Origin of the sequence: Salinimonas profundi, from assembly GCF_014750655.1 — a bacterium.
Classification (GTDB): Bacteria; Pseudomonadota; Gammaproteobacteria; order Enterobacterales; family Alteromonadaceae; genus Alteromonas; species Alteromonas profundi_A.
This window is the reverse complement of record NZ_JABBXD010000003.1, coordinates 55,954-113,624: the sequence shown is the minus strand read 5'-3', so window position 1 is coordinate 113,624 and position 57,671 is coordinate 55,954. Positions and strand designations below refer to the sequence as shown.

At 48.6% G+C, this 57,671-nt stretch carries 55 protein-coding genes and 1 pseudogene (2 of these 56 only partly in view); 30 read left to right on the top strand and 26 right to left on the bottom strand.

The features are described from left to right. From purH to prmA, 4 genes are all read right to left on the bottom strand, one after another. Positions 1-921, bottom strand: partial view of a bifunctional phosphoribosylaminoimidazolecarboxamide formyltransferase/IMP cyclohydrolase gene (purH, locus tag HHX48_RS07900; protein WP_191023914.1) — the 5' portion only. The gene continues 678 nt to the left of window position 1, outside the view; only the first 921 of its 1,599 coding nucleotides appear in the window; the start codon lies at positions 919-921; the stop codon falls past the left edge of the window. Between the two features lie 84 nt (positions 922-1,005). Continuing rightward, positions 1,006-1,299, bottom strand: a complete 294-nt coding sequence (gene fis, locus HHX48_RS07895; RefSeq protein WP_018982332.1) for a DNA-binding transcriptional regulator Fis — start codon at positions 1,297-1,299, stop codon at positions 1,006-1,008. 31 nt (positions 1,300-1,330) lie between these two features. Further along, entirely contained in the window at positions 1,331-2,329 is a 999-nt protein-coding gene (gene dusB, locus HHX48_RS07890; protein ID WP_191024263.1) for a tRNA dihydrouridine synthase DusB, read from the bottom strand. A 222-nt stretch (positions 2,330-2,551) separates the two neighbouring features. After that, a complete protein-coding gene (prmA, locus tag HHX48_RS07885) occupies positions 2,552-3,433 on the bottom strand; it encodes a 50S ribosomal protein L11 methyltransferase (RefSeq protein ID WP_191023912.1) in 882 nt (293 codons plus the stop codon). Positions 3,434-3,615: 182 nt separating this feature from the next. Between prmA and HHX48_RS07880 the strand changes: the two genes are divergently transcribed. Further along, positions 3,616-4,431, top strand: a complete 816-nt coding sequence (locus HHX48_RS07880) for a substrate-binding periplasmic protein (protein ID WP_223858176.1) — start codon at positions 3,616-3,618, stop codon at positions 4,429-4,431. A 17-nt stretch (positions 4,432-4,448) separates the two neighbouring features. On the opposite strand, the gene HHX48_RS07875 is transcribed toward HHX48_RS07880, so the two are convergent. The 3 genes from HHX48_RS07875 to HHX48_RS07865 all read right to left on the bottom strand — a co-directional run bounded on the left by HHX48_RS07875 (position 4,449) and on the right by HHX48_RS07865 (position 5,773). Next, positions 4,449-4,742: a high-potential iron-sulfur protein gene (locus HHX48_RS07875; protein ID WP_191023908.1), complete on the bottom strand. Its 294-nt coding sequence runs from the start codon at positions 4,740-4,742 to the stop codon at positions 4,449-4,451. A gap of 226 nt (positions 4,743-4,968) precedes the next feature. Continuing rightward, positions 4,969-5,589 (bottom strand): flavin reductase family protein, encoded by a 621-nt coding sequence (locus tag HHX48_RS07870; protein ID WP_191023906.1) that lies wholly within the window; start codon positions 5,587-5,589, stop codon positions 4,969-4,971. After that, a complete protein-coding gene (locus HHX48_RS07865; protein WP_139757691.1) occupies positions 5,582-5,773 on the bottom strand; it encodes a CPXCG motif-containing cysteine-rich protein in 192 nt (63 codons plus the stop codon). Before HHX48_RS07865 ends, HHX48_RS07870 begins: the two co-directional genes overlap by 8 nt. Before the next feature lie 99 nt (positions 5,774-5,872). Here HHX48_RS07865 and HHX48_RS07860 point away from each other — a divergent pair, with 99 nt between their 5' ends. The 3 genes from HHX48_RS07860 (at position 5,873) to HHX48_RS07850 (ending at position 8,682) form a co-directional block, all read left to right on the top strand. Further along, on the top strand, positions 5,873-6,166 hold the full coding sequence (locus HHX48_RS07860) for a hypothetical protein (protein WP_191023904.1): 294 nt from the start codon (positions 5,873-5,875) through the stop codon (positions 6,164-6,166). Between the two features lie 80 nt (positions 6,167-6,246). Further along, positions 6,247-8,382: an exonuclease domain-containing protein gene (locus tag HHX48_RS07855; RefSeq protein ID WP_191024261.1), complete on the top strand. Its 2,136-nt coding sequence runs from the start codon at positions 6,247-6,249 to the stop codon at positions 8,380-8,382. A gap of 33 nt (positions 8,383-8,415) precedes the next feature. Next, positions 8,416-8,682, top strand: coding sequence for a TIGR03643 family protein (locus tag HHX48_RS07850; protein WP_191023902.1), 267 nt, complete (start codon positions 8,416-8,418; stop codon positions 8,680-8,682). Between the two features lie 2 nt (positions 8,683-8,684). Here HHX48_RS07850 and HHX48_RS07845 read toward each other — a convergent pair whose 3' ends face one another. The 8 genes from HHX48_RS07845 to cutA all read right to left on the bottom strand — a co-directional run bounded on the left by HHX48_RS07845 (position 8,685) and on the right by cutA (position 15,870). After that, positions 8,685-9,137, bottom strand: a complete 453-nt coding sequence (locus HHX48_RS07845) for a hypothetical protein (RefSeq protein WP_191023900.1) — start codon at positions 9,135-9,137, stop codon at positions 8,685-8,687. Between the two features lie 291 nt (positions 9,138-9,428). Beyond that, positions 9,429-10,229: a bestrophin-like domain gene (locus tag HHX48_RS07840; RefSeq protein WP_191023898.1), complete on the bottom strand. Its 801-nt coding sequence runs from the start codon at positions 10,227-10,229 to the stop codon at positions 9,429-9,431. Positions 10,230-10,504: 275 nt separating this feature from the next. Continuing rightward, a complete protein-coding gene (gene accC / locus HHX48_RS07835) occupies positions 10,505-11,848 on the bottom strand; it encodes an acetyl-CoA carboxylase biotin carboxylase subunit (protein WP_191023896.1) in 1,344 nt (447 codons plus the stop codon). 13 nt (positions 11,849-11,861) lie between these two features. After that, entirely contained in the window at positions 11,862-12,329 is a 468-nt protein-coding gene (gene accB, locus HHX48_RS07830) for an acetyl-CoA carboxylase biotin carboxyl carrier protein (RefSeq protein WP_191023894.1), read from the bottom strand. Positions 12,330-12,353: 24 nt separating this feature from the next. Further along, positions 12,354-12,785: a type II 3-dehydroquinate dehydratase gene (aroQ, locus tag HHX48_RS07825; RefSeq protein ID WP_191023892.1), complete on the bottom strand. Its 432-nt coding sequence runs from the start codon at positions 12,783-12,785 to the stop codon at positions 12,354-12,356. Positions 12,786-12,981: 196 nt separating this feature from the next. After that, complete coding sequence (locus HHX48_RS19050; RefSeq protein WP_191023890.1) at positions 12,982-13,764, bottom strand: M23 family metallopeptidase; 783 nt, start codon at positions 13,762-13,764, stop codon at positions 12,982-12,984. Then, complete coding sequence (locus HHX48_RS07815) at positions 13,761-15,530, bottom strand: protein-disulfide reductase DsbD (protein ID WP_191023888.1); 1,770 nt, start codon at positions 15,528-15,530, stop codon at positions 13,761-13,763. Before HHX48_RS07815 ends, HHX48_RS19050 begins: the two co-directional genes overlap by 4 nt. 4 nt (positions 15,531-15,534) lie before the next feature. Continuing rightward, positions 15,535-15,870, bottom strand: a complete 336-nt coding sequence (gene cutA, locus HHX48_RS07810) for a divalent-cation tolerance protein CutA (RefSeq protein WP_223858173.1) — start codon at positions 15,868-15,870, stop codon at positions 15,535-15,537. A gap of 183 nt (positions 15,871-16,053) precedes the next feature. Between cutA and HHX48_RS07805 the strand changes: the two genes are divergently transcribed. The 9 genes and pseudogenes from HHX48_RS07805 to HHX48_RS07765 all read left to right on the top strand — a co-directional run. Beyond that, positions 16,054-16,560, top strand: coding sequence for an FxsA family protein (locus tag HHX48_RS07805; protein ID WP_191023886.1), 507 nt, complete (start codon positions 16,054-16,056; stop codon positions 16,558-16,560). Positions 16,561-16,796: 236 nt separating this feature from the next. After that, on the top strand, positions 16,797-17,087 hold the full coding sequence (locus HHX48_RS07800; protein WP_139757679.1) for a co-chaperone GroES: 291 nt from the start codon (positions 16,797-16,799) through the stop codon (positions 17,085-17,087). 34 nt (positions 17,088-17,121) lie between these two features. Further along, on the top strand, positions 17,122-18,768 hold the full coding sequence (gene groL / locus HHX48_RS07795) for a chaperonin GroEL (RefSeq protein WP_191023884.1): 1,647 nt from the start codon (positions 17,122-17,124) through the stop codon (positions 18,766-18,768). 126 nt (positions 18,769-18,894) lie between these two features. After that, on the top strand, positions 18,895-19,443 hold the full coding sequence (locus HHX48_RS07790; RefSeq protein ID WP_191023882.1) for a cupin domain-containing protein: 549 nt from the start codon (positions 18,895-18,897) through the stop codon (positions 19,441-19,443). A 70-nt stretch (positions 19,444-19,513) separates the two neighbouring features. Next, entirely contained in the window at positions 19,514-19,924 is a 411-nt protein-coding gene (locus tag HHX48_RS07785) for a hypothetical protein (RefSeq protein ID WP_191023880.1), read from the top strand. 18 nt (positions 19,925-19,942) lie between these two features. Continuing rightward, positions 19,943-20,941 (top strand): S41 family peptidase, encoded by a 999-nt coding sequence (locus tag HHX48_RS07780; protein WP_191023878.1) that lies wholly within the window; start codon positions 19,943-19,945, stop codon positions 20,939-20,941. Positions 20,942-21,033: 92 nt separating this feature from the next. Next, positions 21,034-21,309, top strand: a complete 276-nt coding sequence (gene ppiC / locus HHX48_RS07775; protein ID WP_191023876.1) for a peptidylprolyl isomerase PpiC — start codon at positions 21,034-21,036, stop codon at positions 21,307-21,309. A 435-nt stretch (positions 21,310-21,744) separates the two neighbouring features. After that, positions 21,745-25,311: an FG-GAP repeat domain-containing protein gene (locus HHX48_RS19045; RefSeq protein WP_191023874.1), complete on the top strand. Its 3,567-nt coding sequence runs from the start codon at positions 21,745-21,747 to the stop codon at positions 25,309-25,311. A 154-nt stretch (positions 25,312-25,465) separates the two neighbouring features. Beyond that, positions 25,466-25,681: pseudogene (locus HHX48_RS07765) on the top strand (peptidylprolyl isomerase); the annotation flags it as partial. A gap of 8 nt (positions 25,682-25,689) precedes the next feature. On the opposite strand, the gene HHX48_RS07760 reads toward HHX48_RS07765, so the two are convergent. Further along, a complete protein-coding gene (locus HHX48_RS07760) occupies positions 25,690-26,577 on the bottom strand; it encodes a LysR family transcriptional regulator (protein WP_191023872.1) in 888 nt (295 codons plus the stop codon). Between the two features lie 123 nt (positions 26,578-26,700). Here HHX48_RS07760 and HHX48_RS07755 point away from each other — a divergent pair, with 123 nt between their 5' ends. Continuing rightward, a complete protein-coding gene (locus HHX48_RS07755; protein WP_191023870.1) occupies positions 26,701-27,189 on the top strand; it encodes a DoxX family protein in 489 nt (162 codons plus the stop codon). Between the two features lie 64 nt (positions 27,190-27,253). On the opposite strand, the gene HHX48_RS07750 is transcribed toward HHX48_RS07755, so the two are convergent. From HHX48_RS07750 to HHX48_RS07740, 3 genes are read right to left on the bottom strand one after another with little or no spacing between them, the layout of a single operon-like run. After that, positions 27,254-29,470, bottom strand: coding sequence for a xanthine dehydrogenase family protein molybdopterin-binding subunit (locus tag HHX48_RS07750; protein WP_191023868.1), 2,217 nt, complete (start codon positions 29,468-29,470; stop codon positions 27,254-27,256). Next, the gene (locus HHX48_RS07745) at positions 29,460-30,482 is read right to left on the bottom strand and encodes an FAD binding domain-containing protein (protein ID WP_191023866.1); all 1,023 of its coding nucleotides are present in this window, start codon (positions 30,480-30,482) and stop codon (positions 29,460-29,462) included. Before HHX48_RS07745 ends, HHX48_RS07750 begins: the two co-directional genes overlap by 11 nt. Further along, on the bottom strand, positions 30,479-30,979 hold the full coding sequence (locus HHX48_RS07740; protein ID WP_191023864.1) for a (2Fe-2S)-binding protein: 501 nt from the start codon (positions 30,977-30,979) through the stop codon (positions 30,479-30,481). The genes HHX48_RS07745 and HHX48_RS07740 overlap by 4 nt, the downstream gene beginning before the upstream one ends. A 303-nt stretch (positions 30,980-31,282) precedes the next feature. Here HHX48_RS07740 and speA point away from each other — a divergent pair, with 303 nt between their 5' ends. Next, positions 31,283-33,199 carry a biosynthetic arginine decarboxylase gene (gene speA / locus HHX48_RS07735; protein WP_191023862.1) on the top strand — a complete coding sequence of 639 codons (1,917 nt, stop codon included), beginning with the start codon at positions 31,283-31,285 and terminating at the stop codon, positions 33,197-33,199. Between the two features lie 21 nt (positions 33,200-33,220). Here speA and HHX48_RS07730 read toward each other — a convergent pair whose 3' ends face one another. Further along, entirely contained in the window at positions 33,221-34,291 is a 1,071-nt protein-coding gene (locus tag HHX48_RS07730) for a serine hydrolase domain-containing protein (RefSeq protein WP_223858189.1), read from the bottom strand. Between the two features lie 256 nt (positions 34,292-34,547). On the opposite strand from HHX48_RS07730, the gene HHX48_RS07725 reads away from it, so the two are divergent. The 3 genes from HHX48_RS07725 to HHX48_RS07715 are packed head-to-tail and all read left to right on the top strand — an operon-like array spanning position 34,548 to position 37,329. Continuing rightward, on the top strand, positions 34,548-35,987 hold the full coding sequence (locus HHX48_RS07725) for a DNA-3-methyladenine glycosylase 2 family protein (protein ID WP_191023858.1): 1,440 nt from the start codon (positions 34,548-34,550) through the stop codon (positions 35,985-35,987). Next, a complete protein-coding gene (locus tag HHX48_RS07720) occupies positions 35,984-36,448 on the top strand; it encodes a methylated-DNA--[protein]-cysteine S-methyltransferase (protein WP_317983486.1) in 465 nt (154 codons plus the stop codon). Before HHX48_RS07725 ends, HHX48_RS07720 begins: the two co-directional genes overlap by 4 nt. Further along, positions 36,439-37,329, top strand: a complete 891-nt coding sequence (locus tag HHX48_RS07715) for a DMT family transporter (RefSeq protein ID WP_191023856.1) — start codon at positions 36,439-36,441, stop codon at positions 37,327-37,329. The genes HHX48_RS07720 and HHX48_RS07715 overlap by 10 nt, the downstream gene beginning before the upstream one ends. A gap of 16 nt (positions 37,330-37,345) precedes the next feature. Here the strand turns inward: HHX48_RS07715 and HHX48_RS07710 are convergent, their stop codons facing one another. Then, positions 37,346-38,767, bottom strand: a complete 1,422-nt coding sequence (locus HHX48_RS07710; RefSeq protein ID WP_191023854.1) for a diguanylate cyclase domain-containing protein — start codon at positions 38,765-38,767, stop codon at positions 37,346-37,348. A gap of 194 nt (positions 38,768-38,961) precedes the next feature. On the opposite strand from HHX48_RS07710, the gene glmU reads away from it, so the two are divergent. From glmU to HHX48_RS07675, 7 genes are all read left to right on the top strand, one after another. Beyond that, on the top strand, positions 38,962-40,323 hold the full coding sequence (gene glmU / locus HHX48_RS07705; RefSeq protein ID WP_191023852.1) for a bifunctional UDP-N-acetylglucosamine diphosphorylase/glucosamine-1-phosphate N-acetyltransferase GlmU: 1,362 nt from the start codon (positions 38,962-38,964) through the stop codon (positions 40,321-40,323). A 116-nt stretch (positions 40,324-40,439) separates the two neighbouring features. Beyond that, positions 40,440-41,468: a Gfo/Idh/MocA family oxidoreductase gene (locus HHX48_RS07700; RefSeq protein WP_191023850.1), complete on the top strand. Its 1,029-nt coding sequence runs from the start codon at positions 40,440-40,442 to the stop codon at positions 41,466-41,468. Positions 41,469-41,540: 72 nt separating this feature from the next. After that, a complete protein-coding gene (locus tag HHX48_RS07695) occupies positions 41,541-42,341 on the top strand; it encodes a DeoR/GlpR family DNA-binding transcription regulator (RefSeq protein ID WP_191023848.1) in 801 nt (266 codons plus the stop codon). A gap of 3 nt (positions 42,342-42,344) precedes the next feature. Then, positions 42,345-44,177, top strand: coding sequence for a glutamine--fructose-6-phosphate transaminase (isomerizing) (gene glmS / locus HHX48_RS07690; protein WP_191023846.1), 1,833 nt, complete (start codon positions 42,345-42,347; stop codon positions 44,175-44,177). A gap of 698 nt (positions 44,178-44,875) precedes the next feature. Next, on the top strand, positions 44,876-46,228 hold the full coding sequence (locus HHX48_RS07685; protein WP_191023844.1) for a histidine-type phosphatase: 1,353 nt from the start codon (positions 44,876-44,878) through the stop codon (positions 46,226-46,228). Positions 46,229-46,338: 110 nt separating this feature from the next. After that, positions 46,339-49,032 carry a TonB-dependent receptor gene (locus HHX48_RS07680; RefSeq protein WP_191023842.1) on the top strand — a complete coding sequence of 898 codons (2,694 nt, stop codon included), beginning with the start codon at positions 46,339-46,341 and terminating at the stop codon, positions 49,030-49,032. Between the two features lie 52 nt (positions 49,033-49,084). Beyond that, positions 49,085-50,080 (top strand): purple acid phosphatase family protein, encoded by a 996-nt coding sequence (locus HHX48_RS07675; protein WP_191023840.1) that lies wholly within the window; start codon positions 49,085-49,087, stop codon positions 50,078-50,080. A gap of 270 nt (positions 50,081-50,350) precedes the next feature. Here HHX48_RS07675 and HHX48_RS07670 read toward each other — a convergent pair whose 3' ends face one another. Next, positions 50,351-50,800: a hypothetical protein gene (locus tag HHX48_RS07670; RefSeq protein ID WP_191023838.1), complete on the bottom strand. Its 450-nt coding sequence runs from the start codon at positions 50,798-50,800 to the stop codon at positions 50,351-50,353. 492 nt (positions 50,801-51,292) lie between these two features. Here HHX48_RS07670 and HHX48_RS07665 point away from each other — a divergent pair, with 492 nt between their 5' ends. The 3 genes from HHX48_RS07665 (at position 51,293) to HHX48_RS07655 (ending at position 53,526) form a co-directional block, all read left to right on the top strand. Continuing rightward, complete coding sequence (locus tag HHX48_RS07665) at positions 51,293-51,499, top strand: ParD-like family protein (protein ID WP_191023836.1); 207 nt, start codon at positions 51,293-51,295, stop codon at positions 51,497-51,499. Positions 51,500-51,530: 31 nt separating this feature from the next. Beyond that, entirely contained in the window at positions 51,531-52,262 is a 732-nt protein-coding gene (gene map, locus HHX48_RS07660) for a type I methionyl aminopeptidase (RefSeq protein ID WP_397541075.1), read from the top strand. A gap of 103 nt (positions 52,263-52,365) precedes the next feature. Then, the gene (locus tag HHX48_RS07655) at positions 52,366-53,526 is read left to right on the top strand and encodes an IS30 family transposase (protein ID WP_191023832.1); all 1,161 of its coding nucleotides are present in this window, start codon (positions 52,366-52,368) and stop codon (positions 53,524-53,526) included. A 2-nt stretch (positions 53,527-53,528) separates the two neighbouring features. On the opposite strand, the gene HHX48_RS07650 is transcribed toward HHX48_RS07655, so the two are convergent. After that, positions 53,529-53,888, bottom strand: coding sequence for a phospholipase D-like domain-containing protein (locus HHX48_RS07650; RefSeq protein ID WP_191023830.1), 360 nt, complete (start codon positions 53,886-53,888; stop codon positions 53,529-53,531). A 282-nt stretch (positions 53,889-54,170) separates the two neighbouring features. On the opposite strand from HHX48_RS07650, the gene HHX48_RS07645 reads away from it, so the two are divergent. Together HHX48_RS07645 and HHX48_RS07640 are read left to right on the top strand one after the other, a co-directional pair. After that, positions 54,171-54,671: a hypothetical protein gene (locus HHX48_RS07645; RefSeq protein WP_191023828.1), complete on the top strand. Its 501-nt coding sequence runs from the start codon at positions 54,171-54,173 to the stop codon at positions 54,669-54,671. 149 nt (positions 54,672-54,820) lie between these two features. Next, positions 54,821-55,405, top strand: a complete 585-nt coding sequence (locus tag HHX48_RS07640) for an outer membrane beta-barrel protein (RefSeq protein WP_191023826.1) — start codon at positions 54,821-54,823, stop codon at positions 55,403-55,405. 52 nt (positions 55,406-55,457) lie between these two features. On the opposite strand, the gene nagA is transcribed toward HHX48_RS07640, so the two are convergent. The 3 genes in view from nagA to HHX48_RS07625 are tightly spaced (at most 60 nt apart) and all read right to left on the bottom strand, a layout consistent with a single transcriptional unit that may run on beyond the window. Beyond that, positions 55,458-56,591 (bottom strand): N-acetylglucosamine-6-phosphate deacetylase, encoded by a 1,134-nt coding sequence (gene nagA / locus HHX48_RS07635; protein ID WP_191023824.1) that lies wholly within the window; start codon positions 56,589-56,591, stop codon positions 55,458-55,460. A 12-nt stretch (positions 56,592-56,603) separates the two neighbouring features. Continuing rightward, positions 56,604-57,479, bottom strand: coding sequence for a BadF/BadG/BcrA/BcrD ATPase family protein (locus HHX48_RS07630; protein ID WP_191023822.1), 876 nt, complete (start codon positions 57,477-57,479; stop codon positions 56,604-56,606). Between the two features lie 60 nt (positions 57,480-57,539). Beyond that, on the bottom strand, positions 57,540-57,671 hold the 3' portion of the coding sequence (locus HHX48_RS07625) for a phytanoyl-CoA dioxygenase family protein (protein ID WP_191023820.1). It continues 774 nt past the right edge of the window; 132 of the gene's 906 nt are visible here — the last part of the coding sequence; its start codon lies off the right edge, out of view; the stop codon is at positions 57,540-57,542.

The window sequence follows — 57,671 nt, the reverse complement described above, 5'->3', positions numbered from 1 at the left end:
GTCATAAGCTGCTTCTATATTTTCCCCGATGGCAACGCCGCATGGATTGGCATGCTTAACGATGACGCAGGCGGGTTCTTCAAACTCTTTTACGCACTCCAGCGCTGCATCGGTATCAGCGATATTGTTAAAGGATAGCGCTTTACCCTGTAGCTGACGGGCGGTTGCCACCGAGGCTTCCTGAATAGTGTTTTCAACGTAGAAAGCCGCTTCCTGATGACTGTTTTCACCGTAACGCAAATCCTGCTTTTTAGTCAGCTGCATATTGTAGGTACGCGGAAATTCACTGTGCTCGTGCTCGCAATCATCTTCGCATTCCATGCGGTCTATGCGTGCGCCAAAGTAGTTAGCAATCATGCCATCGTACTCGGCGGTATGCTCGAATGCTTTTATCGCCAGGTCGAAACGCGTTTCATAAGTCAGCGAGCCGTCGTTTGTATTCATCTGCTCTAACACACGGCCGTAATCGTCGGCGTTAACGACAATGGTCACATCTTTATGGTTTTTCGCGGCTGCACGCACCATAGTTGGTCCACCGATATCGATATTTTCGATGGCATCCTCTAATGTACAATCTTCGTTGGCAACAGTGGCCGCAAACGGATACAGGTTTACCACTACCAGATCGATAGGCGCAATCTCATTTTGTGCCATAACGCTTTCATCCTGACCACGTCGACCCAGAATGCCGCCATGAATTTTTGGATGTAGTGTTTTCACCCGGCCATCCATAATCTCAGGATGCCCTGTATGATCCGAGACTTCTTTAACCGGCAGGCCTGCCTGCATCAACAGTTTGGCTGTGCCGCCTGTGGAAAGCAGTTCTACGCCAGCCTGACTCAGGGCCTCTGCGAACTCAACAATACCGGTTTTATCCGAAACGCTTAACAGCGCGCGCTTGATAGGTTTGGGTGTTTGCATAGTGGTGTCTTTGCTACTTTTAAATCATTGAAACAAAAAGAGCACCGTTTTGAGGTGCTCTTCGGTGGGCCAGGCCCGTCTTTCTTAGTTCATGCCGTATTGCTTCAGCTTCTTGCGAAGTGTGCCACGGTTAATGCCCATCATGATGGCCGCGCGGGTTTGGTTGCCGCGGGTATAAGTCATGACTTCTTCCAGTAACGGCGCTTCAACTTCTGCCAGTACCAGTTCATAAAGATTATCGATGTTCGCGTTATCTAATTGCTTAAGATACTTATTTACAGCCTGCTTTACCGAGTCGCGCAGCGGCTTCTGAGCTTGAGTTTGAGAAGGTGTTGTTACTGTCGTAGTAAAAGGTGAAGTCACGTTTTGATCGAACATAATACATTCTTGCTCTATAAGTTAGTCATCATTATGCTGCAGGGGAAATCTGTCGGTTTTCCCGTTTCTGCAACGCTTGAAAATAATCGTCCAGGGCATCAAGCTGCAAATCAGCCTGCTCAATGCTGTTGAACGTTTTACGAAACTGACGTTCCTTATCATGCTCCGCGAGATACCAGCCAACGTGCTTTCGGGCTATACGAACGCCCGAAATATCGCCGTAAAAAGCATGCACATTGGCGACATGTTCATGCAACACCTGATGCTGTTCAGACAGCGGTGGTGCCTCCAGTGTTTCACCAGTTTCAAGAAAATGCTGGATTTGTTTAAAAATCCAGGGATTTCCCTGTGCACCACGGCCTATCATCACACCATCTGCTCCGGTGTAGTCCAGCACGTCCCGTGCTTTTTGGGCGCTGGTTATGTCTCCGTTAGCAATGACGGGAATAGAAATCGCCGCCTTTATCTTTCGGATCGTGTCATACTCAGCATAGCCCTTGTACATACAGGCGCGCGTTCTGCCGTGAACAGCCAGCGACTGAATGCCGTTTTGCTCTGCAATTTGTGCAATATCTACACCATTGCGATTGTCCGTATTCCAGCCAGTGCGAATTTTCAGCGTGACAGGGACATCTACCGCTGCCACAACTGCTTTTACAATAGATTCCACTAAATCGGGATATTGCAATAACGCTGAGCCAGCCAGCTTTTTATTCACTTTTTTTGCAGGACAGCCCATATTGATGTCAACAATCTGTGCGCCATTATCGACATTAAACCGGGCAGCCTGCGCCATGAGTTCAGGGTCGGCACCGGCGATCTGAACAGACCGGATGCCTTCCTCACCGCTATGATCCATGCGATGCATCGATTTAGCGGTATTCCATACTTTAGGATTGCTCGATAGCATTTCAGAAACCACCAGACCTGCGCCCATTCGACGACACAACTGTCGGAATGGCCTGTCGGTGACGCCTGCCATCGGCGCTAACATCAAATTGTTATCCAACTGATAAGGACCAATCTGCATCATTAACAATCCAAAATTGAATGGAATTTGAACACTTGGCTAAAACGGGGCGCTAAGTTTACGCATTTTGACCACCCTTGAAAAGGCTAAAATTCACACAAAATTTATCGCTGAGGGCTTGACAGATTTCGTCGGATTTGCGTTGAAGCCCCTGACTGGCAAGGGTTAAGTGCTGATTGCGCCGCGATTGCTCACGACGCTTTTTCTAACCAGGCCAAGCAGTTAAGCGTACTTCGTCCCGCTCACTCTGGCCCAGTCGCCGTCAATTTGACTGGCCTCAAGACGAAAATCAGACTGGTAAGCGCTTTCAATTTTTTCCACCTGCTCTGCCAGAATTCCTGACAGGACGAGCTTTCCACCGGGTTTACAGAAGGCAGAAATCACCGATTGCAGTTCCAGGAGCGGACCGGAAAGTATGTTTGCGGTGACAAAATCGGCTTCAAGCGAGGGTTGTTCGTGCGGTAAATATACCTCCAGACGGTCTGAGACATTGTTGCGTCTGGCATTTTCTTCGCTGGCCTGTAACGCCTGCGGGTCGATATCAATGCCTATCACACGTTTTGCGCCTAACTTCAGTGCTGCCAGTGCCAGAATGCCGGAACCACAACCAAAATCGACAACCGTTTTGTTGCTCAGGTCCTGACTGTCCAGCCAGCGCAGACACAAGGCGGTGGTTGGATGCGTGCCGGTACCGAAGGCAAGACCCGGATCCAACATAACGTTGACAGCGTCTTTATCCGGCACTTCCCGCCAGCTAGGGCAAATCCACAGACGATCGCCAAACTGCATGGGATGAAAGTTATCCATCCATTCTCTTTCCCAGTCCTTATCTTCAAGTGGATCTAACTTATAGGTGAAGTCAGGCCCGAGAATTTTGGACTTTGCCAGCCTGTTCAACACACCTTTCATATCGTGGGTTGCATCAAACAAGCCCACGACCTGGGTGTCCGGCCATAACATCGTTTCACCCGGCTTGGGCTCATACATGGGCGTGTCTTTGGCATCTAAAAAAGTAACGGCTTGTGCGCCATTTGCTGACAGCATTGTTCCAACCTGCTCAGCATAATCTGCGCTGGTTTCTATGCGTAGCTGTAACCAGGCCATAATTATTCCTGTGGATCAGTATTTGGGCGTATAATAACAGGTCAGCGCCCCCGCTAAGCAAATCAATTTACCTGAGTATGGGGACAGGGCTTTATTAATTGCTGCAACCCTGATACAACGTATATTTTTACGCCGCCTCAAAAGGTCTTATCAGCATTATTATGTTCAGGTTTCTGCTTTTAATGCTTCTGCTCATCAGCGTCCCACTTCAGGCTCGCCAGATCGATGTGGTGGCGGGTTGGAACAAGCCTCCCTATATTGTAACCAGCGATAATTCAGGGTTTGAAATAGAGCTTACCAGGAAAATCCTCGCGCGCCTGGGGCATACGCTCAATCCGGTTTATGTGCCTTTTGGCAGAACGCTTCGTCAGCTTAAAAACGGGCGAGCTGATATTGTTTTAACGGTGAATATTTCTCATGAAATAAGTGCTGAATATCTCACAGATGAATATGTGACCTATCAAAACTCGGCAATCTCATTGGCATCAAGACAACTCGAGTTACGCTCAGTTAACGATTTGAAAGATTATACAATACTGGCCTTTCAAACGGCGCGCCGCGTGTTAGGGGCCGATTTTGCTAAAGCGACGGGGGAGCATCGTGGTTACCTGGAAATTGCTGATCAGGGGCGGCAAGTCAGAATGCTGTTACTGGGCAGTGTGGATGTGGCAGTGATGGACCGGAATATTTTTTCCTGGTTGCGTAGTCAGTTACCGCCGGCTCAGCAAAAAGATGTGCGTATCCACAACTTATTTAAACACACCGCTTATCGGGCTGCCATAGCAGACAAAACGCTCAGAGAAGGCTTTAACAGAGAACTTAAAGCGATGATGAAAGAAGGGCAGTATCAGGCGCTGGCTGACAAGTATCGTTTAGCGATCACGCCAGCTTCCGGAGATTACAGTCATAAAGCCAGCTCACTATTTCCGGGGACAGCAGAAGGTGACGATGAGCCGGTTTCTGCAAACATGCTCATCAGACAACAACGGTCAAACTGAAGCAGCTGGCTGAAAGATTAGCCGGGACGCTTGACCCACGCGCTGCACCAACCATCTACATTAACCAGTTTACCGGGGAAGATGGCACAGGGGCGTTCACTTTTTCCCTCATCTCCCTGAATGTACATGCAGTTTCCACACATTGACCCATCAACCGAAGATTTCGGCGTATAGTTCAACGCCTTGGCCGTGGGGTCGTCTTTTTTCAGCAGCTCCTGAGCATTTGCCCTAAGCGCTATGCCGCCCAACGTCATACCAATCAGCGAGGTGCCTGCCATGCGTAAAAAGTCACGACGATTAACACTTTTCATCTGGTTACTCCGGTTAACGAAAATGAAAATGATTCGTTTTTATCTTATGCGATAAACACAAAAACCTGCCCCTAAGGGCAGGTTTTCAGTGTGCGTCACTTGCGCAAGGACCAATACCTGTGCAATAACGCCGTCATTAGTTTCATAATCAGTGTACGCCCATTTTAATAAAAATGCAGGTGTTTTTATTAAGCTTGGGGTTTACCGCTTAAAAACGACTCAATGCCTAGGGTTTAGCGTACGGATAGCGTTCGATTTTCCGGATAGCATGGTAAGTATCCAACCCCGTTACTGCTGCTACGTTTAATGTATCTAAATCTACCTGACCCGCCGACGTAATCGCGCTTTGGTCAATCCAGACGGCGGTAATTTCACCTATCACCAGTTGCGTATCATTCAGCTTGATGGGAACAATCTCGGCCAGCTTCATAGCCAATTTCACCGGACTACTTTGAACAAACGGAGCGTCAAAATCATCGGCGTACCAAGGGGGAAACCCAGCGGCTTCAAACTCACTGACTTCAGAAGGATAGCGGGCGGAAGTCTGGTGCGCTGCCTGGGTCTGATGTGCGCCGACATGATTGATCGTATAGATACCGGTATGCTGAATATTTTCCAGCGTATCTCTGGTAACGGTGTGGGGGCGCATAATCATTCCCAACAGCGGCGGATGTGCGCCTATGTGCACCACCGATGACACGATAGCGAGGTTTTCCAAATATCCACGGCGCTTGCAGGTACCAATCAGATTCGCGCTTTTCACACCGGACAAACTATTGATGAAGGCAGCGCGAAAACGCTTCTCCATCTGCTCAATATCTTTGCCGGTGATGCAACGTTCAGTCATTTTCGCGCTGAACCTCAACGGACAGTGTGTCGCCCTGTCCATGTACTGTCATCTCAATAGGCTGACAACAGACCTGGCAATCAACAACCTGCATATGGCCGGAGTCATTGATCTCATCAATTTCAACCTCATTGGGTTCCATACAGTACGGACAGTGAAATGTGGCGGGTGTAGCTAAACTCATAATTATCCTTTGCGATGCCGGTTATCGGGCTTGTTAAATACGGATCGTTTACGGCGATGGATTGGTATACATACCAGGGGACCGTAAACGGGAGACGGTATGAGTAAACGACTGGCAACTGGCTACTGCCCGCTGTGCCATCGCTACACACGGCTAACTTTTCACCATCTAATTCCTAAAAAAATGCATCGCAGAAACTATTTCAAAAAGCACTTCTCAAAGGCAGAGCTAAATAACGGAATTGCTGTTTGCCGCAAGTGCCATGACGGGATCCACCGCTTTTATTCAGAGATGGAGCTGGCAAAGGAATTAAATACTCTCACCCGGTTAAAGGAGGATGAAAAGCTGGCGCGACACTTCGAGTGGGTCGCTAAGCAGACCATACAACTTTAGCGTTAATTTTGACTGCATTGATTGAGAAAGTATCTGTATAAATATACACTGTCAGCGTGTCCAAATGCTGTGTTGTGATGATGCGAAAAACCCTTCCTGAGCGCTATTACCTTGACCACTTTCATGAATTTTTGCGTTTTTTTGATGGAGAAAGCGCCGGCTTACTATGTGAGTCGAGCCGTGCGTTCATCAACGCATTCAGAGAACTGGATGACAACAAGCAATGTATCGTCGCCAGAGCTGCCAATCGCAAATATGCACTGATAAACCGGACGCACTTTAATTATGAAGAGATTTTTCAGCCGCAGCAGCAATTGACAGAACTGGAAGAGGACGGCTGGTTTGCGCCAGCGGAAAATGTCTCGGTTCAGGATTTTGCTGGTGTGGTAACAAAAAATGATTTGCTGGCCTATCTGGCCGCCTATCCGGTATCTCAGCGGCTTAATCATTTGAAAAAAGCAGAGCTGGTTACCTTATTGTTTGCGCAGATTAATCAGTATGGCTGGCCACAGACACTGCCTCAGACTGACTATTTGCTTAAAACCTTCGAGCCCAGTCTGCGTTATTTGCTGTTTCTGTATTTTGGCAACACAAAGGGCCGCCTCAATCAATTTTCCATGCGTGACCTGGGTGTGATGCGCACTCGCTCGGACGCGACAAGCACGCAGGCGCGATTTGCCACGCTTGAGGATGCCCAGGCGGCGTTTTATTTTGCCAGTGCGTTGGATGAAATGCCTTACTGGCAGGGTGAAAAACTGGTACAGATGGCGAACGATGACTGGCCTGAAACAAGCTCGGTTGCCAGTGAAACGTACGCTGAAAAATACCTCTTTAAATTGGGCTCTCGCTTGCTGCCTGCCGATCGACACCTGGCCTTGAAGGTATTGAAGCTGGCGCCAGGGGATGCTGCACGTGAAAAATGGATACGAGAGATATTCAAAGAAGATAAAACACTGGCTAAATCAGCGCTTGAAGCAGTAATAGACAATCCATCTTCTGACTCTCAACTGGCTTTTGCTGAAGATTTTTACGCCCGGAAGTTTCATAAAAAACGCACCGGCGCGCTCACTGATATGCTGCGAAACTCGAGCAAAATACTTCAACTTGATATCAGCCAAAATCAGCATGTGGAGCGAGGCGTCATTGCCTGGTACAAGCGCCATAATGTTACGGCGTGGCGAACAGAAAACCGGTTATGGCGAACATTGTTTGGTCTGACGTTCTGGACACAATTGTTTGAGCAGGACCAATTGGTCACCGAATTTGATCGAAGACCGCAGAGTCTCAGGTATAACCGTTTTTACGACACCTTTTCTGAGTCTATAGACAGGCTGCTGGATAGCCTTAAAACGCCTGATGCGTTGCTTCAGCATGTAACCAAACAGGCCGCTACCCACTATGGTAAGGTCAACAGTGTATTTATGTGGCGGGCCAATCAGCTGGATACCGTAAAAGCGTTGCTTGAGCATGGTCCGTTTGAGTCAGTTAAAAAGCTGCTGAAAATGATGGCACAGGATTATGCCGGCCTATCTGATGGTTTTCCCGATATTATGGTGCTTGAGAATGATCAGCTTCGGTTTGAAGAGATCAAAGCCCCCGGGGATGTATTGCGTCGTAATCAGCTGGTGTCTGTTCAGCGTTTGCAGCGCGCTGGTTTCACTGTTCATATCACGCAGGTAGACTGGTTTTCTGATCCTCAACAGCCTTATGTGGTGGTGGATATAGAAACCACCGGCGGCAATAACGGCTATCATCGCATCACTGAAATCGGCATGGTGAAAATGGTCGGCGGGGAAATAGTGGATAGCTGGCAGTCGCTACTTCAGCCACAACGGCATATTCCCTCATCAATCACCCGGCTTACCGGCATTTCCAACGAGATGGTGGCCGAGGCCCCGCTGTTTAGTGACATCGCCGATGAGGTTGATACGTTCACGGAAGATTGTGTCTTTGTGGCGCACAACGTGAATTTCGATTACGGCTTCATTAAGCAGGAATTTGCGCGCTTAGAGCGCGACTTTAAACGTCCGAAGCTGTGTACAGTGGTACAAATGCGCCGAACCTATCCTGGTCTGCCATCCTACTCGCTGGCTTCACTGACTCATCACTTCGGTATTTCGATGGCACAGCATCACCGGGCGATGTCAGATGCGCGCGCAGCAGCAGAACTGTTAAATCTTATCCATGAACGCACTTTCGCCTCGCAAAACAAGTAAACTACAACGGCTTGTTTTGAATGGAGTTGCGGTATGAATGATACGCTTGACGACGTCATGCGCTCTCGCATTATTGAGATGGCGTGGGAAGACAGAACACCCTTTGATATTATCGAAAGTCGCTTTGGATACAGTGAAAAAGACGTCATCCGCTTAATGCGTCGTTCCTTAAATCGTCGCGCGTTTGAAAACTGGCGTGCACGGGTATCTGGCAGAAAAACCAAGCACGCTGCACTGCGTTCCGACAAGATCACCCGGGGGTATTGTCGCTCACAGTATAAGCCGCAGGGCGCGGGGTAGGTTTACTTATCTTTAGGGAAACGGTTACGGTTGTCCACAATGGCGGGTAACATCAGGGAAGTAATTTGCTGACGCCAGGGCGTGGGAAAGATACGTGTCTTTTGGCTTGCCATGATACGTTGAGTTTGCTCAATAATGTCCAGCATAGTCCGATAACGGCAATCATTTTGTGTAATGTAGTCGACGTCGCTAAGAATTTTATCAAGTAGGTCAGAAGCTGCGGTATGGCTGTTTTGACGCAGGTAGCCAATAATCTCTCGTCGGACATAGGCCTCCCACTCGGCGCGGTAACTGTCTGAAATCCGCTCAGGAAAGTGCTGCAAATCCGCAATATCTTGCTCAAGGTTACTGATATCTTGTTTTTTATCAAAGAGAAGCCGGAGTGCGAAAAGCACATCAAGCGAAAGCCGCTCAATGGGCAGTTGTTGTTTTAGCTGGCTGACAGTGTTTGTCATATTTTTTGTTTCACACTGGACAGTTGTCTGCGACAACGTACATCAAAATTAAAAAAACGTAACCGGACGTCATGAACTCCTGTCAAAGGCGCCCCGTAACTAATGATGCACTGTAATAGTGTGTACGCGTTCTTGCTACTTGGCCCGTCATCTTGGCGGGCCTTTTTTTTAGCCTTTTTCTTATATCTGTCGGCATTTGAAATAGTAAACGCTCGAAATACTCAACAAGATCAGTATATAAAATCGTGTCTTGCCAGCAGTCTTGCAGTAAAAGTCGATGAATAAAAACGATTACTGTGAAGATGACGTTGAGGGTGAAATTTGTTGCTGCAAGTCGATCAGAGGTTGCTGACTGACTTTTAAAAAGCCGCCCTGCGGACGGTCAAGGTCAATAATCAGTGTGATTACGGCTGCAAGTACGCCAATAAGAACAATTGCGGTCACTGGACTACGTCGTCGGGTCAATCCGGCATTATAGCCCACCATGCCCATTGTCAGCATGGAGCCTAACAGCAGCAAAATAACGATGGTCGCCGGTACGCGTGAGTAAATACCGGCAGCAATGCGTGTTTCGTGTAAATCAATAGTGTCGTTTAGCGATTCAATATATAAGGCGAGAACCGGCGAGTGTGGGTTATTTTTGGCAAGCTGCTCTGCGGTACGCCAAAGCTCTTCATGCAGCACAACAGATTGTGCAATTCTGCTGCTCACCTCATCGGTGTCGCCTGAACCTGTACGCAGTAAAACGTACTCTTCGATAAACTTACGTGAAAGCAGAGCTTCTTTTTCTGGCAGGTATCCGGCGCGCAAATAGGTTGTGCCGATGGAGTTGGCTTCTTCTAAAACCAGCGCATGACGCTTATGAAATCGATCAGATGCCATACCCATCGTAATTGCCAGCAAAAACGCCATCAGCGACAGCAAAGAGCCTACTATCATGCCTGTCGGCCCCTCTTTTTCCTCCGGGGTGCGCTCCTGCCACCATCTGCCGTAGCGATATCCCAATTCAAACACCAGCAGCGCAATGAGTGTGATAACAATAAAGATAGCAATAATAGTCAGTGAATCAGTAAGTTGCTGGAATCTGTTCATTGGCGGGCTCAGCAAACAATACGGTATATACAGGGTGAGACGTTGAGAAAAGAGTCAGCCAGCCGCAGCGAACCGGGGTAGAAAATGCTGCTGAAACGGTATGTCATAAGGGTGTCCTAATCTGCTCAAAAATGTGTGAACACAGACAAACACCGTTCTCACTATAAGTGTATCACTTAAAAAAAGAAGTGCGCTTTTTTGTCGTTGGTAGCATGTTGGTAAAAATATAAAAAGAGCCCGCTTTCACAAGCGGGCTTTTTAGAAGGTAGCATGATTCAGGATATACCCAGTTTCTTTTCCAGATAGTGGATATTAGTACCACCTGCGAAAAAGTTTTCATCCGCCATGATTGAACGCTGCAACGGAATATTGGTTTTTATGCCATCGATTACCAGCTCGTCCAGTGCATGACGCATACGGGCAATGGCCTCGTCCCGGCTCTCGCCATAGGTAATGAGTTTGCCAATCATTGAGTCATAAAATGGCGGGACTGAGTAACCGGCATATATATGTGATTCCCAGCGTACGCCCAAACCGCCCGGTGAATGAAACATGTTGATGTTTCCGGGGCTGGGGATAAACGTTTGCGGATCTTCAGCGTTAATTCGACATTCAATAGCATGTCCGCGGATTTGAATCTGGGACTGGTCTATCGACAGTGGCTGACCGGCGGCGATACGCAACTGCTCCTTGATTAAATCCACTCCGGTGATCATTTCTGAAACCGGGTGCTCAACCTGAATACGGGTGTTCATTTCAATGAAGTAGAACTCGCCGTTTTCATACAAAAACTCAAATGTACCAGCCCCGCGGTAGTTGATCTCGACACAGGCGCGACGACAACGGTCACCAATTTTGCTGCGCATTTGCTCAGAAATACCCGGAGCCGGCGCTTCCTCAACCACTTTCTGGTGACGACGCTGCATTGAGCAGTCGCGCTCACCCAGGTGAATAGCGTTGCCCTGGCCATCAGCCAGTACCTGAATTTCGACATGGCGAGGGTTTTCCAGGAATTTTTCCATGTATACTGTCGCATTACCGAAGGCAGCACCCGCTTCAGCCTGAGTCGTCTCGATGGCAGAAATCAGCTCAGACTCTTTTCTTACCACGCGCATACCACGACCACCACCGCCGCCGGCAGCTTTAACGATGATCGGGTAGCCAATACGCTTGGCAATACTCTTATTTTTGTCTTCGTCATCGGTCAGCGGACCGTCAGAGCCGGGTACACAAGGAACGCCGGCTTTTCTCATGGCATTAATAGCAGAAACTTTATCGCCCATTAGATTGATCGTCTCGGCTGTAGGACCGACAAAGATAAATCCGCTTTTTTCTACCGCTTCGGCGAATTCGGCATTTTCAGCTAAAAACCCATAACCCGGGTGAATCGCTATTGAGTTTGTGACCTCTGCCGCCGCGATAATGCGGGGAATATTCAGATAACTTTCCGTTGCAGATGCGCCACCGATACAAATCGACTCATCGGCGAGTAACACGTGTTTTAAATTTTTGTCTGCGGTGGAGTGCACCGCGACCGTTTTGATGCCCAGTTCTTTACAGGCACGCAAAATCCGAAGCGCGATTTCACCGCGATTTGCGATTAATACTTTATCTAACATTTGGCTGGCCTGCTTATTCGATGATGAACAGAGGTTGCTCGTACTCAACCGGCTCCTGATTCTCTACCAGAATGGCCTTCACCACACCGGCTTTATCAGCTTCAATCTGGTTCATCATTTTCATGGCCTCAATAATACACAGCGTATCACCGACGTTAACGGTCTGACCGACCTCTGCAAAAGGTTTTGCGGTTGGCGAAGACGCGCGATAGAAAGTACCAACCATCGGCGATTTCACCTGATGACCGGGCAGAACATCATCTGCGGCGTCCTGAGCAGGAGCGGCAGGCGCAGCAGGTGGCGCACTTGCCGGCGCTTGTTGCGGAGCCGGTGCAGCTGGTAATGTGTAGCTTAACGGCGCTGCGTTGGCGCTGGGTCCGCGGTGAATACGTACGGACTCTTCACCTTCAGTAATTTCAAGTTCAGCGATGCCAGATTCTTCGACAAGCTCAATGAGCTTTTTGATTTTTCTAATATCCATGTTCTGTCTCTGTTTTAATAATCTTTAAGTGTGAGATTGGTGCAATGCGGTAAGCGCCAGGTGATACCCCTGCGCGCCCAGGCCGGCAATCACACCTTGCGCAATGTCTGAAAAATAAGAGTGCTGCCGAAACGGCTCGCGTGCATGAATATTGGAAAGATGCACTTCGATAAACGGAATGCTGACACTCAACAGAGCGTCACGAAGCGCAATGCTGGTGTGCGTAAATGCCCCGGGATTAAAAATAATCGCGTCAGTATTACCCATCGCGTCATGGATACGGTCAATCAGCGCATGCTCAGCGTTCGACTGAAAATGCGATAACGATACAGACAACGCCGCTGCATCTGACTGCAGTGCCTCTACAATCTGTTCCAGCGTTTGCTGGCCATATTTGTCTGGTTCACGTTTTCCCAACATATTCAGGTTGGGGCCGTTCAATAACAAAATATCCATTAAAATGCTGCTATCTTTCCAAAACTAACCTGATAAAACCCATATAAGCAGAATTTGCAAAGGGTTGCACGAAAAAAAGCCAGTTTTAGGTATGCTCTTATTTACTTATGGCTGATTATAGAGAATGTTGTGTGTTTCGCAGCAAAATACTGGTCTAATCAGGTAACTTGCTGACAAGTTTGCTCGTCCGATAAACTTAGTTGGGCAAATTTTTATCACTTGAGGCAAAGGTAAAGGGAATCGTTTGATGGCGGCCTTTCGCGGTTATATGGTACACCGCGAAATGCAGGTGAGGCGTGGTCGAAAAGCCAGTGTTGCCGGAATAACCGATTACATCACCCGCCTTGACGGTTTTCCCCAGTGAGGTTGCAACACCGTGCTTTTTCAGGTGGTAATATTCCCCGACCGTATTATCAGCATGCAGGATGGCAATAAAGTTAGCGTCATCTGCAAATGACTCATCCGGCCCACCCGTCTCACTGCTGGCTTTAATATCAATAACCTGTCCGCCGCGTGCTGCATGAACGGGGGTGCCCACAGGCGCCGCAATATCTACGGCATATCTGGAGGCGCCCGTGTGTGAAAACGCACCGCCAAAACCCTGAACAATAGTGAAGTCTTCTGCCGGTTTGAGGGGGAACTGATAGCGCACCGTATCATCATGTTGCGCATTCAACGTGCCCGGTGTCCACAATACCCGCATACTGTGCCAGAAATGACCGACTCCCGAAGTGGTACCAATGATGACAGGTTCATCCTGTGTCAGCGCCACCGTAACCGGGCTTGCAGTAACACCCCGGGTCAGTGTGACCACCACTGGGTGAGGACGGGTGCGCTGCACTGAGACCTCTGCGCTGTCTTCATCAACGGTAAAACAAAACCAGTTTGCAAAACAGGCCGGTGTGGCGGCGTGTGCTGTAAATGAGAGCGAGCACAGTGCGCTTAACAGTGCAATTACCAGCCTGTTTACTGTCTTCACACGTCAGGCTCTCCGAGTGTTTGTCTGACATGTTCTGCGAATGTCTCGCCGCTCATGAATCCTGCAACGCGCGCCTGCGTCAGTTCATTACCCGAGGTATCAAAAAACAAAATGGTCGGCAGCCCTAATACCTCGTACCGACGCATAAAAGCGATATCCTCGGCGTTTTGTGCGGTCAGATCGATTTGCACCATGACAGTATTTGACAGGGCGTCAACCACCTCTGGATGAGGAAAGGTATATCTTTCAAACTCTTTACAGGCGACACACCAGTCAGCATACAGATCCACCATGACCGACTTACCCTGTTTGCTGGCCTGCGCCACCTGAGATTCCAGTTCCTGTACATTGGTGACCTGCACAAACTCAGGGTGCGATTCCAGTGCCGTGGTGGTGCTGAAAAACGTGTGATAAACGAGCATCGCACTACTGAACAGGCCGGCGAAAATAATGAAGGTACGCACGCCTTTGCCAAAGCTGGCACGGGTGGTAGCGTTGATGACCCAGAAATAACTGAATAGGGATAACCCAAGTACCGCCCACAACAATACTGACAGCGTTGAGGACCACAGACGTTCAATAAATACAATGGCGACCGCCAGCATCATAAAGCCGAACGTCACCTTGACCACATTCATCCAGTTACCTGCTTTAGGCAGAAGTTTGCCACCTGTTACACCAAAAGCAATAAGGGGTATACCCATACCCAGGCTTAAAACATACAGCGAAATAAAGCCTAAAAACACGTCGCCGCTTTGCGCAATAAACAGCAGGATGCCTGTTAACGGTGCGGTGGTGCAGGGCGAGGCAATTAAGCCTGAAAGAGCGCCCATGATAAACACGCCGGCAAGGGTGCCACCGCGTTGGCGAGTGCTTAGGGAATTAAGACGGGTTTGCCAACTGGAGGGCAGCTGCAGATTAATAGCGCCGAACATCGCCAATGCCAGAAACACAAATATACCGATAAACAGCCACAAGATGACAGGGTGCTGAAGAGCTGCCTGAAACTGGACGCCCGCTAATGCCACGACAATGCCCAGCAGTGAGTAGGTCAATGCCATACCCTGAATATACACCAGACTCAGCCACAAACTGTTGCCCAGCGTCGCCTGCTTGCCTTGTCCGACAATAATGCCAGACAGGATCGGATACATGGGAAACACACAGGGCGTAAACGCCAGACCAATTCCCAGCACCAGAAAGATACCTAGCGTCAGCCACAGGTTATCATCATCGGCTAATCGGTCAGCCAGATCAAACTGTGAGGATGCCCGTGAGGATTGCGAGTTTGCAGGTGAAGTGGTTTCACCGACGGCCTCCAGATATAAGGTTTTTATTTGCGGCGGATAACAAAAACCGGCGTCGGCACAGCCCTGAAATCTCAGTTTCACTGCAGCATCTGACGGGGCGCGTTGGATAGGGACACGCAGTGTCACTTCATCGTAGTACACCTGCGTAAGGCCGAAGAACTCATCTTGCTTGTCTTTACCATCGGGTAGTTCAGGTTCGCCCAATTGCGCCTGCGAGGAAGTAACGGAGAACTGATGCTTATAAAGGTAGTAACCTGGCTCAATAGCAAAGGTGATCTGTAACACATCATCCTGCTGCCTGAAATCGAACTGAAAGGCTTGCTCTACCGGCAGAAACTCAGGCTCATCGCTGAACGGATCAGAGAATGACTGATCGGGAATTTGTGCCTGCGCATTGCTAAAAAGCAAGGCAAAAAAGCACAGCATTATCACGCTGACTGCGCGCGCTGCATTCATACATCTACTCCATAATTTTATTCAGGCCGGTTTGCTCAGCGACCCAGCTGCCGTACTCTTCACTGGCAGTGACATCATTGATCACTACCCATTCGGGAACATCGTATGGGTGTATTTCACTGACACAGGCAAAAGCCTCATCCACAACGTGGCGTGCTGTTTTAATCAGTAACTGACACTCATTATCCACCTCCACCTTGCCTTTCCACGCATAGGTAGCAGTAACACCGGGAAACTGCTTTACACAGGCTGCCAGTTGCTTTTCCACCAACGCCGATGCGATTTTTTGCGCAGTCTGGGCGTCGGGCGTCGTAGTAAATACAAGACAAAGTGACATCATGTTCTCCCTGTTGACCGGATCTGATAGCGTATTCTTACAAAATATAATGCGCAGAAGCGAACAAATCGTCAAAAAATACGGTTATTTAGCGTTTGTGGACAGTTATCTGGCAAGATAGTGCTTGAGTTAATACCCCATCACCCAAACTTACTTTGCGTAGGTTATTAATTACGAGGAAGCGATTTGCGAGTCTTATTTTTATTATTTGCCATCATGCCAATTATCGAGATTGCCCTGCTGGTGCAGGTCGGTGGAATTATTGGTGGGTGGAATACCATTGCGCTGGTGATCCTGACTGCACTTATCGGTTCTTATATGGTGCGTCGCGAAGGGCTGGCAACACTGCAGACCGCACAGGCAAAAATGCAGCGCAATGAAATACCTGGCAACGAGATCGTTCAGGGGCTGATGCTGGTTATTGCCGGCGTGCTGCTGGTTACACCCGGGTTCGTGACGGATATTCTGGGCCTGCTGTTTGTCATGCCGGGATCGCGCCAATACCTTGCCCGCAACATCAGCAAACATATGAAAGCGCGTGTTGTCACATCGTCCACATTCACATCCGGACAAAGCCCGTTTTCACAGCACGGCGATCCCTTCAAAGGCCCCGCTAAAGATGAAAACGGCGATATTATCGAAGGTGAATACACCGACAAATCGGAGAATGACGAGACGAATCGCCTGCGGTAAAGCAAAAATCCTTTTTTGTTATCACTGCTTAGCAAACAAACAGCGCGATAGTAAAAAAATTTAAATTTTTTTCGGTTTCTGCCCTTGAGTTTGTTTCGCGACTCCCCCATTTATCCTCGCAGTATCGAGTTTGAGGCGGCCAGCAGGCGGCCTCTTTTATGTAGAGACGTTCACGGGGTGTGAACGTCTTCCAATATCTAACATTTGTATAGTTGGAATTTTCAGGAGACTTGAAAATGGCAATTCGTCCTTTACACGACCGCGTTATTGTTAAGCGCTCAGAGCAAGAATCAAAATCAGCAGGCGGAATCGTTCTGACTGGCTCTGCAGCTGAAAAATCTACACGCGGTGAAGTAATCGCAGTAGGTAATGGTCGCATCCTAGAAAACGGCGAAGTAAAAGCTCTGGATGTTAAAGTTGGCGACACCGTTATTTTCAGCGACGGTTACGGCGTTAAAACTGAGAAGCTGGACGATCAGGAAGTACTGATCATGAGCGAAAGCGACATTCTGGCAATCGTAGAGTAATAACCGTTTCAACCGTATTTAGAGGAATTTAAACATGGCAGCTAAAGAAGTACGTTTTGGTGATGACGCCCGCACAAAGATGCTTAAAGGCGTTAACATTCTAGCAAACGCAGTAAAAGTTACCCTTGGTCCAAAAGGCCGTAACGTTGTTCTGGATAAGTCATTCGGCGCACCGGCTATCACTAAAGATGGTGTATCTGTAGCCAAAGAAATCGAACTGGAAGACAAGTTCGAGAACATGGGCGCGCAGATGGTGAAAGAAGTAGCGTCTAAAGCCAACGACGAAGCGGGTGACGGTACAACAACAGCGACTGTTCTGGCGCAAGCTATTGTAACTGAAGGCTTAAAAGCGGTTGCTGCAGGCATGAACCCAATGGACGTTAAGCGTGGTATCGACAAAGCAGTTGCTGCTGCGGTTGAAGAGCTTAAGTCACTGTCTACTGACTGTGCCGACAGCAAGTCTATCGCTCAGGTTGGTACAATCTCAGCGAACTCTGACGAAGAAGTTGGCCAAATCATTGCTGAAGCAATGGAAAAAGTCGGCAAAGAAGGTGTTATCACTGTTGAAGAAGGTCAGGCGCTGCAAAACGAGCTTGACGTGGTTGAAGGTATGCAGTTTGACCGCGGTTACCTGTCTCCTTACTTCATTAACAACCAGGAAAACGGCACGGTTGAACTGGATAACCCGTTCATCCTGTTAGTAGACAAGAAAATCTCTAACATCCGCGAACTGCTGCCTACACTTGAAAATGTAGCAAAAGCAGGTAAGCCACTGCTGATTATGGCAGAAGATGTTGAAGGTGAAGCACTGGCAACACTGGTTGTTAACAACATGCGCGGTATCGTTAAAGTTGCTGCTGTTAAAGCACCAGGTTTCGGTGATCGTCGTAAAGCGATGCTGCAGGATATTGCTATCCTGACTGGCGGAACTGTTATCTCTGAAGAGATTGGTCTTGAGCTTGAAAAAGCACAGCTGGAAGATCTGGGTACAGCGAAGCGTGTTGTTATCAATAAAGATAACACAACCGTTGTCGACGGTGCTGGCGACGACAAGGCAATCGAAGGCCGTTGTGCACAAATTAAAGGTCAAATCGAAGAGTCATCTTCTGATTATGACAAAGAAAAACTTCAGGAACGTCTGGCCAAGCTGTCTGGCGGTGTTGCAGTAATCAAAGTTGGTGCTGCTACAGAAGTTGAAATGAAAGAGAAGAAAGACCGCGTTGAAGATGCGCTGCATGCAACCCGTGCTGCCGTTGAAGAAGGCGTGGTACCTGGTGGTGGTGTTGCATTGGTTCGTGCTGCAGCAAAAGTACTTGAGCTGCAAGGCGAAAATGAAGACCAGACACACGGTATCAACCTGGCGCTGCGCGCTATGGAAGCACCACTTCGTCAAATCGCAACCAACGCTGGCGCAGAAGCATCAGTAGTTGTAAATGCGGTTAAAGGCGGCGAAGGTAACTACGGTTACAACGCAGGTAACGACACTTACGGCGATATGCTGGAAATGGGTATCCTTGACCCAACTAAAGTAACGCGCTCTGCACTGCAGTTCGCGTCTTCAGTAGCCAGCCTGATGATCACTACCGAAGCCATGGTAGCTGAGGTGCCTAAAGAAGAAGGCGCTGGTGCCCCTGACATGGGTGGCATGGGCGGAATGGGCGGTATGGGCGGCATGATGTAAGCCACCCATAAGCTCAATGCTTAAATGAAAGGCGCTCTTCGGAGCGCCTTTTTTGTATGTGAATGAAAATAATAGTCAATATCTTTATATGCACTATAGTTAATGTTGTTTCACTGAGCCAAGCTTATGAATTGCCCTCTATTATTGCTTACTATTCTATCAACATTACTACTTTTCTCACCGTCATATGCTCACACCGTAAGTGAAGCAGATGAGGGAGCTGCTATTCACTTTCCCGGCCATACTTCATATCTGCTGGCTGATGCACAAGCCACTGAAGCGAAAACTGCCATTCTGGAGCTCGAGGTGCCTGCGAAGTCAATGGGCGCCCCACCGCACACCCATGCCAATGAAGATGAATTCTTTTATGTCCTGGACGGTGAGGTGTCGTTTTTTGATAAAGAGGCCAGCAAAGTGCTGACAAAAGGGCAGATGATTACGCTGCCCAGAAATAATGTGCATGGATTTTACAATGATTCGGATAACTCTGCCCGGTTGCTATTAATTGTGTCACCGGGGGAATTTGCCTCGTTCTTTGATGCAGTCGTTATGTCGCTAGAGTCGCAAAGCGGCAATGTCGATGTTGGTCGCATCATTGCACAGGAAGCCAAAAAATATGAGGTGACTGTGTTACCACAACACATGCCCGAGGCGGCAAAAAAGCTGATGAAGTAATAATTCGCAGGGCTTTCTTGAGTTTTCGCAGGATGTCACCACGTACTATTGTGAACAGGGAATAACAAACATGCTGCGAAACGGATTACTCAGATTACTACTTTTATTGTCCTTTATACTGGTAGCACTACCCACTCTCAGTGAGACATCTCAGGCAGGCAGTACTGCCGCGCAATATGTATTCGTAGAACACGATGACAACAACCTGTCAGACATCATTGCGGGCGTTAACTGCACCAAAACAAGTGTTTTTTCCGATATTCGCCAGCGTGCTCAATGGTCTTTGGTCGATGTACGGATACTCATTCCGGATTCTGTTGAAATCGTAGCGGCGGTTTTCAGTGATCAACGCACCCCCTGGCTACAATTCAGTCCTCCTTTTGCCACGCGTTCGGCGTTGTTGAAGAGTACCAACCTTCTATATCAGCAGCTTTCTATAGCCGATGAACGCTCTTTTTCCATTAAAACATCCATCCTTTAAATCAGAAAAAGAGCAAATATGAATAGTTATCTGAAATGCGCACTGAGTGCGCTGCTTTTAGTTTTATCCAATAATTCCATGTCCTCAGTGACTGAATATACCGACAATGCCCAACCGGTTATCAATGAGTCCAGCGAGCCGTTGAGCCGAAGTGAAAAATCGACACTGATTGATAAAACGCTGACGGTGTTTGAAGAAAATTATATTGATACCGGCGCTATCGACCGGGTAACAACGCTGATTCGACAGCAGCACGAGCGTGGAAGGTACCGGTCTGTATCAACGCTCAATGACTTTGCGGAAGTCATCGGCAACGACTTTAAATTGTTCGCCGACGATCTGCATCTAAGTTTGAGCGTCAAACGCGCAGACGAGCCGGTCACACATATTTTGTCCGAGCAACAAGGCAAACTGACGTACAACAGGGCATTTGAGACTGTCAGCTATCTGCATGGCAATACAGGTTATCTGAAATTCAACAAGTTTTATTCCGCTGATGACGCCTGGGATGTCGCAGATGCTGCATTCACATTTTTGCAAAACAGTGACGGTTTGATTATTGACATGCGCGATACGGTAGGCGGTTCGCCTTACCTTGCTCAGCTTATGTTAAGCTACTTTATTGCTCCTGATACCCCCTTATGGTCAGTGGTTGGTCGTGACCAGTCGGTAAGCCAGCGTTCGGTGGCATTGACATCTTCAGACCATACTCGCTTTCAATCTGACTACCCGGTGTGGATCCTGACCAGCCAGCAGACTGCCAGTGCCTCAGAGCTTTTTGCCGGAGTGATGCAGGCGCAGGGTAAGGCGGTGCTGGTAGGTGAACAGACTGCCGGAGCCGGATTCTACGTGGGCGCGAGAAAGATTACTGAAAAGCTGATTTTTCGTATCTCATTGTCAAAACCAATATTGGCGGTGACCAACACAAACTGGGAGAAATCCGGGCTTACCCCCGATGTTGCTACAGAACGTGTCGATGCACTGGATGTTGCTATCGCGCTTTCCCTGAACCAGTGATCGTTAATGGAAAGCGCCGTCAGGCGCTTTTTGATTACTGTGGAAGCGGCTGGTGTAGGTTATAATGCGGCTTTGAACTACTGGTTGATGATATGAAAGCTGCAGCACTACACATACTGGTCAAAACAGAAAAAGAAGCGCTTGCCATCCTTCAACAGCTGAAGAAAGGCAAAAACTTTGCTGCGCTAGCGAAGCGCCACTCTGTTTGTCCTTCTGGTAAACGCGGCGGGGACCTGGGTGAGTTTCGTCGTGGTCAGATGGTAAAGCAGTTTGATGACGTCGTTTTTAAAAAGCCGTTGCTACAGGTGCACGGCCCGGTAAAAACCAAATTTGGCTTTCATCTGATAAAAACGCTGTATCGCAGTTAGTTCTGGTATATTCAGCATTTCAGCCAGGATTCGGTGAATCTCAATCGCGAAATTACCAATTGAAGAGCTAAAAATTGGTAATTTTACCTCGCAATCATCGCTGGCTGCCCTTATGTATATTTTGCTAGTCATGTTTCAATCATAACCGGTGTTTATGCATGCTTTGCGTTATACCGACTTCTTTCCAGCACTTTCCCTACAAATAGCATGTCCCAGCCAAGTAAGCCTCAAGATACCAACGACAGAGGCTCTCGCTGCTTCATTTTTTACTCATAAACATCATTTACAACTCGATTTCACAACTTTATTTGATGTACTATTTATATGCGATAAGGGTGTCGTTGTAAGTATCAGGGATGAAAATGAAATTCTTAAAATATGCATTATTGGTTGTTTTGGCCAGCATGATGTTGGTTGCCTGTGGCGGTGGTTCCGGTGATAGTTCACCCCCATCAGAGGGAAGTATCCCCCCCCCCCGAAGATAATACGCCGCCAGAAAATAGTCCTCCCCCACCAGAAGATACCGAGCAGGGTGTCGAAGCTACGCCTTCGCAAATTATAGCCGATGCAAAGTCCTACTCTACCGAGCAATGGAAAACCGCAGGCCATTCACTGGCCGAAAACGCGTATAGCGGCAGTACTGAGAAAGCAGTTCTGGATATTGCGCTGGCGCAGCAAGTTTATCGTATTATGTTTGACGATAATCTATTCGTGGTACCTGAACTGTCCCTGCATGGTGATATTACGGATAGCGTTCTCAACGAGAGCGGTCTAATTGATGCTGAATTCGACTGTGATCTTGGCGGCAGCGTTATTTACAGTGGGCAGTTCGAAGCAAACGGCACTGGCAGAATGACTATGGTGTTTGATAACTGTCTTTTATACAGCAATGAATTTGCTATATCAGGTGTGGCGGGTATTTCTTATGATAATAAGGACGTATTTGGCGCGCGTTATTCCATATACTTCGATGCCTTAAACTGGAAGCAGGACAAAGCGATATCATTGTCCGGCATGATGTCTTTCAATGAAGACTATGATTTAGAAACTGGCAATTATTACAGTTCAAGAAGTCAGTATCTGACGGCAAGAATTGAAGGCGAAACTTACCTCATTGATTCTGATAAGAAAATTAGCCAGACCGACCGGTCTAATGTTACGTCTGTTGATGGGCGAATGAGTATTGGCTCCAGAGGATATGTCGATTTTTCCCTATCGGCTGACGGACTAAATCTTCCATATCTTTATAATTCCGCTTTTTATCTGAACGATGATGAAGCCTTTCTTAATTTTGTCAACGACGCAGTGGTCTACATCGCCGATACCGATGATGATGGTGAAAAAGACGCCGGACGCATTGAAGATATATACAACTTTCTTGAGTCACCAATCAGCGAATTGACTTTATTACCGCTGGATGAGCTTTCCAGTCCGCCAGGAGCTGAAGGTCTGAATGTTGTGACAGAGCGCGTAGTTGCTTCATCCGACATAGTAGTGGCACCCGGATACTATTTCGATTACGAAACGCCAAAGGAAAAGCTAGACATATCCTACAACTGGTACATTAATGGCGTGTTACTGGATGACATTCATGGTGACACGCTGCCAGCGTACTCAGCCAGAACCAGTGATTATGTTTATGTCACGATGTTAGTCTCTGACGGCACCTACACCACAGAATCCTGGGAAGAATTCATAAATTTTGAAGAGTCGCGATCAGAACTTACTGTAAGCGATGTGCCTGAAGAGATTTCGCAGGGTGATGTCGTCACCTTTTCTGTTGTGCTTACTAATGCAGACATCGGTGGAGACGGCAACCTCGCTGCATTAACAGCAGCACCGGAAGGCGCCACCATGTCAGACGACGGTACGGTAACCTGGCAAGTACCAGACAACCTGTTGTTCAGCCACCAGGAATATACGTTTGGTTTCAGCAATAAATTAGATCCGAACAATCATATTGAAGAGAGTTTTAACCTATCTGTCAGCAGTGATAAGGGTATGCCGCTTTTCCGAACAGGAATCGAAGTGCCGACAACGAACAAATCTCAGTGGGTGGCAGATTTCGACAATGACGGGCGCAATGAACTGCTGAGTACAGATAACTATGCGCGTATCTTCCTGTTGGCGTTGGAAAACGGAAAGTATCAACAAAAATGGGCTTATCCTTATGCCATAAGTCCGGAACAGCGTATTGTTCAGGTGCTGCCGGTGGATATGGATCAGAACGGCACGCCTGAGATCCTGGTCCTCAGCGAGCATAATATGTGGCTGATTGAGGATCTGAATCGGCCCGCACGTAAGATTTTCGAGACTGAAGAATATTTACGTAGCGCTTTACTGGCTGATATGGACGATGATGGCGCTGAAGAAATCATCTATCGTTACGCGCCTAATGAATATACATCAGACGCTAATACCATCGTTGTAGCCGAACTGGATGACGAATTTTCAGAAATCCATATGTTTCAGACGGATGAGATTGACGATATGGCTGTAGGTGATGTCGACGACGATAGCAATCTGGAGCTGGTGCTGAACAACGGTTTGGTTTATGACCTCACTTCCGGTGCAAACGAATGGTATTTGGGCACCGGGTTTGGTAATTCTTTTGTGACCGCAGGTGATCTGAACGGTGATGGCATTGATGAAATTGTGGGTGTCGACAACTGGAGCAACATGTACGTCTTTGACGCGGTCACTAAATCTCAACTGGCTTCTCAGGCTGTGGAAGATACCTGTGATGTTCAGGCGTTTAATCTGTACAAAGACACCACCGATGAGCTAATTATCAGTGACTGCCAGTGGGGTAATGCAACCGCTTATACCCTGGATAGCAATAATCAGCTAGAAGTACTTTGGGCTGTAGATTTGCGGGATCACGGCTCGACATCGCTGACCGTGGGCGATATCGATAACGATGGCGTGAATGAAGTACTGTGGGGAAGTGGTGTCAGCAGCTCTGGCGCAAATGTATTAGTGACTGCAGATATCACGAGTAACTCTGCTTCACTTAAGTCTGAAACATCAGATGTACAGCTGGATAGTTTCACCGCGTCAGGCTGGTCTGATATTTTTCCAGGTGACAGGCGTGGTGTGTTTATGGTGCCTACCACTGGAAGTAGCTACGATGGTTTAGCGGTCGTTACTCTTACTGATACCGGAGAGATGACCGTCAACAGCGACCTGTCATCGGGTTGGCGCAACGGCCGTTATAGTGCCACGACAGATTACAACAACGATGGCATGGGTGATATTTTTCTGCCCACCGCGGGACCTTTTACGGACGGTTTCGGTGTTTATCGTTTAAGTGATATGACTGCACAGTGGACAGTAACTGGCGATCACAATACTGAGATCCGCCAAATTAAAGCGATGGATGTGAATAGCGATGGCTATGATGATGCCATTGTTGTTGATGGCAGCAAGATTAAAGTACTGGATGTGCAGAACCAGATTCAATTGGCCAGTTACAGTTTCGGCGACAATATAGTTGACCTTGATATTGCTATGATCGATGGCACGCTCACCGTTGTGGTTTCTCAGTACGACCTGTTACAGGTGCTGACAATGGGAGAAAGTTCGTTCTCAGCACACGGTGCTATAGAGAATACCGAATGTAGCAACGTGTTAATCTATGGTGAAGGTGAGTCCCGTAGCTTGGTATGTTGGGGTGCTTACGACAATAATTACTGGCGCACGATGACGTTGCAGGATGGAGAGTTGAGTAATCTCGACCACGTCTCTTTAGATATCAATGTGGGAGATATTGTTTTAGATCCCAGCGATGCAACACGTTTTATTGTTGCATCAAGTAACGGTCAGCATTGGGGGGCCACTAGCTCAAGGATCCATAGTGTTACCGCCGATGGCCATGTCATCTGGTCCAGCCCGGAACTCGTCGGCAGTGCCGACGCGGCTTCGCTAAAGGCAAATGAAAAAGCCGATGGCACACTGGAAATTTTGTTTGGTACCTCCATGGGTATGTACTGGATCCACTGAGTCAAAGTACACAACGAGGCAAGGCATCATCAACACAGTTGGTGCCTTTTCGCATTCCTGTTCGCTATGATGCAAGAAAATATGTATCGAGTAACGTCTGACTGCATCCGTGGTTAATATCTTAGTAAACTGAAAACGAACCCTTGTCTACTCTCGAGTAGCCTTAAAAAAAGGGAAAATCTTCTATCTTTCGCAGAAGTATTCAAGCTTTCTGTCAGTCGAGCGCTGCGGGGACCTGGGTGAGTTTCGTCGTGGTCAGATGGTAAAGCAATTTGACGACGTCGTTTTTAAAAAGCCACTGCTGCAGGTGCATGGGCCGGTGAAGACGAAATTTGGCTACCATCTGATAAAAACACTGTATCGCAGTTAGTTGCCAGTCTATTTATACAGGCCTTGCTCCCAGTAAGGCGGATCGCCGTAGTAATCGCTGATAAAATCAATAAACGCCCGCAACTTACTGGTCATCAGCGTTCGATGCGCATAAAGGGCATATAAGCCCAATGGTGGCGGTGCACAGTGTGTCAGGATAGCCTTCAGCGCATTGCATCTTATGGCGCCTTCTACAATAAATGATGGCTGAATAACAATACCTGCGCCAGCAACAGCACTCTGGGTCAGAAAATCCCCGTTATTACAGACTAGCGCCCCATCGTTGTCGGCTATCAGTCTGGGTTCGGTAGTGGTATAGGAATAGCGTAACACACGATGCTGTTTCAGCTCATCCCACTCCATAGGCTCTCCATACCTGGACAGGTAGTCTGGTGACGCGCAAATTACCATGGTTATCGGCGTGATTTTTCTGGCGATCAGGGATGAGTCTTCCAGCGTGCCTACCCGTAATGCAACATCAAACCCTTCCTCAACAATATTCACTTTACGGTCATTTAATTGCAAATCAACAGAAATCGCCGGATGCTGGGCCTGAAAATCGGTAATCAGCTTACCCATTTGTGAGACGGCGAAGGAAACCGGCGCACTGATACGCAGCGTACCGCGGGCGTGTGTTTGCAACCCACTAAGCTCATCTTCCAGCGCGGTCAGCTCGTCCAGAATATGTCTGGCCTTTGGCAGGTAACGCTCACCGGCTTCTGTAAGATGAACCCGGCGGGTAGTGCGGGCCAGAAGTCTGACACCTAATGCTGTTTCAAGCGCACTGACATACTTACTGGCCAGCTGGGATGATATTGACAGCGACAACGCAGCCTGAGTAAAACTGCCGGTCTGCACCACGGTAACGAAGGTGCGCATTTGCGTGAGTTTATCCATAGACTATCAACATTTTATTGCTAATCATTCAATAATAGCTGTATTTATCATTTCATGTTAATAGAATAAAGTTTAATCATTGTTGAGCAACGGGCTCAACCCGACAACGACAGGGTGAAGATTATGAATTACGCGACAATGATTTTTAAAACACAAGGTATTGGTCAACTGCTTCTGCGTGTACCGGTAGGGATAATTCTGATGGCACACGGGGCGCAAAAGTTATTTGGCTGGTTTGGCGGTTACGGCCTTCAGGGCACCGGACAGTGGATGGAAAGTATCGGCCTGGCGCCCGGTTTTTTAATGGCGCTACTGGCGGGCAGTGCAGAATTTTTTGGTGGGCTGGCGCTGATTCTTGGCTTACTGACGCGTCCCGCTGCGCTGGTGTCGGCATTTACCATGATTATTGCGATATTTTCCGTACATATTCAAAACGGTTTATTTATGAGCAACAATGGCTATGAGTTTGCGTTGAGCCTGCTGGCGGCTACCGCAGCGCTGACTGTACAGGGCGCTGGTGCGTTTTCTGCTGATGCAACGATTTATCGCAAGCTGTCAGCATCAAAAAGCGCGTCCGGCGGTAAAAAACCAGCGGGTGCGGTGACAGCCTGAGACACTCAATCTACAAAAAAGCCCGCTCTGCACTCGTGGCAGGCGGGCTTTCTAAGTTGTCGCTTTAGCCTAGTGCGGCAATAACTTTATCGGGGGTTATCGGGAAGTCGCGAACCCGGGCGCCGGTTGCATCACACACCGCATTTGCGATGGCTGCGCCGGCCCCGGTAATGCCCAGCTCGCCAATTCCCTTACTGCCCAGTTTACAGGCTTTATAATCAGGCTCCTCAATAAAGCTGACACTAATATCACCAATATCGCGATTCACCGCAAAATGATATTCAGCTAAGTCGCAGTTTACGAAGCCGCCGTGGCGTCTGTCGCGCTGCAAATCTTCAAACAGCGCGTAACTTGCGCCCCACACCATGCCACCCTGTAACTGTGAGGTGGCGGTTTTTTTATTCAGAATCTGACCGGCAGAAAACACGCCGTGTTGACGCTTAATACGCACTTCTCCGGTAACAGTATCTACCGTTACTTCGGCAAAGTGCGCACCACAGGAGTACTGCTCGTAGTCATCGTGGCTTTCCCCAGGCTCAACCTCACCCTTCGCTTCAAGTTGCTGACCCTCGGTCTCTTTAAGTAAATCTGCAAGGGAACGGGATTGCTGGGTATTGCCTTCTCCGGCTATAACCTGGTTATCATGCAGCGCAACAGTGTGAGTGCCCTGAGCCAGCCCCATCATCTGACATAACTGAGCGGAGAGTTTCTCACAGGCATTGCGCACCGATGTTGCACTACTGGAGGCACCAAAAGAACCTCCTGAGCCGCAGGACGCGGGGGAACGGCTGTCACCCAGATTAATGGTAATGTTACTGGCCGGCATATCGAAAAAGTCGGAGACGATCTGACTTAAGATGGTATAGGTACCGGTGCCAATGTCCGTCATATCGGTAAACACGGTGATTTTACCATCATTTTCTAACACTATTTTTGCTTCACTGGGCACAATCATGTTCATGCGCATGGCAAGAGCTACACCGTAGCCTTTTTTCACCGTGTTGTTGTCTTCGCTTTTCGATCGTTTATCCCAGCCGAACTCTTCTGCGCCCTGCTTTAAACACGCTTCCAGATGGTGGGTCGAAAAAGGTTTGCCGGTTATCGGATGTGCAGGCGCGATATTGTTTAGACGAAACGTGACCGGGTCGGTTTCACTGGCCAGCGCCAGCTCATCAATCGCCGACTCAAAGGCCAGCGAGCCGATGGAGTCGCCTGGCGCACGACACGAGTCAATCATCGGGCTATCGACCACCTTAACCCGGTGTACACTCTCAATAGCGTCGGCTTTATAGGTTATACGCGCTACCGCGCCGGTGGCTTCAGCAAAGGCGTAGTCCTGCGCCATCGGCATGGCACTATGGTGAGATATACCGTTAATGTGGCCGCTATTATCAGCACTTAACGCGATTTTTTGAATACTGAAACCACGATGTGGCGCGCTATGAAACACCTGGCGACGATGTAATGCTACTTTCACCGGCTGCTGCAGATGGATGGCACCCAGACACGCTAAAATCGCATCATTATGCAGCCCAAGCTTTGAACCGAACCCTCCACCGACAAACGGGCTTTGAACATGAATTTTTTCTTCAGGCATGTTCAGCGTATTGGCCAGGCAAGTTACAGCACTCGCCAGTATCTGGACACTGGTGTGCACGTGCAGGATATCACCATCATAATAGGCAATTGTGGTATGTGGCTCCATGGCCGCTGAGATTTGGCTGGGCGTGCGGTAAGTCATATCCAGCCGCATGGAACTGTTTAACGCATGATCAATATCGCCGCAAGACACATCGGGCTCAAAACCGCCATCAAGTGATTCCGGAGTGGTTTGCGCTTCTTTTACATCGTCCAGAAAATCCGGCCCGTCAGTGGCAACGTCGTGGGTTATCAGACTGGCTGCGTAGCGCGCCTGTTCGAGGGTTTCGGCAACAACCAGCGCAACCGGAAAACCGGCATAGCGAATGGTCGTATCGTTCAATACAGCCCGGCTTTGGCCAAATCGCCCTTCATCACCGGGCTCGGAAAATGGCCGTTGGTCTGGTGCATTGTGATAGGTCAGCACAGCCTTCACGCCGGGCTGAGACTCAGCGTCGGCAGTATCGACGTGAGTCAGTGTACCGCCGGAGCGGGACGCGCCAACATACACTCCGACCAGGGTAGGCTGATCAAATTCAAACTCACCGGCATAGGTGGCTTTTCCCTGTACCTTTAGCGGCCCGTCTATACGATCTACGGCTTCTCCGATTTTTGTCACTGATTGGTGCTTACTAGCGGGCATGAATGGCTCCTTGATGGCCAGGGTGCGCCATCTGCTGTCCCACCGCCTGTTCCAGAACAAAGGCGGCGGTACGCTTAATTAACGGAATCTTAAAGTCATTGCTGCCAGCGCCTCGGGCGGCACTCAGCTCAATGTCACAAGCTTGGGCATACAGGTCGCTGGTGGCGGTTTTGCCCCGTAAGAAATCCTCGGCACTTTTGGCATGCCAGGGCATCGTGCCTACACCACCAAAAGCAAGTGATACATCGTCTATTACACCATCTTTGAGAGTGACATCGCAGGCTACTGAAACCAGCGCAAATGCATAGGATGAACGATCCCGGACCTTTCGGTAAATTTGTGTACCACGGGGGCGTTTAGGAATATCTACACTGACAATAAGTTCATCCCCACCCAACACTGTTTCAATGTGCGGAGTGTCGCCAGGTAGCCGATACAGTTCACGGACGGGAATATGTCGTGAATTACCGGCAGGGTTGATAGTTTTAACCTTTGCATCCAGTGCAGCCATCGCCACTGCCATATCAGACGGGTGCGAGGCAATGCAATGTTCCGAGGTGCCCAGTACCGCGTGAATACGGTTGAAACCATCCAGCGCGGCGCATCCCGAGCCAGGCTGGCGTTTGTTACAGGGCTGATTGGTATCGTAAAAATAGTAGCAGCGTGTGCGTTGCAACAGATTACCACCGGTGGTCGCGCGGTTTCGTAATTGTACAGTGGCGCCTGATAAAAGCGCCTGACTTAGCAGGCTCAGATCCTCTTTACGATAAGCAAAGTTGGCCAGGTCGGTGTTGCTGACCATGGCGCCAATCTGATAAGTCTCGTCGGTCTCTTCAATAGTATCAGCGCTTTCCCAACCACTGAGATCCACCAGGGTATCCGGCGTTTCGATTTGGTGCTTCATCAAATCGACAAGGTTGGTACCGCCCGCCAGAAAGCGACTGTTTTCAAAGCTATCTACGTCGTTGAGATGCTGGGTATCAGTCAGACGATTTACAGTAAATGGTCTCACGAGACCCCCTTATTATCGCGGGCAATATTCACAGCATCAATAATATTGCTGTAGGCGCCACAGCGACAAAGATTGCCGCTCATCCGCTCTTTGATATCTTCGTTATCGCTGTAGTCTGATTCGAACCACACGGTACTGGGCGTGTTTTGTTCCAGCTCGCTCATCAGCGCGACGCCAGAACATATCTGCCCGCTGGTGCAATAGCCGCACTGAAACGCATCACATTTCACAAATGCCTGTTGCAGCGGATGCAATCCATCATCGGTGGCAATGCCTTCAATGGTCGTGATTGCTTTACCTTCAAGCTGAAAAGCCAGCAGCAGGCACGCATTCATGCGTTCACCTTCGACCAGCACCGTGCACGCCCCGCATTGGCCGTGATCGCAGCCTTTCTTAGCGCCAAAAAGTTTTACATGCTGGTGCAGAAAGTCCAGCAATGTTGTTCGTGGATCATCAGGTAATGCATACTCCTGACCGTTTATGGTTAGTGCCGCCATAGAAGTGGTCCTTGGGCTTTGAGACGTGCAGGAATGCACATAAAAAGTGATACCTTCATATACGGGGTGATAGGGTTATGGTTTACCTTTAAACAACGAGACAGGATGCTAAGTGAACTGTATCGCGCTGTTCGGGTAGAAATGAAACGCCGCAGAGTTACTGTGGTGCTGTATGAAACGAAGAATTTGCACGAATAACAGAAATTTCATAGCGTAGACAGTAAGCTTGATTATAATACGCAAAATTTTACTGACACATGCGTCCGACTTGTAACGGCGCACTATTTTACGGAGAAGGCAACATTGTCTGAGTGGAGCATCGAAGAAGCTGAAAAACTTTACGGCGTATCACGCTGGGGTGGTGGATATTTTGAAGTTGGCGACAACGGAAACGTGCATGTGACACCGGTTCCGTCGGATAAAAGTATTCGTATTGATTTTCAGGCTTTAATTGACGAAATACGCGACGAGGGAGTTCAGTTCCCGGTCGTTGTGCGGTTTCACGATGTTTTGCGATCGCAGGTGGCCAGCCTGAATACCACATTCAGAGATGTTATCACTGAGGCTGAATATACCGGTAAATATCAGGGCGTTTATCCGGTGAAAGTTAATCAGATGCGTGAAGTGGTTGAAGAGATTGTTGATGCCGGAGCGCCCTTTAACTACGGTCTGGAAGCGGGCTCTAAGGCGGAGTTAATTACTGCGCTGGCGCTTAATAATAATGAAAACTCTCTGACTATTCTCAATGGCTACAAAGACGAAGAGTGTATGCGTCTGGCGCTGTTGGGTCGCAAGCTCGGGCGCAAGATGGTGGTGGTGGTTGAAAAATACACCGAACTGCTATTGCTGGTCAAAATCGCGAAAGAGCTGAATATCGATCCTATTATCGGTGTGCGATCGAAGATGACAGTGAAAGGGCGTGGTAAATGGGAAGGCTCGGGTGGCGAGCGGGCTAAGTTCGGTCTGACCATTTCGGAAATCATCAAAACCGCGCGCTATCTCGAAGAGCAGGGAATGGGCCATTGTCTGAAGATGCTGCATTTTCATATTGGCAGCCAGTTAACCGATATCCGCGCGGTAAAAGAAGCCATCAGCGAAGGTGCCCGCATCTATGCCGATTTATATAAGATGGGTTTCGAACTTGATTATGTGGATGTCGGCGGCGGTCTGGGCATTGACTATGATGGCAGTGCATCGACCAATGAATCTTCCAGAAACTATACCCTGCACGAGTACGTTGCTGATGTGGTGTATGGCATGAAAGAGGTCTGCGATCTGGAAAAGGTTCCGCACCCGAATCTGGTCAGTGAGAGCGGTCGGGCAATCACAGCGCATCATAGTTGTGTTATTACCGAAATAGTCGGAGAAATCCGCTCTAACAGCGCGGAAATTGATACCAGCCCGGCTGAAAGCGAACATGTGTTCGTTAAAAACATCCGCGAGCTGGAAGATTATTTTGATGAACAATCATCAATGCAGGAAGTATTCAACGATGCCTCGCAATACAAAGAGCAGGCGCTGGATGCGTTCAAGCTCAGGGTTTTGAGCTTAGAAGAACTGGGCAAAATTGAAACCATCTACTGGCGTATTATGTCTCGTCTTCGTACTTGGTATGCCAATGAAGAGTATGTGCCAGATGAGTTGCAGGAGCTGGATTACAGCCTGTCTTCGCAGTATCTGTGTAACTTCTCAGTGTTTCAGTCTGCCGCGGACACCTGGGCTATTGACCAGCTGTTGCCGGTAGTGCCACTGACGCGTATGAACGAAAAGCCAACAGTTAATTGTACGCTGGTGGATATCACCTGTGACAGTGACGGCAAACTTGACCAGTTTACTGTTGGCCGTGAGATCACGGACATTCTGCCGATGCACCCGCTTAAAAAAGGTGAAAATTATTACGCAGGCCTGTTTCTGACAGGCGCCTATCAGGATGTAATGGGTGATATGCATAATTTGTTCGGGCGACTCAATGAAGTGCATATCTACAGCCATGATGATGATCCGCAAGACTTCTACATTGAGGAAGTTGTTAAGGGCTCGTCAGTACAGGATGTGCTGAACATAATGCAGTACAACCCGCGGGCCATGGCGTATGACGTCAAAAAGCTGATTGATAAGCAGGTCTCTGCCGGTAACATCCGTCCCAGAGAAGGGGTGCGCTGGACCGACTTTTACGAAAATTGTCTTGCCGGGTATACCTACCTTAAAACCGGTAGATAACGAAGGCAAACAGGCTGGCGGTTAATCGTCAGCCTGCTCATAAAAGCGTTTCCAGAATTCTGCGGTGGTGGAGTTGATAAGGTTTGATTCCGCGTTCATCAGCATTACATAGCCCGCCTTAGCATCCGGATCAAACGAAACATCAGCGCGATAACCTTTTACCCATCCGCCGTGATAGTTCAGCGTATGTCCATCAAAGTCATACACCCGCCAGCCTAACCCGTAATGGGCATCTTTCAGATAACCGCGCCAGCCACGTCGATATATTTCACGCGTCGTACGCACGCGCGGTGTTGTAATGTACTCCACCAGTTCCGGCGGTACCACGGTGGGAAACTCGCCTAACAGCGCCTGCAAATAAATGGTCATATCGCTGATACTGGCATTAACTCCGGCAGCTGGCGTGAAACGGTAATAGTTACTTTCAATTACACCCTTACGCCATTTGTTACGGGCAATAGCAATATGCGGCTGCGCCCAGCGCTCGGCGCTAAGTAACGCACCTTTTCCGGCGCTGGCAGTTTTCATGCCCAGCGGGCTGAAAAGCTGTTCCTGAATCTGGCGATGATAGGACGTGTTTTGTGATACCAGATAGTATTCAATGGCACCGAACAAGGCATTTTGATAGGTGTAACATTCGCCGGGCGCACAAATCGGTTCAAGCTTGGCCAAATAGCTGAGCACTTTGTTAAGCGGATAATCGGCTTCAATAAGATTGTCATAGGCATTGGGCATAAACCCCGAAGATTGCCCGCTGATATGAGCCAGTTTCAGCTGATTCATGCCTTGTTTGTCAAAGGGAATATCGCTGACCAGTTCATTGATACCCATGTCCCAGCGCATCATATCGCGCTCGACAAGTTTGGCCAGCAGCAAGCCCGTAAAAGACTTGGATACAGACGCTAACCGAAATACGGTATTCTGATCCACCGGCAGTCCGCTGCGCCAGGTTTTGCCGTAGGTATAAATTTGTGGTGGTTTACCTTGTTCATAATATACAAAGGCATAGCCGGGAATATTGAATTTGTCGGCTTGCTGACGCACATACCGGGCGTAATCATCAACCCAACGTTCTGTGGCTTGCACATTCATGCTGATCAACGCCAGCAAAGCCCACAGGACCAGCCCGCTGATACGAATCAGGCCACCACGCAATATCTGCAAAAAAAGCTCCGAAAATTCATTAATTGCAGCGTTCTAAGGCTGCTTCTTATGTTTATGGCGAGGTATTATGCGTATCGGTTATCGCAGAATCAACCACCGTATAAATTGCAGTCACTTCCGATTTCATCGCACCTGAGGATTTTCTCGGGTTACACTGTAGGCAGTTAACGATGAGATACATGTTATGACTTCACTACAGGATACCGGTTCACACGATTTACAGCGTGCTTATCGCCAGGCCCGGCTGAGTCGGGACCCGCGTTTTGACGGTATCTTTTTTGTTGCTGTTATCAGTACGGGAATATTTTGCCGACCGATTTGTCCGGCACGCCTGCCGATGGAAAAAAATGTGCGATATTACGCGGTGGCGGCGCAGGCGCTGCAGGATGGATTCAGGCCGTGTCTGCGATGTCGTCCTGACAGTGCGCCGGACTCACCGGCATGGCGAGGCGTGGCAACCACCACTGATCGTGCGCAGCGTTTGCTCAGCGAACTGCCGGCACAGCCCGTTTCACACGTCGCGCAACGTCTGGGGATCAGCGAACGCTATTTGCACAGTCTGATACGTCATCATCTTGGGCTGACTCCCAAGCAGGTGCAAATTTATAGTCAGCTATGGTTCGCCCGCAAATTACTGTTGCAAACCCGCTTAACGGTAACCGATATTGCCGCCGCCTGTGGCTTGCAGTCAGCCCGACGTCTGCAGGATTTAATGAAAAAATACTGGGATAAAACACCGACCATGCTACGAGACAACCAACCTCCTTCGCATCATTCAGCCGGTATTTCGCTGTTCTTACCCTGCCAGACGCCTTACAACTGGCCGCAGGTGCGGGACTTTCTTGTTGCGCACTGTCTTGAGCGTGTGGAAGATGTTGGTGACAACCACTATGCCCGCGCCTTTGACTGGCAAGAAAGTGAGGGCTATATACACGCCGTTTTTGATGCCCGGCGCTGCGGCTTTGAGGTCACACTCCATTTGACAGACCTGCAATATATTCAGCCAGTCATGGCCAATCTGGCTCGTATGCTCGATACCAATGCGCAACCTGCCGTGATCCATGAGGCGTTGTCGGCCGCCGGTATCAGCGAGCAGTATCTTACCGAAGGCCTGCGATTTCCGGGCACCTGGGATGCGTTTGAAGCAGGGTGCCGGGCCATCGTAGGGCAGCAAATATCGTTTAAGGCCGCCACCAGTTATATTAACCGCCTCGATAACTATATTGATAAACATAATCAGTTTGGCGCTGTGTTTCCCACCGCGCGGGATGTCGTAAACCAGTCGCAGGATTTTCTCAAAATGCCGGCATCGCGACAGCGCACCCTGATGGCGTTTGCGGATGTCTGTATACAGGAGAATGCGGTACCGGATACCAGAACACTGCTTGCGGTTAAAGGTATCGGGCCCTGGACATGCGAGTATATAGAGCTTCGCGGTTACAATGCCTGCGACATCTATTTAAATGGTGATCTGATTGTGCGCAACATGGCAAAAGCGTTGTCGGTAACCCCGGATAATGCGGCCCCTTGGCGTAGCTATCTTACCCTTCAGTTATGGCATATTGCGCTGGAAGAGCGGGCGCAGTCAGCAAAGCAAAAGCAGAAAAAGCAGGAGACGGTGTGATGTTTCAGCAAACGCTAACAACGCCCTGTGGGCCACTTATCATAAGTGCGGGGAACAGAGGAATCACGTCGGTAACGTTCGCCGAACCTGAACACGACGATCATCCGGGTGAACTTACCCGGCAGGCTTGTCGTGAGCTTAGCCAGTATTTAGCCGGAGAGCCGGTTCAGTTTACCGTGCCCCTGGAAGTGACTGGCACCCCGTTTCAGCAGCGGGTGTGGCAGGCACTGACTGCAGTGCCTCATGGGCAGACCCGCACCTATGGGGGTATTGCTACCATGCTCAATAACCCAAAAGCGGTGCGCGCGGTGGGTGCGGCCAATGGTAAAAACCCTGTCGCAATTATCGTCCCCTGTCATCGTATTATCGGTGCGAATAAAAAGTTAACCGGGTATGCTGGCGGGCTTTGGCGAAAACAATTTTTACTGGAACTGGAAGGAATAAACGACCTATGCCAATAAGAGAAGTGCTTGCGCTGGTTTTACTGGGCGCTATCTGGGGCGCGTCATTTATGTTCATGCGGGTAGCCGCGCCCGAATTTGGCATTTTTGCATTGGTAGAAGTGCGCACAGTGCTGGCTACGCTGGTTCTGTTACCGGTTGTTTTACTCAAAAAGCAGCACAGCGATATGCGTCGGTTTTTCTGGCCAATCTTTGCTATCGGTGCCATTAACACTGCTATTCCTTTTGCCCTGTTCAATTACGCCAGCCTGCATCTTGAGGCCGGGGTTAACGCCATTTTAAACGCGACCGCGCCCATGTTCGGCGCAATGGTCGCGTTTGTATGGCTGCGGGAGCGGCTGTCCAAAGTTGCGATAACTGGTTTGGGGCTGGGGTTTATGGGTGTTTTTGTCATCAGTGAGCAAAAGGTCAGTGGCGGCCAGTTAAGTGCTGTGCCGATTGTGGCGGCGTGCCTGGCCACATGTTGCTATGGCATTGCCGCGTGTATGATGAAACGCTGGCTGACCGGCGCACAGCCACTGGCCGTCGCCACCGGTAGTCAGGCTGTCGCATCCGTATTACTGTTCCCGCTGGCCTTTATGCAATGGCCGGATGCCACGCCCTCGGTGAATGCCTGGACAAATGCTGTGGCGCTGGCCGTAGCCGGCACCGGGATCGCTTATATTCTCTATTTTCACCTTATCAGCGCGGTAGGTCCGTCAAAGGCGATTACGGTGGCGTATCTGGTGCCGTTATTTGCCATTGTGTGGGGCCTGGTCTTTCTGCAGGAAGCCATGTCTGTGCAAACCCTGATTGGTGGCGCATGTATCCTTGGTGGCGTTGCGATGACCACCGGAATCACCCGATTATTCAGCCGGCGCGGATTCGCACCGGCAAAATAGCGCTGGGAAGAAAGGACTAATTGATAAGCTGCATTCTTACCAGATTACAGCCATCCCGGCGCGCCTGATAAAGGGCATCTTCAGCATGGCTGGTGACCTCAGAGATGGTGCGGGGCGTGGCAGTATAGGAGATACCAAACGAAGCGGTCAGCTTTATCTGTAACGCCCTTTCCACTGGCCGCAAATTGCTGATTCCTTCGCGCAATGACTCAGCAACCTCAAAGGCCTCATGAGGGCCGATCTCAGGTAATAACAGGATAAACTCTTCGCTGCTCCATCGGCCGATAATATCTTTACTGCGCAGATTATCCTGCAAATAGCTGACGATATGATGGTAAACCTCATCGCCAATACTGCGACCGTAGGTGTCATTAATCACAGAAAAATGGTCGATATCGACCAGAACAACGCTCAATGAATGATAAGCCCGAAGCAGGTTATTATAATCATCGTTGACCTGACTACGATCGGGAAGGCGGCTTTGATGGGGCAGCACCACATCTTTGTGCATGTCTTTTCGAAAGTATGCCAGCAGGTGATAAACGGTGAGAAACAGGGCAAAGATAATGACCAGCAGCGTGATGACACTGGCGATAAATCCCTGGGAGATTTCAGTTTGTCGTTTGTCCAGGGGGCTGAGTAAGTAAACCGTCCAGCCAAACTGATTCAGATTAACCTCAGCAATCAGGTGTTCCTGCTGGTCGATAGTCACAAGCCGGTTATTAAGCGCCTGCGAGTTTTGTATTTTTTCCGGTAAGCTGGCATACCACGACAGCTCGCTCATATTGGTAAATTGTGAGTATCTCGCCATCAGACGGGCATCTGAAGAAAGCATGATGTCGCCTTTTTCATCGGCAAAGATAAAGTCGTACCCGTATTGCTGCTTATAAGTGCTGAAAATCTGCAAAAAGCTTTTAAGGCTTTTACCCACACCAAAAAAGCCCAGGAATTTGTCCTGTTCATTGAAGATTTTAATGTCGATATAAAAATGGGCGTCTTCCCATTTGCCTATATCGGCCACGGCATTTTGCGGCATATCCTTGTATTTGAAGTACCAGTTCACGTCGCCTTCAATTAGCTCTACTACCTGGCCGTCCGACATGTACTGAATCCGCTCGTTCTCGCTGGCGACAAAGAATGTCAGGTTGAACTCCTGTTCTAGCCTGTCAAGCATCGCTACCGTTTTTTCTTTATCCAGCTTTGGTTTGTCCATCAGCTCCATCAGCTCTTTGGACTGACCTAGCGCCTGGGCGGTATGCAGTGGTTTCATCAGCTCACTGGTAATCAGTGCAAACGCGGGGGAGAGAGATTGCTGTTGCGCCCGGCTTTGCTCGGCCACAATCTGGGTAATACTGAAATGCACCAGAGTGACGATAGCGACAGTCACAACCAGAAACAGCAGCAAGATACTGCGATGCAGTGTTCTGAAGGCTTTCACAGCTAACGCAAACTCCTTTGCTAATTATATAAAATATAAGTGATTTTGAGTATACCCACACATTGGGTGTACGACTAGCCATACCACCGATTAAACGAAAACCCTTTTTGCGCGTAATGAATCGCTGACTATTACTTTTTGCTTGGTTACACTAAGCCAAAATACTTTATTGCTAAGAAGTTTAAGGAATTTGCATGGCGTTTTCAGTTGTTATACTTGCCGCGGGTAAAGGAACCCGAATGAAGTCGAGTCTGCCCAAGGTACTGCATAAGGTAGGTGGCGTGCCTATGGTTCAGCGGATCATCAATACTGTAGAGCGGATGCAGGCCAGCGCTGTTCACCTGGTGTACGGACACGGCGGCAACCAGCTTCAAAGCACAGTAAGCGGCAAAACACTCAACTGGTGCCTGCAGGCTGAGCAGCTTGGAACCGGGCATGCAGTCCAGCAGGCTGCCGGACATGTAAAAGACGACGAGGATGTGCTGATTCTGGTGGGTGATGCCCCCCTTATCACTGAGCAGACGCTGCAACGCCTGGTAGATGTAAAAGCCAGTTGCGACCTGGCCCTTTTAACCGTGAACCTGGACGACCCAACGGGAATGGGCCGCATTGTGCGTGGCGATAATGGCAATATTGAAGCGATTGTCGAGCATAAGGATGCCAGTGATGCGCAACGTGAAATCACTGAGATTAACACCGGCATGATGATGATGAACGGTAGCGATTTGAAGCGCTGGCTGGACAATCTGAGTAACGATAATGCTCAGGGCGAATACTATCTGACTGACGTAATTGCTATGGCAGCGTCAGAAGGTAAGACCATTCAGGCTGCACAGCCTGATGAGGTGATTGAGGTAGAAGGCGTTAATAACCGTGAGCATCTGGCAAAACTGGAACGCGCGCTGCAAAAGTGGCAGGCAAAAGCATTAATGCATAACGGCGCCACGCTGGCAGATCCTGCCCGGGTTGATATTCGCGGCAACGTGACCACCGGTCAGGATGTTTTCATCGATGTTAACGCTGTCTTTGAAGGTGAGGTGGTGTTGGGCAATAATGTGGTGATTGGCCCTAACTGTGTGCTGAAAGATTGTGAAATTGGCGACGATGTCACTATTGAGGCCAATAGCATTATCGAACAGGCACAGGTTGATAGTCATTGTAACGTGGGCCCGTTCGCACGGCTTCGTCCCGGCGCAATCATGCACAAAGGTGCCAAAGTGGGTAACTTTGTTGAAATGAAAAAATCGGTGCTGGGTGAAGGCGCCAAAGCCAACCATCTGACCTATCTGGGTGACGCGACTATTGGCCCTAAAGCCAATATCGGTGCCGGTACCATTACCTGCAATTATGATGGCGTGAATAAATCCAAAACCGTTATCGGGGCGAATGCCTTTATCGGCTCTAACTCATCGCTGGTGGCACCGGTTGAAATTGGTGATAACGCCACGGTGGGAGCAGGCAGCACAATCACCTCAGCGGTAGATAACGATGCCCTTGCCGTGGCCCGGGGTAAACAGCGCAATATTGCTAACTGGCCGCGCCCGACCAAAAAATAACGATAGCGGGCATCGTGATGCTGAACGCATGATGCCCCGACTTTGCCCTTTCTCACGCTCTGACTATAGTTACCCTGCTTACCAACGCCTTGTCACCAGCCTCTCAGGAGACCGATATGATCAGCACCTTGCTTGTGGGCTTTGGCTTTTCTGCTAAAACCTTTCATTTGCCTTTTTTATTGCATAATGATGCCTTCACGATAACGGCGGTGGTGTCGTCACGGCCCGACGATGTAAAGGCAGTGCTACCGGATGCTGAAGTTTTTGAAACGCTGGCGCAGGCACTGAAGACAGTTTCACCGGATTTGTGCATTATTACGACGCCCAATCATCTGCACTTTGACCAGGCACGGCAGTGTTTGACGGCAAAAACCCATGTGCTGGTGGAAAAGCCCTTTGTATTGTCAGCGGCTGATGCAGAGTCGCTGGTAGCGCAGGCCGCGTTGGTTAACCGGTCAGTGCACGTTTATCAAAACCGGCGTTTTGACGGCGACTTTCTCACGGTTAAAAAGCTGATAGACACACAGCGGCTGGGCAACGTACGGCGAATGGAAAGTCGTTTCGACCGCTTTCGTCCGTTGCCAAGAGACCGTTGGCGCGAAAATGCGGGCCCCGGCGCGGGCATTTTCTGGGATCTTGGTCCGCACCTGCTGGACCAGGCCGTTCAGTTGTTCGGCCTGCCTGATGCCGTGCAGGCGAATATTGATACCCTGCGCGATGGCGGGCAAAGCGATGACTGCTTTGATATCAGCCTCTTCTACCCGCAACTTCATGTCAAACTGGGTAGCAGTGCGTTTCAGGCTGGCACCACGTTACGCTTTGATGTTCAGGGTGAAAAGGGGAGTTATCGTAAATTTGGACTGGATCCGCAGGAACAGGCACTCAGAGATAACAACCGTCTTGATGACAGCGACTGGGGTAAAACAGCACCAGATGAACATGGTAAGTTATGTAACGAAAGTGTTTGTGAGGTTTTTGAAACCTGTCAGGGTGATTATCGGAAGTTTTATCAACAGTTGTCAGAAAGTGTGTCAAATGGCGCGGAGTCGCCATGCAGCGGCCGCTCGGTGATACCGGTGATAAGACTGATGGAGCTGGCAATTGAAAGCAGCACTGAAAAAAAGCAAATATCTTTAAAAAAATAAAACCAAATTAAGTTGCGTGTCGTAATTATTTCCGATTTAATAACTTTCGTTTTGTAATTATTGAGTTTCATTATGCAGCGACGCAATACCGAGGCACGCCGTGAGGCGATCGTAGAGTGGGTTAACCGGGAAGGGCAGGTCCAGGTTGAGTCGCTGGCTGCCGAGTTTGGTACGTCTGAAGTCACTATCCGCAAAGATTTGACGACATTAGCGGCGCAGAAACTTCTGGTCCGGCAATTTGGCGGAGCCGCGCCGATGCCGGTATCAGCCAATACATTAATGAACAATCGAACCGGCGAGATAAACGGGCAAAACCAAGCTTCCGATACCAAAAAAGCCATTGGCTTAGCGGCTGCTAGTCTGGTGAAAAATAATAGTCGCATTATCATCGACAGCGGCAGCACGACCGCCTGCATGTTACCGCACCTTGATATACATTCACGGCTAGTCGTTATGACTAACTCGTTGCATGTGGCCTCAACGCTGACCAATTTCGACAGCGAGCCAACGGTATTGATGACTGGCGGCACCTGGGATGCGCAGTCGCAGTCATTCCAAGGCCACATGGCAGAACAAATGACCCAGGCGTATAGTTTCGACCTGGCCTTTATTGGTGCATCAGGCTTAGATGTGACCAGAGGAACAACCACTTTTAACGAATTAACCGGGCTGACCCAGACCATGGCCAGCGCCGCGAAAGATGTCGTTATCATGGCCGAGTCCGGCAAGTTTTTACATAAAATGCCGAATCTTGAGTTACCGTGGCACAGTATTGCTTATCTGGTCACTGACAATGATATCGACTTACAAACGAAACAAACAATTGAAGAGCAAGGTGTAACGGTGATTACCGCAGCGCCGGATGGAGAGTAGGATATGTGTGGAATTGTAGGCGCTGTCGCCGAACGTAATGTTGTTGAGATCCTTCTGGAAGGACTTAAACGTCTTGAGTACCGTGGTTATGATTCAGCCGGTGTTGCGCTGCTTGATAATGACGGTGGTATTAACCGCCTTCGCCGTACCGGTAAAGTACAGGAGCTGGTAGATGCTGTTGCCCAGCACGGTGCGCCGGGTACGACGGGTATCGCGCATACTCGATGGGCCACCCACGGCGGCGTAACAGAAAGTAACGCCCACCCGCACACCTCCAACGAGCGAATTGCCGTTGTTCACAATGGTATTATCGAAAACTATATCGACCTGCGTGAAAAGCTCAGCGCTGCCGGTTACCGGTTTACCAGCGACACCGACACCGAAACCATTGCTCACACCGTGCATGCAGAGATGGAAAAAGGGGCCGACCTGCTTAAAGCCGTACAGAATTCTGTTGCCCAGTTTCATGGTGCATACGGCACCGTAATTATGGATCGTGAAGACCCTTCAAAGGTGGTTGTCGCACGTTCTGGCAGCCCGCTGGTTATCGGCCTGGGTCTGGGCGAGAACTTCATTGCGTCTGATCAGATGGCGTTATTGCCAGTGACACGCCGCTTCATCTTCTTAGAAGAGGGCGATGTGGCTCAGGTGACTCGCCGTGAAGTGCTGATTTTTGATAAAAACGGTGAGCCGGTAGAGCGTGAAATTGTTGACTCGAAAGTTGAGCACGACGCGGGCGATAAAGCAGGCTACCGCCACTACATGCTTAAGGAAATTCACGAACAACCTACCGTTGTGCGTAATACCCTAAAAGATCGTCTGGACGAACATGGCCTGATGACCAATATTTTTGGCGAGCAGGCGGTGGAGATTCTGGCCAAAGTAAAACACGTGCAGATTATTGCATGCGGTACCAGCTATCACGCGGGCATGACAGCACGTTACTGGCTGGAGCAGTATGCGAATGTGTCTTGCGGTATCGAGATCGCTTCAGAATTCAGATATCGCAAATCAGTAGTGCACGAGAACAGCTTACTGGTTACTATTTCGCAGTCGGGCGAAACCGCCGATACACTGGCCGCCCTGCGTCTGGCCAAAGACTTAGGTTATATGTCCAGCCTGACCATTTGTAACGTACCTGGTTCTTCACTGGTGCGTGAGTCGGATATGGCGTTTATGACCAAAGCCGGTGCCGAAATCGGGGTAGCCTCTACTAAAGCGTTTACCACGCAGCTAACCGCATTTTTAATGCTGACCCTGGCAATTGGTGAGCACAACGGCCTGACCAGCGACGATAAAGCACAAATCGTGCGCGGCTTGCACAGCTTGCCCGCTAAGCTGGAAGAAACGCTGACCATCAGCGAAGGCATTGAAGATCTGGCCGAGGAGTTTGCTGATAAGAACCACAGCCTGTTCCTGGGACGTGGCGATCAGTATCCGATTGCAATGGAAGGCGCACTGAAGCTCAAAGAGATTTCATATATCCATGCGGAAGCCTACGCATCAGGCGAGCTGAAGCACGGCCCACTGGCTCTGATTGATGAAGAAATGCCGGTTATCGTGGTTGCGCCGAATAACGAACTGCTTGAAAAGCTTAAATCTAACGTTGAAGAAGTACGCGCTCGCGGCGGTATCATGTATGTGTTTGCTGATAAAGATGCCAAATTTACCAGTGATGACACCATGCGCGTTATCAACGTGCCGCACTGCGAACCCGCTATCGCACCAATCATCTATACGCTACCGCTTCAGTTGTTGTCCTATTATGTGGCACTGATTAAAGGCACTGACGTAGACCAGCCCCGTAACCTGGCTAAATCGGTAACGGTAGAATAAGAAGTCATTCTCTATAAAAGAGGCCACCATTAGGTGGCCTTTTTTGTTTTGAGGACACGTCATTGTGTCCAAAATTTCAAATTGCTGTCTACTATAAGCTTCATCCCGCTTTGTCCAATCTTTCCCAATTACCGCTGAAAGGGAGATGGTATGCTGAGCGCAAGAAGCAGACCATCAGGTCTGAACGTTCACAAATGGCTTATCTGACTAAATAACAATATTTTTAACCGTGGTTTTTTAAGCTATGAGATATCTGTTTCACGGAGGATATAAAAGTGGCTTTATTTGCTCGATAACATCTCTCATTAGCTCTAAATATAAACAGTTTCCTACCATTTAATATCGGTAATCCTCGACTATGCTAACGAAAAAATTACGTTACGCAATTTAGCTACTCACACCTTAAGTATTGTTCGGTATTACCAGCAAAGCAGTTTTATTAACAAATCGATTATCAGGTTGAGCACAGCAGGCGTGCAAACGCTTTAAGCACATTTCAATCAGCCGTAGATGTCATTGATACTGAAAACTACGCGACTTATAGCTTGGTAACAGTAAAGTAATCAGACTGTCATATTGGGAAAATAGGATGTGTGCCATCAAATTTATTCGATATAACAGTTGCTTATGTTTCTCTTAATCAACGTTAAGCCCTGCTTAACAATAAGCGGATCATATTACTTTTGACGGGAGCCTCTATGAGAACACTGACATTGTTCACAGCATCACTTGTGACGGTATCAGCTGTCGCCAACGGACAGAATTTTCTAACTAGTAAAACACCTTATCAACCTAAGCAGGATTACCAGTCCTATAGTCAGGTACCGCAGGGCTATCAATTGGCAATGATTCAACATGTAGCCCGACATGGATCTCGGGGGCTTTCCAGTGCCGATGATGATGTACTGATGATGGACCTTCTGCTCGCGGCTAAAGCGGACAATGCGCTGACACCTTTAGGCGAGAAGTTAATTACCCAAGTGGCAAAGCTTACGCAAGTCCAGGAAAAAATAGGTTACGGCAAGCTAAGTACTATTGGTAAGCAGGAGCATTATGATATGGCGCAGCGGCTGGTCGCTCGCCATCCTGATTTTTTTACAGCTGAAACCGAACGACAGGTGTTGTTTTCTAACTCCGGGCGGTCACGGGCTGCACAAAGTGGCGAGGCATTCAGACAGGGTCTGCTCAAATCGGCACCGGTGCTGGCAGACCAATTTCAAGTTCCTTATGTGAGCAAAGCGACACTTTATTTCCACAAGGCCGAGGGCCCGCATGATTACAAGGAATATAAAGACAGCGACCCGCGTATCAAAAATGCGATGGCGCAGATTGAAAACAGCGAAAAATCGGCAGACGTCAGCGAAAGTATATTGTCAGGCCTGTTCACGCAGCCGTTTATCGACAAGCTGAAGCAAGGAAAATTGCACTTTGAAGCCAATAACGGTGAGGACACACTGGACAATGGTATGGATGCAGTCTCGGCATTGTATGGTATGTATGCGGTGATCCCCGATCTTGCCAAAGACAGTGATGATCTCGATATGACGCCTTTCATTAGCGACGAGAACGCAGCCTGGCTAGCCTATATGGACGATGCTGACTCGTTTTATGGCCGTGGCCCAGGTTTCACCGGTGATGATATCACTTACCGGGCGGCGGATGCACTGTTCAGTGAAATGCTTTTACAAATCGACTCGCTTATTGATGACACGGAAGATGCACCGCTGGCCAGTTTCCGGTTTACCCACGCGCAGGTGCTGATGCCGGTAGCAACCTGGCTACAGTTTGATGGCACCGAAGTCACTGTGGACGAGGGTGAAATCTATACGTATGAAACCAATCCATGGCGCTCTGCTGATATCGCCCCTATGGCGGCAAATGTGCAGTGGGAAGTGTATCAGAACAACGAGCAGAATATTGTGGTGAGAATGCTTCATAACGAAAAAGAAGTGACTTTCCCAGCAATGTGTAAACCGCTCGAAGGTACTACTTACTTCTATGAATTTAAAGAAGTTAAAGCTTGCCTAAACGCGCTTCATGGCGAGCTTTAATAGCCTTTAGCATTGCTGAAAAAATATCACAATAAGGTTTCAGCGATCATCAACGTGTCACTTTTGCTTTATACCGTAGCCGCCAACACACAACATTTAAGAGAACACACATGAAAAATCGTATCTCAAGCCTGACTCTGGCTGTCAGTACTGCTTGCTATTCGTTTGCTTCAGTCGCAGCGGATAACGCTGGCTTGATTGGCCAGCTAACCAATAATAGTCAAGACCGGGTTTTTGCCGGAGCGAAGATTGAAATTACTGAATTAGGTAAGGAAACTTTCTCTGCCCGCGACGGCACATTTCGGTTTAATAATCTGCCAGCCGGTCAGTTTACACTGGTAGTGACATATTTGGGGGCAGAGCCCGTTTCTCGCAAGATTACGCTGACCGAGGGCAAAAATATAACGCCAGTGATTACGCTGGAAAGCGCCAGCGATACTCTTGAAGAGGTGATGGTTCGAGGTCAGCGTGGCGGTCAGGCCAGTGCAATTAATCAGCAGCGCATGGCTGATAATATCAAATCCATAGTTTCTGCCGATGCTATCGGGCAGTTTCCAGACCAAAACGCAGCCGAATCATTGCAACGCCTGCCTGGTTTGTCTATCGAACGCGATCAGGGGGAAGGCCGCTTTGTATCTATTCGTGGTATCGACCCTAATCTGAATAACGTTACCATCAACGGTTTAAATGTGCCTTCTCCGGAAGGTGGAGTTCGGTCAGTTACTCTGGACGTTATTCCCTCTGAGTTAATTCAGACCCTGGAAGTCTCTAAGTCTGTGACATCGGATATGGACGGTGACGCGATTGGTGGTTCGATTGCTGTTAAATCGGTAAGCGCCTTTGACCGTAAAGGCCAGACTGCCAGTGTATCGGGGCAACTAAGTCAGAACGAGTTGCGCGATGAGGTGAGCCCTAAGGTTTCCGGCACTTATACCAACCTCTGGAAAGACACGTTTGGTGTGGCCGCAGCCTTGTCATATCTCAAACGCGATTTTGGTTCAGACAATATCGAGTCAAATGCTGACGACGAAATTGAACAGCGTCATTACACGATTACCCGTGAGCGTTTAGGGGCTGCGGTCAACTTTGACTATCGTCCTGACTTCAATAATTCTTACTATCTTCGCACCCTGTACAGCGAATTTTCTGATGAAGAATATCGCCAGCGCAATACCTTTGTATTTGACGACGAAGACTCCGAAGTTGAACGTCAATCCAAAGACCGTTATGAAGAACAATCTATTCTGACTATCGCTGTCGGGGGCGAGCATGTTCGTGACGAATGGACTTTTGACTATCAACTGGGTTATGCCAAGTCTGACGAAGATGAGCCGGATGCACTTTATTACAACTTTATCATCGAAAACGACAGTATCGAGAGTGATATGCAACAGGTCATCCCCAGCATTGTTTACCCGGAGTCGGTCAATGATTTCAATAACTACGAGGTTGACGAAATCAGCTTTGAGGATAACTATGCCGAGGATACAGAAAAAAGTATTAAAGCGAACCTGAGCAAAGCCTTTGCCCAAAACACGTATCTCACCGAAATCAAAACCGGGATTAAGTACCGTACCCGCACTAAAACTGTCGACAGCAACATCTACAATTACGACGGGGACTTCGATAATACGGATCCCACGCGCTTTGCGGCCGGTGACGTAGACTGGGGGCTGGGTAACTTCGGCCCGGGCCTTAACCGCGGCGAGATGCGTTCTTATTTTGACCAGAATCGTGGTGCGTTAGAGTTGGCTGACCTTGATTCTGAACTGGAGTCCAATGGCGCGTCTTACCAAACCAACGAAGATATCTTCGCAGCTTATCTGATGAGTACATTTGATATTAACGACTTGCACATAGTGGCCGGTGTTCGTTATGAAAAAACCGACTTTGATACCACCGGGATGCGTGTCGAGCTGATTGAAGATGAACAAAATGATACAGAAGAAGTGGCTAATACGGTATGGCAGTCTGAGCGAAATTATAATCACTTTCTGCCCAGCATTAACGTTAAGTACACTATTTCAGACAAGCTGATTTTTCGCGGTGCCTATACACAAACAATCGCGCGCCCGGGCTTTGAGGAATCAGCCGCTTTTCAGATTATTGAGAGCAAAACCGAAGAGGATGATGGCGCTTTTGTTACCGAGCGTGAAGCAGAAGTGGGTAACCCGCAATTGCAACCTTATGAGTCAGATAACTTCGACCTGTCGGTTGAATACTACCCGGGCCAGATTGGTGTGCTATCTGCCGGTTTGTTTTACAAGCAAATCGATAATTTTGTGGTCTACGCTGATGTAGCAGGCATGCAGGGCTGGGAAGGCTTTGACGAAGTCATTCAGCCGCGCAATGGTGAAGACGCTGATCTATCGGGTGTTGAGCTGTCGTGGGTTAAAGTTTTTGATAACGGTCTGCTTCTATCCGCAAACGGTACCTTCTCATCTTCTGATGCCACCACCTTATTAGACGGCGAGGAATATAAAACCAGCCTGCCTAACCAGTCGGATACCGTTGGTAATCTTACTGTAGGGTACGAAGACAACGACTGGAGCCTGCGTCTGGCTATGAATTACAAAAGTAAAAACCTGGACGAAATCGACGGTGACATGTTGCGAATGGAAGATGCTCATCAACAGTTAGATTTCATGGGCAAATATTACATCAACCAGGATCTTACGGTCTATTTTAATGCCATCAATATTAATGATGAACCGTACTATCACTACTTCGACCGACGTGACCAGAATGCCCAGTACGAAGAGTATGGCCGTACTTTCGAAATTGGTTTTAACTGGCAACTTTAATCAAAATTGATAAAAAAGGCGGGCCCCGGTCCGCCAGAACTCTGAGGTTTTAATGAAATTTATACAACGTTTAGTTCTGGCCACATTAGTCAGTTCGTCGCTCACCTATGCTGCCGAACACCAGCAAGACGAAGTCTTCGATGAGCACTACTATCAAACACACCAAATAAAGTCTTCAATAACTGATATGGATGACGGCTACACCTTTTTGGTCGTCGGTGATTGGGGCCGAAATGGCCACTTTGCTCAGCGCAGCGTCGCTAAATGGATGGATGTTGCGTCGTATCAGTTTGATGCAGACATGATCATTTCAACCGGTGACAACTTTTATGAGAACGGTGTTGCGTCGGTCAATGATCCCTACTGGCAGAGTTCCTACGAAGCCATTTATGATGGTCCGAGCCTCTTTGTGGATTGGTACGTGGTGCTAGGTAATCATGATTATCGGGGCAATTGGCAGGCCCAAATCGATTATTCTGATATTAGTCGTCGCTGGAATATGCCCGCCCAGTATTTTGAGAAGATGATCAAACTTGAAGAAGGAGGGACGGTACATCTGGTCTTTTTAGATACTAACCCACTTAATCCAGATTATCAGCACGAACCCAAGTATCAAGAGACCCAGCGGCAGGACGGCAAAGCGCAACTGGCTTGGTTTGAACAAACGCTGAAAGACAATGAAAATGCCGACTGGACCATTGTGATTGGTCATCATCCGCTTTATTCCAGCGGTAAACGCTACGGCGAAACCGGCGCAGTACGCGGTGTAATAGAACCGTTGTTGGAAAAGTATGAGGTAGATGCCTACATCGCCGGTCATGAACATGATTTGCAACACAACAAGCCTGCCGGTAGTAGTGTCGAACACTTTGTTTCTGGTGGTGGCTCAGAGATCCGCCCGGTGGCACAGCGGGAATTTACCGCTTTTGCCAAATCATCAGCCGGTTTTGCTGTCGTAAAAGTCAATCATCACACGTTTACTCTTGAATTCATCGATGACAAGGGTAAAGCGCTCTATCATTATGATTTGGATAAGAGCAAGAAGTAGTCCTGATGCCCCGGTTAACAACTGGGGCTTATTGCCGGAGTATAAAGTAGTAACGTTATATATTACTCGCTGTGAAAGGTGTCTTTGAGTGGTATTTAGCGCTTTTGAGATAAGTGTTTAAGATAGGTTGGTCATGAAACTGTTGTCTACTCGTTCTGAGACTAAGGTTACGCTTTTTAACTGACACCGAGCCCCGGCCTCTACCATTCAATAACCTGCATTTAGGATTTAGCCGTTTTTAACTTCGTAGTGATGTTGTGGATGCATTGATTATAACCGTTTAATCTGATTATTGATTAAAGGGGTTACAGAGTCATGAATACCCTCGGTCGGGCCAAACATAAAATGATGTTTCTTCTGACTTCTATCTTTTTTATTAACCAATACGTGCTTTTCAATAATTGTAAGATTCTCAATTTCTTCTTCGTGAATTTTGGTGACGGTTGGGAATGTTTGGATATAAACATATTTGCCACGCCTGATTATCGAATGTCTGCCCCATATCCAGCAAACAAGTGTCACCATTAAAACAACCGTTGTATAAAAAGCAATGCGTACAGATTGGTTCTCAGGTGCAAGCGCTCCCGCAAATATAAATACAAGAAATAATGTCGTGGTGTAATTTAATAAAAAGAGTACAGTCATTTTTCTTACCAGAAAGAGTGACCGATGCTTCTTTTGATTATAAGTAACAAAAACAAGCGCCACTAATTGTGCCAATCGCTGTGCCTAAACCGCTACTGCCCGTGATGCCAGCACCAACGCCGAAACCAAAACCGCCCGCAAAATCTGCGACACCACCAATAACTCCACTAGCAATACCGCCACCAACAGCCTCAGGGCTGTGTCCACTTTAGCAAGAGCAATCCAGACTATTTAAATCTCGTGAGACTTTATACTGAACTTATGAATAGCTTTTAAACTGAATTGATTTCGGGTTAAGAAGGAATCTAGCATACTGCAATCGGACGCTGATAGTAATTACATCATGGTGCGGTTTACTTACTATGTTGCCTCGGATAATTAACGTAGTGGCAGAAAAAAACAAGAGCAGACTGCCGCCTTCGTTTGATGAATGAAAGGTTAGCGGATCATTTTTTAGCTGGGGTGATATCGGCTTTATTTGTTCTACTCCTGGCACGCTTTTCTAATTTGCAATAAGCATCCATTGTGATACATAATGCTACAATTCATAGTTAAAGTGTAATCGTTATGGGTATAGTAAAAATTTCAGATACTCTTCATGAAGAGGTTCGCAAAACCAGTGCGGTAATGGAGCGTTCAATAAATTCTCAAGCAGAATTTTGGATGAAAGTAGGTCGGATTGCCGAGCAGAATCCAACGTTAACCTATGAGCAAATTATTGAACGTGAAATGCGTTCTCAAAACGTGAAGTCGGTTAGGTTGATCAGTGAATAGCTTGGTGAAATCGGCGCACGAAATTCAATTGATGCGCGAATCGGGGCAACTACTGGCGCGTGTTTTTACTGAGTTAGACAAGATAATTGACTTGGGCATGTCCACGTTAGAAGTGAATGACTTTGTTGAGCGTTTTATTGTTGAAACACTTAATGCCAGGCCCGCGAGTAAGGGGCAATACGGCTACAAATACGTATTGAACAGTTCGGTTAACGAGGTGATATGTCACGGCGTACCGTCGCCATCCAAAAGACTTAAAAATGGCGATATTGTCAATATTGATATCACACTTGAGAAAAACGGCTATATTGCCGATAGCAGCAAGATGTATTTAATGGGTAGTGTTTCACCCGCTGCTCGTGAGCTTGTTGATGTGACATATGAAGCAATGTGGGCAGGAATAAAAGCGGTAAAACATGGTACTACGCTTGGTGATATTGGTTTTGCTATCCAGAACCATGCAGAAAGGCGCGGATATAGTGTTGTGCGTGAATATTGTGGGCATGGAATTGGTAAGGAAATGCATGAAGAGCCACAAGTGTTGCACTTTGGATCTGCGAATTCGGGTATGCGATTACAAGCAGGTATGACATTTACTATTGAACCTATGATCAATCAAGGTAGCCATAAAACCAAATTGAAAAAAGACGGCTGGACTGTGGTTACTCGGGATAAAAAGTTATCTGCTCAATGGGAGCACACTATACTAGTCACACAAAATGGTTATGAGGTGTTGACCCTCCGTCCTACCGAAATGCGATGAATGGAACGTACACAATCCAACAGCAGAATAGCGAACGTCCGCTTTACGTCTTGAGTTCAACTGGTGAATGCAACGCTATCCTTACTTGAGGAGGAATGTTGCCATGAAACAAAGAAAGCGCATCTATTATTCACCTGAACAAAAAGCACTTATTTGGGACAGATATAAGCAAGGCGATTCGCTTCATGACATTGCCAGAATGTTTGACCGCAATCATTCTTCGATTATGCCCACCATCTATCAAACTGGAGGATATCGGCCACCAGAAAGAAAAAGACATCCACAATCTCTTTCGCTTGATGAAAGAGAAGAGATATCACGGTGCTTAGTCAGTAAACAATCCATTCGAGAAATTGCCAGGCGTTTGTCCAGAGCGCCATCTACAATCAGTCGAGAGATAAAGCGAAATGGTGGACTGGAGCGCTACCGTGCCGTTAAAGCAGAACAGCGAGCATGGGACGAAGCATTAAGACCTAAGCCATGTAAATTAATCGGCTCGCCAGAGTTATGTAAACTGATAGCTGTTAAGCTTAAAAGAGCATGGTCACCCCAACAAATTGCGGGTTGGTTGAAGCGACAATATCCCGCTAATCAGGAAGTGTACGTGTCCCACGAAACCATCTATAAAACACTCTTCATTCAGACGCGAGGAGCGCTGAAGAAAGAGCTGCAACGGTGCTTGAGAACGAAAAGAACCGTCCGAAAGTCTCGTACAACAACCCTAAAAGGCCAAGGCTTAGGCCAAATTTCAGATGCTTTATCAATCAGTGAGCGCCCAGCTTCCGTTGAGGATAGAGCTGTGCCGGGACATTGGGAAGGCGACCTGATATGCGGCTCAAAGAATAGCTACATCGCAACGCTTGTTGAACGCCATTCCCGTTATGTGATGCTTGCCAAAGTGGAAGATAGTAAGTCATCTACTGTTATCGCTGCACTGATTAAACAAGCTCAAAAGCTACCAAGCGAATTGTATAAATCCCTCACATGGGATAGAGGCAGGGAAATCAAAGACCACAAGCAGTTCACACTGGCAACTGACATCAAAGTATACCTGTGTGATCCTCATTCTCCTTGGCAACGCGGTTCAAATGAAAATACCAATAGACTTTTGAGACAGTATTTCCCCAAAAGCACTGACTTATCAGTACACAGTCAACAAAAACTTAGTAGCGTCGCAAGACAACTTAACGAAAGACCTAGAAAGACGTTAGACTATGAAACACCAGCTCAGAGATTTAACCAGTGTGTTGCATCCATCAATTGAACTCAAGGTATGTTAACACCGCGATCGGCTGCCTTCAGCAAGCGGTTCGCCATGACCTGGCCGACCAAATCGTCATGCCAGATATAATACTGTACATCCAGGCTGGTCTGCGCGGCCTGTATCAGTCGCAGCCTGACAGCAAGTGCCTCCATACCATCAGACAGAAGTTCAAACCCGGAGTCTCCCTCATATTTCAGGCCCAGCTTTTCGATATCCTGATATAACGGCGAGTCGATAATTGACACCAGCGGTGGCTCGTCCGGTAATTCTCTGGGGGGCAGGCGCGCGCAGCCCGTCAGCAGTAAAGCGGGTACAAGCAAGAGCAGGGTCAGACAAACAGGTGGTCTGTATTTATCGTTCACCGTTATCACCAGATTGGCAGCGCAAGGTGTCTTTAATGAAATAGTTGATGCACTCGGAAAAGTCCATTTTTATTACTGCGCGGTGATAAAACTTTCAGCAGTACGCAGCGTGTGCATGAATCAAAATAAACTAACCGAAAATACACGCTTTTCTCGTATTGGCTTATAATTGCTATGTAAATCCCTTAACCTGCAAAAAAGATTAACAGTCAGAACCGGTGAAACTGTCTGTTTGCGGTCTCTTTTTTTAACGCTTTCTGGTGAAAAGATACGGAGACCTTTATGAATAACTATTTACCCACAACGTTACTGCTTTCCTTTGCTCTTGCTGGCTGCTCGGGCATGTCATCAGAGCAACAAAGTAAAGTTGACGCTATGTCTGACTGTGAAAAGGTCACGGCGCTGGTGCGCTCAGCGGATAACGGATTTATGCCGCTCAAAGGAGCCGAAGTCAGCTCAAAATTCATGACATCCTGGAATGCAAAAGCGCAACTGGTGGGTGATAACTGTAAAGTTGTCGAAACCAGTGACGGTACTATGCAATACATGTGCAGCGCACAGTACGCTACCGAACAGGAAGCACAAAGTGTGCATGATGAGGCGCAAATGCTGACGCAGCGTTGCCTGGGCGATAAGTGGCAAGCCAGTACGAACGAAGCGCCGAGAAGCCGCACGACCACCATGGAGAACCCTCAGGAGCCGGCGCGCATCCTACTTACATTGGGACAGGGCTATGATAAGCGTAAACCCTGGATTGTGAGCTTCAAAGTTGTCAGACAATAACGCTGCCCGATTAACAGCAATCGGACAGGAAAGTTGCCACCGGTATGCTCAGTTAAAGACGATATAAGATCTTTAATTTCTTTAAAAAATCTGGTTACTATCTGTTTTGTACGCATAGGGCGGACCGGAATTTATTAAAGGAATAAACCATGAAAGGTGTACTTATCGCCGCGTTACTGGGCGTGTGGAGTGTAGGCGCTGCTGCCGTAGAACCTGTTTATGATTATGCTTCTGTTGGCTATAGCCAGGCGGATGTGGATAACAGCGATGGCTTTCAGCCCGCGGGCTTTAAAATCTTTGCTTCAAAAGCGCTTACAGACAGTATTTTTTTAAACGGTACCTTCAGCCGGCTTAGTGATGAGGTTGAAGCGTTTGACCTGGATTTTGATGAAGCGTCCCTGGGTTTTGGTTATCGTTACGGATTAACGCGCTCAGCAGACGTGTACGGCACACTGAGCTATGAGTACGTAAAGCTGACTGCCAAAGTTGGTAGTCGCTCAGAATCTATCGACGACAACGGATATGGCCTGACCGCTGGCGTGCGCACGATGTTAACCAGAAGCTTTGAGTTACGTGGCGCGGTTAAGTTTATTGATGTTGATGAAGGCAGTGACACGGGCGTGTCAGTGGCCGCCGACTACTTTTTTACTGATCAACTGGCCGTAGGGGCGGAAGCCTCCATTGGCGATGACGTCAATACGTACGGTGTTAATCTTCGTTATAATTTCTTTTAATTACAGGGGGATGCTCGAAGCCGCATTCCCAACGTCTTTTATACAACAATTTTCACGATGCAATATGGGGGCAAGCCGCAGCGACAGACGTCAAGCGGAAATTATCATCCAGCACCACAAAGTTTGCCCACGCCCCAACGTTCAGATGTCCAATCTGAGGATTATTTAAAAATGCAGAGGGTGTTGAGGTCGCCATTTGCAAAGTGGCCCAGGCGTCTACGCCAACGACATCACGCGTGTTGCGTACTGCTTCTGACATTGTCAGGTTAGAGCCTGCCAGCGTACCGTCCTCCAGATTCAGCGTTTCACCACGCTGATAGACATTCACACCCTGATAGACAAAGTAATCAATATCACTGCCCGCCGGTGCCATTGCATCGGTTATCAGCATGATTTTTTGCGCTCCCTTAGCACGAATTGCCAGCGCCGCACTTGCCGGGTGCACATGGTGAGTATCGTTAATCAGGCCACAGTAAACGTTATCGTGATAAAGCGCTGCCCCTACCACACCGGGCGCGCGACTGGTCAGCGGGGACATAGCGTTGAACAAATGTGTTGCGCCGGTAGCGCCAGCTTCAAAGGCTGCCATGCACTGCTCAAATGTAGCATTGGTATGCCCGACACTGACAATCACACCGGCTGAGACCAGTGCGTTGATTTGTTCGCAAGACACCGCCTCTGGTGCCACGGTGACCATGACCTGACCAATGTCCTTACGGCAGAATAACGTCATTTCAGCATCTGTAAGCGGGCGCAGATGCGCATCACTGTGCATGCCTTTTTTTGCCTGGCTCAGATGTGGCCCCTCAAAGTGTATACCTACTATGCCTGAGGGATCTGCTGCGTGCACATTGGCAACCGCATCGGCGCCCCGGCGCATAATATCGATGTCATCCGTGATAATCGTGGGGAGCATGCTGGTGGTACCGAACTGACGATGAGCACGGACCATAGTGTGCAGCGCTTCCGCACTGGGTTTGTCATTAAACTGCACGCCACCGCCCCCGTTTACCTGAATATCCACAAAGCCGGGCGCGACAAGCCCGGCCAAATGTGTGGCATGTTGCGCGGTGGCTGGTGAGGTATCAGGAGTAAATGTTGTAATCACGCCTTTATCTTCGCTGAACAACACATTGTTTAGCAGGGTATGGCCATCGAACAGGGTATCGGCAAAATAATCAGTCATAATCGGCGTTATTTACATTGGAGTTAAAGTGGATTGGGCTAACCATATCGCGCCCTGTGTGGGCGTTGCCAGTGGTTCTGACAAACCCGCCTGCACGTGCTGACTCAGCCAGGGACGCCATACCGGTGCCAGCCCGCCGGTCATAGCAATTCTGCCCGGGTTACAGGCTTGTATACGGGTAAAAAGTCGGGTCAGATAGTCACAGCCTTTTTGCATAATTTCACGACTGACGGGTTCGTCCCGTGCAGCCTGATGGGTCACCAGCGGCGCCAGGGCGGCGTAATCGACAGAGCGAAAGTGCAGGGCGTGGGCAACCAACTCCTGGGCGGTATGCAGGCTTAACGTTGCACAAACCTGCTCTGCCAGGTCGTTGTGTTCCTTAAGGCCATCAAGAGTATGCAGCGTAGACTGCAACGCCTGCCAGCCAAGCCAGGCACCCGATGCCTCATCGCCAAGTGGAAAACCATGACCACCCAACGTTGTTTCTATGCTGTCGGTTCTGACATAGGCGGAGCTGCCAGTGCCAGTGATAATTAATGCGCCGTTTTGCTGCAGGTGCGCACCAGCGCAGGCTATGTGCATGTCAGTGGTATAGCGGACCTGATCAAAGGGCAGTGTCCACTGCTGGGCGATGGCTGCGTATTTATCAATATTAAGCCCGGCCAGACCAGCGACCACATATACCGCAGTTCTATCTTCTTGAGGGATGCACTGCATTACCTGTTCACACACTTGCAGGACCGAGCGATAAGCCTGCTCTGCATTTTGCGCAACATTGGCAGGGCCTGCTTCGGTTTCGGTGATCAGGCGCCCGTCAACAGACTCAAGGCGCGCCCGGCAACGCGTACCGCCGCCATCAATACCCACTATCCATTTTGCGTTTGTCACGTTTTACCAGCCTGAAGGAATATCTTATTGGCTAAGTGTATCGTGACTGAGCCTTAAACCCTACAAGTCGGCGGTAGGATTTTTCAGGCTGCTCTGACCGGTTATGTCGGCAAAGATCTTATCGCGGCGGGCAAGCTGGTTGGGATGCGCGCGTCCATAGCTCATCAGGTTACGATGTGAAGTGAAGGTCAG

Coding starts and splice junctions, on each gene's coding strand:
- fis (WP_018982332.1), bottom strand. CDS start 1,299: ATGTTCGATCAAAACGTGACTTCACCTTTTACTACGACAGTAACAACA.
- dusB (WP_191024263.1), bottom strand. CDS start 2,329: ATGCAGATTGGTCCTTATCAGTTGGATAACAATTTGATGTTAGCGCCG.
- prmA (WP_191023912.1), bottom strand. CDS start 3,433: ATGGCCTGGTTACAGCTACGCATAGAAACCAGCGCAGATTATGCTGAG.
- HHX48_RS07880 (WP_223858176.1), top strand. CDS start 3,616: ATGCTTCTGCTCATCAGCGTCCCACTTCAGGCTCGCCAGATCGATGTG.
- HHX48_RS07875 (WP_191023908.1), bottom strand. CDS start 4,742: ATGAAAAGTGTTAATCGTCGTGACTTTTTACGCATGGCAGGCACCTCG.
- HHX48_RS07870 (WP_191023906.1), bottom strand. CDS start 5,589: ATGACTGAACGTTGCATCACCGGCAAAGATATTGAGCAGATGGAGAAG.
- HHX48_RS07865 (WP_139757691.1), bottom strand. CDS start 5,773: ATGAGTTTAGCTACACCCGCCACATTTCACTGTCCGTACTGTATGGAA.
- HHX48_RS07860 (WP_191023904.1), top strand. CDS start 5,873: ATGAGTAAACGACTGGCAACTGGCTACTGCCCGCTGTGCCATCGCTAC.
- HHX48_RS07855 (WP_191024261.1), top strand. CDS start 6,247: ATGCGAAAAACCCTTCCTGAGCGCTATTACCTTGACCACTTTCATGAA.
- HHX48_RS07850 (WP_191023902.1), top strand. CDS start 8,416: ATGAATGATACGCTTGACGACGTCATGCGCTCTCGCATTATTGAGATG.
- HHX48_RS07845 (WP_191023900.1), bottom strand. CDS start 9,137: ATGACAAACACTGTCAGCCAGCTAAAACAACAACTGCCCATTGAGCGG.
- HHX48_RS07840 (WP_191023898.1), bottom strand. CDS start 10,229: ATGAACAGATTCCAGCAACTTACTGATTCACTGACTATTATTGCTATC.
- accC (WP_191023896.1), bottom strand. CDS start 11,848: ATGTTAGATAAAGTATTAATCGCAAATCGCGGTGAAATCGCGCTTCGG.
- accB (WP_191023894.1), bottom strand. CDS start 12,329: ATGGATATTAGAAAAATCAAAAAGCTCATTGAGCTTGTCGAAGAATCT.
- aroQ (WP_191023892.1), bottom strand. CDS start 12,785: ATGGATATTTTGTTATTGAACGGCCCCAACCTGAATATGTTGGGAAAA.
- HHX48_RS07815 (WP_191023888.1), bottom strand. CDS start 15,530: ATGAATGCAGCGCGCGCAGTCAGCGTGATAATGCTGTGCTTTTTTGCC.
- cutA (WP_223858173.1), bottom strand. CDS start 15,870: ATGATGTCACTTTGTCTTGTATTTACTACGACGCCCGACGCCCAGACT.
- HHX48_RS07800 (WP_139757679.1), top strand. CDS start 16,797: ATGGCAATTCGTCCTTTACACGACCGCGTTATTGTTAAGCGCTCAGAG.
- groL (WP_191023884.1), top strand. CDS start 17,122: ATGGCAGCTAAAGAAGTACGTTTTGGTGATGACGCCCGCACAAAGATG.
- HHX48_RS07790 (WP_191023882.1), top strand. CDS start 18,895: ATGAATTGCCCTCTATTATTGCTTACTATTCTATCAACATTACTACTT.
- HHX48_RS07785 (WP_191023880.1), top strand. CDS start 19,514: ATGCTGCGAAACGGATTACTCAGATTACTACTTTTATTGTCCTTTATA.
- HHX48_RS07780 (WP_191023878.1), top strand. CDS start 19,943: ATGAATAGTTATCTGAAATGCGCACTGAGTGCGCTGCTTTTAGTTTTA.
- ppiC (WP_191023876.1), top strand. CDS start 21,034: ATGAAAGCTGCAGCACTACACATACTGGTCAAAACAGAAAAAGAAGCG.
- HHX48_RS07760 (WP_191023872.1), bottom strand. CDS start 26,577: ATGGATAAACTCACGCAAATGCGCACCTTCGTTACCGTGGTGCAGACC.
- HHX48_RS07755 (WP_191023870.1), top strand. CDS start 26,701: ATGAATTACGCGACAATGATTTTTAAAACACAAGGTATTGGTCAACTG.
- HHX48_RS07750 (WP_191023868.1), bottom strand. CDS start 29,470: ATGCCCGCTAGTAAGCACCAATCAGTGACAAAAATCGGAGAAGCCGTA.
- HHX48_RS07740 (WP_191023864.1), bottom strand. CDS start 30,979: ATGGCGGCACTAACCATAAACGGTCAGGAGTATGCATTACCTGATGAT.
- HHX48_RS07730 (WP_223858189.1), bottom strand. CDS start 34,291: ATGAATGTGCAAGCCACAGAACGTTGGGTTGATGATTACGCCCGGTAT.
- HHX48_RS07725 (WP_191023858.1), top strand. CDS start 34,548: ATGACTTCACTACAGGATACCGGTTCACACGATTTACAGCGTGCTTAT.
- HHX48_RS07715 (WP_191023856.1), top strand. CDS start 36,439: ATGCCAATAAGAGAAGTGCTTGCGCTGGTTTTACTGGGCGCTATCTGG.
- glmU (WP_191023852.1), top strand. CDS start 38,962: ATGGCGTTTTCAGTTGTTATACTTGCCGCGGGTAAAGGAACCCGAATG.
- HHX48_RS07700 (WP_191023850.1), top strand. CDS start 40,440: ATGATCAGCACCTTGCTTGTGGGCTTTGGCTTTTCTGCTAAAACCTTT.
- HHX48_RS07695 (WP_191023848.1), top strand. CDS start 41,541: ATGCAGCGACGCAATACCGAGGCACGCCGTGAGGCGATCGTAGAGTGG.
- glmS (WP_191023846.1), top strand. CDS start 42,345: ATGTGTGGAATTGTAGGCGCTGTCGCCGAACGTAATGTTGTTGAGATC.
- HHX48_RS07685 (WP_191023844.1), top strand. CDS start 44,876: ATGAGAACACTGACATTGTTCACAGCATCACTTGTGACGGTATCAGCT.
- HHX48_RS07680 (WP_191023842.1), top strand. CDS start 46,339: ATGAAAAATCGTATCTCAAGCCTGACTCTGGCTGTCAGTACTGCTTGC.
- HHX48_RS07675 (WP_191023840.1), top strand. CDS start 49,085: ATGAAATTTATACAACGTTTAGTTCTGGCCACATTAGTCAGTTCGTCG.
- HHX48_RS07665 (WP_191023836.1), top strand. CDS start 51,293: ATGGGTATAGTAAAAATTTCAGATACTCTTCATGAAGAGGTTCGCAAA.
- map (WP_397541075.1), top strand. CDS start 51,531: ATGCGCGAATCGGGGCAACTACTGGCGCGTGTTTTTACTGAGTTAGAC.
- HHX48_RS07655 (WP_191023832.1), top strand. CDS start 52,366: ATGAAACAAAGAAAGCGCATCTATTATTCACCTGAACAAAAAGCACTT.
- HHX48_RS07645 (WP_191023828.1), top strand. CDS start 54,171: ATGAATAACTATTTACCCACAACGTTACTGCTTTCCTTTGCTCTTGCT.
- HHX48_RS07640 (WP_191023826.1), top strand. CDS start 54,821: ATGAAAGGTGTACTTATCGCCGCGTTACTGGGCGTGTGGAGTGTAGGC.
- nagA (WP_191023824.1), bottom strand. CDS start 56,591: ATGACTGATTATTTTGCCGATACCCTGTTCGATGGCCATACCCTGCTA.